The sequence below is a fragment of the Bradyrhizobium sp. SZCCHNS2022 genome (assembly GCF_032377575.1).
Classification (GTDB): Bacteria; Pseudomonadota; Alphaproteobacteria; order Rhizobiales; family Xanthobacteraceae; genus Bradyrhizobium; species Bradyrhizobium aeschynomenes.
Genome location: NZ_JAUHHZ010000001.1, coordinates 169,797 through 227,467 on the forward strand (window position 1 = coordinate 169,797; position 57,671 = coordinate 227,467).

Consider the following 57,671-nt stretch of genomic DNA (forward strand, 5'->3'; position numbering starts at 1 on the left):
GAACTCCGGCGAGCTGGTGCGGCTGATGCTCGGCCGCATTCGCAAGACGACAGGCATGATGGAGCTCGCCCAGGAGGCTGCACGCCAGCTCAAGCTGTTGACGGGTTTCGATCGCGTGATGGTCTACCGCTTCCATCCGGACGGATCGGGGGAGGTGATTGCGGAAACCGCGGGCTCCGGCCTGGAGCCCTTCCTGGGATTGCACTATCCCGCCTCTGACATTCCGCGGCAGGCGCGGCAGCTCTATCAGCGCAACTGGCTGCGCATCATCGCCGACATCAATGCCGCGCCGTCGCCGCTGTTGTCGACGCCGGCGCACAATGCCGGTCTGCTCGATCTGTCGATGAGCGTGCTGCGCGCAGTGTCGCCCGTTCATATCGAGTACCTTCGCAACATGGGCGTCGGCGCCTCGATGTCGGTCTCGATCCTGCGCGACGGCAAGCTGTGGGGGCTGTTCGCCTGCCACCATTATTCGCCCCGCCATTTGTCGTTCGAGAAGCGGACCGCGGCCGAGCTGTTCGGCCAGATGTATTCCTGGCTGCTGGAGGCGCGCGAGCGCGAGAGCGACGTCGCCTATGAGACGCGCGCGCATCAGATCCAGGAGCGGCTGATCGAGCGCGCCGCCGCGCAGGCCCACAGCAAGCGAGCGATCCTCGAATTCGTCGCTGACTACCGCCAGATGATCGCATGCGATGGCCTTGCCGTCTGGTCGGACGACGAGATCACGCTCGACGGCGAGACGCCGACCGAGGCGGAGGTGCAGGATCTGATCGGCTTCATCAACCGCACCTCGCCGGGGCGCATCTGCGCCAGTGCCGAGATCGCGAAGGTCTATGCGGCCGGTGAGGCGTTTCGCGATCGGGCCGCCGGCTTTCTCGCGATCCCGATCTCGCGCGCGCCGCGCGACTGCCTGATCTTCTTCCGCCGCGAGGTGCTGCACTCGGTCAATTGGGCCGGCGATCCCAACAAGACGTATTCGGAAGGGCCGCTGGGCGCACGGCTGACGCCGCGCAAGAGCTTCGAGCTCTGGCAGCAGATCGTCGCAGGCCAATCGCAGCCATGGACGACGGCGGATCTGCGCATCGCCGAAAGCCTGCGCGTCACGCTGCTCGAGGTCATCCTGCAATTGTCCGAGCTCGCCGCGCGCGAGCGGCGCGGCGCGCAAGAGCGGCAGGAGCTGATGATCGCCGAGCTCAATCACCGGGTCCGCAACATCCTGAGCCTCGTGCGTGGCCTCGTCGCGCAGAGCAAGGACACGGCGACCTCGATGGAGGAATTCGCCTCCGTGCTCGGCGGCCGGATTCAGGCGCTGGCGCGTGCGCACGACCAGATCACCAATCTGAACTGGGCGCCCGTCGCGCTGCGCCACCTGCTCGAGTCCGAGGCGGGGGCCTATCTCGGCTCGCGGGCAGGGCGCGTACGGATGGAGGGTCCCGACGTCGCGCTCGACCCGAAGGCGTTCGCGACGTTGGCGCTCGTCGTGCACGAGATGATGACCAATTCGGCGAAGTACGGTGCGCTCGCCGACTCGACCGGCCAGGTCCAGGTGCTGTGGCGGCTCGATCCGGGATCGAGCCTCGTGATCGACTGGAAGGAAAGCGGCGGGCCGCCGGTGCAGCCGCCGTCGCGTCGCGGCTTCGGCACCACGATCATCGAGCGTTCGGTGCCGTTCGATCTCAAGGGCGACGCCGAGATCCGTTTCGATCTGCTCGGCGTGCAGGCGCGCTTCGTCATCCCCGCCAATTTCGTGCAGGTCGTGCCCACGATGACCGGAGCGCCATCCCGTCTCTCGCACCAGCACGAGCAGGCGCCGCGGCTCTCCGGCGCCGCGCTGATCGTCGAGGACAATCTGATCATTGCGATGGGCGCTGAAGTGATCCTGCTCGAGCTGGGTGCGCGTCACGTCGATACGGCAGCGTCGGTCAATCAGGCGCTGAAGGCAATCGAGCGGGCCGTCCCGAGCTTTGCGCTGCTCGACATCAATTTGGGTGCGGAGAGCAGTCTGCCGGTCGGGCACAGATTGAAGGAGCTCGGCGTCCCCTTCATGTTTGCCACCGGCTACGGCGAGCGGGCGCCGATTCCCGCCGAACTATCCGACGCGCCCGTAATTCAGAAGCCGTACACGCGCGAGCTGGTCGAGAAGGCGCTGGCGAAGATGACGACGTGAACCCGGAGGCGGTGCGCAGTCGCGTCGCGCGGGGCGTGACGTCAACCTCGGCGCGGAGTTTCGCCGTGGTGTAGGACACAGGTTGAAGACGCACATGCCAACTGATCGTGTTTGCGACAGCTCGTCGCGGCTGCGCGCCGACTGAGGTGATTGGCATGCATAGATTCATGTGCATCCGCGCTCACATCCGCGTGTCCGCGTGAGCAAGACCATGCGTCATCAGCGGACGAGATCCGCGCCTATTCCCGCTGTTGCTGCGACAAAACAGCCCGAAAAAATTAGAACGCATCCAAAGGACACCGCTGTTCTAACATTGTTTCGACAAATGGAACCATCGCAGCCTTATTCCGAACGAAGTGATCGTCGAAACGGCGCATTGGGGGCGCGTTGAATCGTCGGAGGTCTGATGACGAATCGAACGACGAGTTTGTTGCCGTGCGTTGCTGTCGCTGTGTTGGTGGGAGCGGCTGCGGTGACAATCGAGTTTAAACCGGCATCGGCTGCTGACGAATGCCTGGCAAAGCCTGCGGCGACGCCGGCGGGGAAGCATTGGTTCTATCGCATCGATCGTGCGACCAAGAAGCAGTGCTGGTATCTGCGCGACGATGATCGCGCTGCGCAGGGCGCGTCGCTCGTCACGCGAAAATTGGCGTCGCATCGGGATCGCGCGGCGCTGTCGTCGTCGGCGGCCGATGCGCGCGCGGAATTTCAGTCGTCGGCGACCCAGGTCGCCGACGAGATGAAGCCGACGTCGTCGATCCCGAGCGCTGGGGCGATCCCGAGCGCCGGGGCGCGATCGTCCGCGCTGTTTCCGCCGGTCGCCGCGTTTCCGGCTGCTCCTGCGTCGGCTGCCGCGCCTCCGACGGCGATGGCGCCTGCGCCGGTGAGCCCGGCACCCGCCACGGAGGCGAGCGAAGCTGCGGCGAGCGATTCCGCTGTTGCGACGCGTTGGCCCGATTCGTCCGCGCCGCCGCAGGCGCAGCCCGCGCCGGCGCCGCGTCCGTCGTCCTATAAGCTCGCTGCAGCCACGGGCGATGCTGCGCCGACCGATCCCGTCGCCCCGTCGCAGGCAGCTGTCGACCCTGCGCCGATGATGTCGGTCGGCGGCATGGTCGACGACGCGGCGCGGACACGGCTGTTCGCCTTCCTCGGCGCGGTCGCAGTTGCAGGATTCTCGACCAGCGTGCTGCTGGCCCGCGCCCGCGCCAAACGGCAGCTGCGTCTCGAGCCGGTCGCTGCGCGCCGCGTGTCCCGTTGGCCGGCCGAGCCGGAGCTGGATCGCATGCATCTGCCGCCGGTGGACGGCTTCCATCCCGGTGTGGCAACGCGACGCGAGCCGCAGCGGGTGGCGCAGGTCTCGGTCGTGCCACGCGACGACGTGCGCTATGATGATCAGTACGAGGTCGAAGACCTCCTGGCGCGCTATTCGGGGCAGGGACGCCGGACGTCGTGAGCGTCAGGCGGCCGTCATCTCGGAGCGGATCTCGGCGCGCAACTCGTCGATCAGCCTGAGGCCGGCCTTGGTCTCCACATGCCAGAAGGTCCAGCCGTTGCAGGCCGGCAGCCCCTGGGCGACGGCGCCGATCCGATGGATCGAGCCGACCTTGTCACCGAGCATGATGGCGCCATCGGCGCGCACCAGCGCGCCGTAGCGGCGCTTGGAATCGACGAGCTTGGCGCCCGGCGCAATCATGCCGCGCTCGATCAGCTCGGAGAAGGCGACGCGCGGTGCCTCGCGCGCCGTCATGAACGGCGCGAGCGTCTCCGCGGGGAGAGGCTCGACCGCCGCGATGCGTCGTTCTGCCGCTTCCGCATAAACCTTGTCGCGCTCGAAGCCGATGTAGCGGCGGCCGAGGCGTTTTGCCACGGCTCCCGTCGTGCCGGTGCCGTTGAACGGATCGATCACCAGATCGCCCTGCTTCGACGATGACAGCAGCACACGCGCCAGCAGGCCTTCCGGCTTCTGCGTCGGATGGATCTTCTTGCCGCCGCCATCCTTCAGACGCTCCTCGCCGGTGCAGAGCGGGATCAGCCAGTCCGAGCGCGCCTGCACGTCTTCGTTGGACGCCTTCAGCGCTTCGTAGTTGAACGTATAGCCCTTCGCCTTCTCGTCGCGCGCGGCCCAGATCATGGTCTCGTGCGCGTTGGTGAACCTGCGGCCGCGGAAGTTCGGCATCGGGTTCGACTTGCGCCACACGATGTCGTTGAGGATCCAGAAGCCGAGATCCTGCATGATGGCGCCGACGCGGAAGATGTTGTGATAGGAGCCGATCACCCAGATCGTCGCGCTCGGCTTCATCGCGCGGCGCGCGGCGAGCAGCCAGGCACGCGTGAAGTCGTCATAGGCGGCGAACGAGGAGAACTTGTCCCAATCGTCGTCGACGGCATCGACCTGCGATTCGTCGGGACGCTTGAGCTCACCCTTGAGCTGCAGGTTGTACGGGGGGTCTGCAAACACCAGGTCAACCGATGCGGCCTGGAGTTTCGACATCTCGGCGACGCAGTCGCCGACGATGATTCGGTGCTCTTCAAGAGCCTGGAATTTAGTGCGGGGCGCCTTTGCAGACGCCCCGCGACGCGACTCTACCATGACTCAAGAACTCTGACTCAGGCGACGCTGTCGGCGACGCGGGACCTAACAACCGACTGCCCACACAATGACGTGGCAAAGTAAAAATGGACTTAACCCGGAAAATTTTTCGCATCTCAGCAAGCATGTTCATCACGCGCACCGGCGATGAAGAGGCGTTCATCGACGCGCGGCGTTGTCTGCGCAACGTGACGCCGGCGAATGGTTTTTTCGTTTTCCTGCGCGCGTGCGATGCTCTCCGAGGTGCGGCAATGCCCGCGGTTTTTTCGCGCCACGCTAGGCAAAATTTGCCGGCCGGGTTATTGATTAACACAGTGGAAATTTTACCTGTTTGCCGCGTTAGGCATTTCGCGCAGAGCCGCGCAAGAATCGTGAGGAAAGGCCGCCATGCGTTACGATGATTTCCGTCGCAGCGACGACATCGACGACCGTCGCGACGAAGGCGGCGGGATGGGCGGTGGTATGGGTCTGCCGATCGGCGGCGGCGGTCTCGGCATCGGCACCATCATCGTGCTCGGCCTGATCGGCTACGCCTTCGGCATCGATCCGCGAATCCTGATCGGCGGCGCCGAGATGCTGGGCCACGGCAGCGCGCCGAGCTACCAGACCGAACGGCGCTCCGCCGGCAAGACCGGTGCGCCGAAGGACGAGATGGGCGACATGATCGCCGGCGTCCTCGGCGAGATCGACGATCGCTGGACCGAGATCTTCCAGGCGTCGGGGCAGAACTATTCCGGCCCCAAGATCGTGCTGTTTCGCAACAGCACCAATGGCGGCCGCTGCGGCATGGCGCAGTCGGCGATGGGCCCATTCTACTGTCCGCCCGATCGGCAGATCTTCCTCGACACGAGCTTCTTCCGTGAGGTCGAGACGCGCTTCCGCGGCTGCTCCGGCAGCGCCTGCAAGTTCACCGCGGCCTACATCATCGCGCACGAGGCGGGGCATCACGTCCAGAACCTGCTCGGAATCCTGCCGCGCGTGACGCGGATGCAGCAGCAGGTCGGCAGCAAGGCCGAAGCCAACGCGCTTCAGGTCAAGGTGGAGCTGCAGGCCGACTGCCTGTCCGGCGTCTGGGTCAACCGCGAGGCCAAGAAGCGGCCGGGCTTCCTCGAGGATGGCGACATCGACGCTGCGCTGACCACGGCCTCGGCCATCGGCGACGACACGCTGCAGCGCAAGGCCACGGGCCGTGTGGTGCCGGATTCGTTCACCCACGGCTCGGCCGCGCAGCGCAAGCGCTGGTTCATGATCGGCTACCAGCAGGGCTCGGTGCAGGCCTGCAATACGTTCGCCGCGAACGCGCAGCTCTAGAGCATGATCCGGAAAAGTGGAAACCGGTTTTCCGAAAGATCATGCTCAAACAAAGAGATAAGATCATGATGCGTTTCCGCCGAAACGCGTCATGATCTAGGGAGGGCGGAGTCACGATGGCGATCGACGAGACCAAGAGCTTCATTCCCCTCAACATCGCCGTGTTGACGGTGTCCGACACGCGCTCGCTTGCCGACGACAAGTCCGGCAACACCTTGAGCGACCGCCTGACCGCGGCCGGCCACAAGCTCGCCGCGCGCGACATCGTCACCGACGATGTCGAGAAGATCCGCGCCGTGGTGAAGGCGTGGATCGCCGATCCCGGCGTCGACGTCATCATCACCACCGGCGGCACCGGCTTCACCGGCCGCGACGTCACGCCGGAGGCGATCGAGCCGTTGTTCGAGAAGCGCATGGACGGCTTCTCGATCGCCTTCCACCTGCTGAGCCATGCCAAGATCGGGACGTCGACGATCCAGAGCCGCGCGACTGCGGGCGTTGCCGGCGCGACCTACATCTTCTGCCTACCGGGCTCGCCCGGCGCCTGCCGCGACGGCTGGGACGGCATCCTCGCCGCTCAGCTCGACTATCGCACGCGGCCCTGCAATTTCGTCGAGATCATGCCGCGGCTCGACGAGCACCTGCGCCGGCCCAAGGCCCAGGGCGCAACCGCGTAGCTTTTCACCGCTGCGCGCTCAGCATCCGGCGTCACTTCGCCGGCACGATCTCGAACGCGCCGCCGCCTTCGATGGCGGCGCCGATGAGGCCGCCCACCATGCTGGCCGCGAAATTATTCCCGCGCGGACCCACGATCATCCGGTAGGTCTTGCCGGGCACGGCGGTGAAACGAATGCTCGACGACCCCGGTGACGCCCAGGTCGAGACGGTGATGGCGACCGGGCCCGGAGGAAGCTGCCCCCGGTAGCTTTCGCCGCGGCCGAGGCTTGCCACCTTCGCGCCGTTGATCTCGACGGCGGCGGGTACCGCCAGATAGAGGAGATCGGTCGTGCGGGTGATCGCGATGGTCGCGCGGCCCTTGGGGGCGGCATGCGCGGAGCCTGCGATCCCAACGGCGCCCGCAAATGCAAGACACACGGCAAGCTTCGATCGGCACGTCAAACTGATCACTCGTGATCCCCCGCTTCAGTTTGGCGCGATACTACTGAAGCGCGGCAACTCCGCAATCTACGCGTGAGACGCGTTGCATGGTGGAGCTGTTCCTACTGCCGGTTGCCTCGGCTCGCCGCGCGCGGCAGCTCGAGCTCCCAGGTCTCGCCCATGAGTTCGATGCCGAACGACGCATGCGGCTCCTCGCCGACCTTGCGGAAGCCTGCGCGGGCATAGATGTCACGCGCTGCCGTGAGGATGCTCTGGGTCCACAGCACCACTTTGCTGTAGTCCTTCTCGCGGGCAAAGCGGATGCATTGCTCGGTCAGCGCCCGGCCGACGCCGAGACCGCGCGCCTTCTTTTCGACCAGCAGCAGCCGCAGCTTGGCGACGCCGTCGCCGCCGTCGACGAGGAAGATCGAGCCGACCGGCTCGCCGGCCAGCTCCGCGATCCAGCAATGCTCGCGGGCCGGATCGTAGCTGCGGATGAACTGTGCGCCGATCTCGGCGACCAGCGCCTCGAACGTGATGTCCCAGCCATACTCCTCGGCATAGACAGCGCCGTGCCGCGACACCACCCAGCCGATGTCGCCGGGACGATGGCTGCGCAGCAGCACGGTGGAGCGTCGCGGCTGCGGCGGCTCCAGCGCGGTCTCGATGGCGCCCATCGCTCCGACCAGACGGTTGCGGACCTCGGGCGCGAGCGGCGCCAGCATCGCCGCGATCTCCTTCTGCGAGCTGCGATCGAGCCGGGCATAGGCCTGCCGCCCCTTGGCGGTGAGGCTGAGCTGCTGTTGCCTCCGGTCCGACGGCAGGGGGGTACGAGCGATCAGGCCGTTCTCGTCGAAGCTCTGCACGATGCGGCTGAGATAACCGGCATCGAGGCCGAGCGAGAGACCGATCTCCTTGGCAGAGACGGCGTCGTGCTGGGCCAGCTCGTAGAGCACGCGCGCCTCGGCCAGCGAGAACGGGCTGTCGAGCAGATGTTGGTCCAGCGCGCCGAGCTTCCTGGTGTAGAAGCGGTTAAAGGCGCGAACCGCGGCGACCTGGTCATTGGACGGAACGTTGATCATGGGGCACCTCGTATACTTGCCATTATCAATCAATTGATTGACGATGACAAGTATCCGGCGCTAGACCATGATGATCCGGCTGCGCAGCATGGTGCGGGAGGAGCGGCCGAGCTGACGCAGCAGCCGCGCTTCAGCACGCTTATGCTCGGGCTGGTAGCCACCGATCTGCCGGTAGTGATCCCGCGCGATCAAGAGGCCCTGGTCGCCTAGCGGCCCGGCAAGAACGCGGACGACCGATCGCAGCCGGTCACGCAGGCTGACGGCGGCGTAGGGCGACCGGGCATAGCGGAAAATTCCGGCGCGCGGCCGGCCGCTGGCAGCGACGCTCTGGACGAACTGCATGGTCTCGTCGATCCACCCCGCGTCGAGCACCGCGCCCGCGGGCAGAAACATCAGCCATGGCGCCCGGGCCTTCGCGGCGCCGGCGGCCAGCGCTGCGGCATGGCTGCCCTCGAAACTCATGAAATGGCAGCCGGCGACGTCGGCGACGCGCTCGATCACGCTGGGATCGGGAGAGCGGTCGACCAGCAGCACCTCGGTGACGATACCAGCCGCTGCGCCCGGCACCAGCGCGGACAAGGTGGCCACGGCGGTCTGCTCGACCCCGGCGGTCGGGATGATCACGCTCAGCATGAACCTGGCATCGTCGTTTCCAGCGCCTCCGGTTCCGTTGTTATCATCTTGTCACAACCAAATCAGCCCGCTGCACTGCAGAATTTTGCAGCATGCGCCGGCGTCGCACGTTCGGGCTGCGCCTGAACGTTTGCTATTTCAAGGTGCGGCGTGGCCGAGGCTCGCGCTCGGCTGGCTCAGTCGCCGGCCTGCACCGTCGTCGTCCCGCCTGCGCTGTTCTGCCAGACCCAGTCGCGGATCTCCGGCATGTCCTCGCCATGCGCGCGGATGTAGCGCGCATGCGCGATCAGCGCGTCGCGGAACTTCTGCTTCACGGCGGCCGCCGACACGCTGAGGCCCGGCACGCGCTCGATCGCCTCGATGGCGAGGTGGAAGCGGTCGAGCTCGTTGAGCACGACCATGTCGAACGGCGTCGTCGTGGTGCCTTCCTCGATGAAGCCGCGCACATGCATGCCGGCATGGTTGGTGCGGCTGTAGGTGAGGCGATGGATCAGATAGGGATAGCCGTGATAGGCGAAGATCACGGGCTTGTCTGTCGTGAACAGGCTGTCGAAGTCGCGATCGCTGAGGCCATGCGGATGCTCTTTCGCAGGCTGCAAGGTCATCAGGTCGACGACGTTGACGACGCGGATCTTCAGCTCGGGCAATTCCTTGCGCAGCAGAGTGACGGCTGCGAGCGTCTCCAGCGTGGGGACATCGCCGGCGCAGGCCATCACCACGTCCGGCTCCGCATCGGCCGGCCCGGTGCCGGCCCATGACCAGATGCCGATGCCGGCGTCGCAATGCGTTGCCGCGTCCGTCATCGACAACCATTGCGGCGCAGGCTGCTTGCCGGCGACGATGACGTTGATGCGGTCGTAGGTGCGCAGGCAATGGTCGGCGATCCACAGCAGCGTGTTGGCGTCCGGGGGCAGGTAGATGCGGACGATGTCGGCCTTTTTGTTGGCGACGAGATCGACGAAGCCGGGATCCTGATGGCTGAAGCCGTTATGGTCCTGCCGCCAGACATGCGAGGTCAGCAGATAATTGAGCGACGCGATCGAGCGACGCCATGGCAGCTCGCGCGCGACCTTCAGCCATTTGGCATGCTGGTTGAACATGGAATCCACGATGTGGATGAAGGCTTCGTAGCAGGAGAAGAATCCATGGCGGCCGGTGAGCAGATAGCCTTCCAGCCAGCCCTGGCAGAGATGCTCGCTCAGCACCTCCATGACGCGGCCATCCTGGGCGAGATGGACGTCATAGGGCTCGATGCCTTCCATCCAGACGCGCTCGGTGACGTCGAACACGGCGTCGAGCCGGTTCGAGGCGGTCTCGTCCGGGCCCATGATGCGGAAGTTGCGCGTGGCCTGGTTCAACGTGAAGACCTCGCGCAGGAACCTGCCGAGCTCCCGCGTCGCCTCGGCGATGGTCTCGCCGGGGGAGCGAATGTCGACTGCGAAGGCGCGATAGTCGGGCAGCTTCAGCTCGCGCTTGAGAAGGCCGCCATTGGCATGCGGGTTGGCGCCCATGCGTCGCGCGCCTTTCGGCGCCAGCGCCTGCAACTCCGGCGCCAGACGGCCGGTCGCGTCGAACAGCGTCTCGGGCTGGTAGCTCTTCATCCACGCTTCGAGCAAAGCGAGATGCTGCGGATTGCGGCGGGGATTGCCGATCGGCACTTGATGGGCGCGCCAGAACCCTTCGACCTTGAGGCCGTCAACCTCCTTCGGCCCGGTCCAGCCCTTCGGGCTGCGCAGCACGATCATCGGCCAGCGCGGGCGATGGATCACGGCATCCGGCTGGCGCGCATTCTGCTGGATCGAGCGGATGCTGGCGAGCGCAACGTCGAGCGCATCCGCCATCTGCCGGTGCATCGCCTGGGGCTCGTCGCCCTCGACCAACAACGGCGCGTAGCCGTAGCCCTCGAACAAAGACTTGATCTCGGCATCGGCCATGCGGCCCAGCACGGTGGGGTTGGCGATCTTGTAGCCGTTGAGATGCAGGATCGGCAGCACCGCGCCATCATGCGCCGGGTTGAGGAATTTGTTCGAGTGCCACGACGCGGCGAGCGGTCCCGTTTCGGCCTCGCCGTCGCCGATGACGCAGGCCACGATCAAGTCGGGATTGTCGAACGCCGCGCCATAGGCGTGCACCAGCGCGTAGCCGAGCTCGCCGCCTTCATGGATCGACCCCGGCGTCTCCGGTGCCGCATGGCTCGGAATGCCGCCGGGAAAGGAGAACTGCCGGAACAGCTTGCGCAGCCCGTCCGCATCGCGCGTGATGTCGGGATAGATCTCGCTATAGCTGCCCTCGAGATAGGTGTTGGCGACCACGCCCGGGCCGCCATGCCCGGGTCCGCAGACATAGATCACGTTGAGATCCTGTGCGGCGATGGCGCGGTTGAGATGGGCGTAGATGAAGTTCAGCCCCGGCGTCGTGCCCCAATGGCCGAGCAGGCGTGGCTTGATGTGCTCCGGCTTCAGCGGCTCTCTCAGCAGCGGGTTGTCGAGCAGGTAGATCTGGCCGACCGAGAGGTAGTTGGCGGCGCGCCAATAGCGGTCGAGCAGGTCGAGATCGTCAGCGGGAAGCGTCGGTTGGGGAGAACTGAGCTGCATGGGACCTCGCTTGCCGTCCGTTTCGCGCCTGCGGGAGAGTACAGGAGAGTAACGCCGCACCGTCCCGTTCCAACGCGGCCGCAGCATAGAACGGGAATGTGATGGCTGGCCTTGCGCAGGCTCAGAACGGATCCTCCGAGCTTGTTCAATTTTGATCTTGTTATGTTCTCTTTTTGTGCTATACCTTGGCCATGAGCCGAGCATCTTCACATGCCCTCAAGCGCCCGCCGGTCCAGGTGCCCTCCGAGCCGGCGGGCGCGCCTTCCCCGGGTCCTGAGCAGAACCGTCCCGAGACCGATTTCCCCGAGCTCGCGGTCACCATCGACCGGAGCCGGCGCCGCGGCCGGGGGGCGCAATCCAATGCGAGCGGACGCTACGAGGCCGAGGCCCGCATCGCCTTCGACGATGGCTGGCAGAGCCTCGAGGAGCTGCCGCCATTCAAGACCACGGTCGCGACCGACACCTCGCGCAAGGTCATCACTCGCAACGACTCGCCGGACATTGGCTTCGACCGCTCGATCAATCCGTATCGCGGCTGTGAGCACGGCTGCGTTTATTGCTTCGCGCGGCCGACGCATGCTTTCCTCGGCCTGTCGCCGGGCCTCGACTTCGAATCCAAGCTGTTCGTGAAGCCGGATGCGGCGGCGCTGCTGGAGAAGGAGCTGGCGGCGAGCGGCTACGAGCCGCGGATGATCGCGATCGGCACCAACACCGATCCGTACCAGCCGATCGAGCGTGAGCGGAAGATCATGCGCGGCATTCTCGAGGTGCTGGAAAAGGTTGGCCATCCCGTCGGAATCGTCACCAAGTCGGCGCTGGTGATGCGTGATGCCGACATTCTGGCGCGGATGGCCAAGAAGAACCTGGCAAAGGTCGCGATTTCAGTGACCACGCTGGATCCGAAGCTGGCCCGCACCATGGAGCCGCGGGCCTCGACGCCGTCGAAGCGGCTGGAGGCGCTGCAGGCGCTGTCGAAGGCGGGCATCCCGACCACGGTGATGGTGGCGCCGGTGATCCCGGCGCTCAACGACAGCGAGATCGAGCGCATCCTCGATGCCGCCGCCCATGCCGGCGTCAAGGAAGCTGCGTACGTGCTGCTGCGGCTGCCGCTGGAGGTGCGCGACCTGTTCCGCGAATGGCTGCTCGAGCATTTTCCGGACCGCTATCGCCACGTCTTCACCCTGATCCGCGACATGCGCGGCGGCCGCGACTACGACTCGCAATGGGGCACCCGGATGAAGGGGACAGGTCCTATGGCCTGGATGATCGGCCGCCGCTTCGAGATCGCCTGCGAGAAGCTCGGCCTGAACAAGCGGCGGACCAAGCTGACGACGGATCATTTCGTGCGGCCGAAGGGCGGCGGGCAGCAGCTCAGCCTGTTTTGAAGGATGAGAGAGGGCGTCATGGGTGCCGAGGTCGTGGTTCCGCGGTTCACGGTTGTCACGCTCGGCGTCTCCGAGATGCGGCGGAGCATCGCGTTCTACGCCTCGCTCGGCTTCGTTCGGAAGTTCCAGGCGACCGGGGAGGCCGTGGCGTTCTTCGAGACTGGAGCAACCGTTCTGGCGCTCTATCCGTGGCACACGCTGGCACAAGAAGCCGGTGTGCCGGAGGAACCTCGTCCGCGGGCGTTCCGCGGTGTGACGCTGGCCTGGAACTGCCGCTCCGAGGCTGAGGTCGATGCAGCCCTGGACGCGGCGGTCGAGAAGGGAGCCTCGCTGCTGAAGCCGGCCCATCCGACCCACTATGGTGGCTATTGCGGCTATTTCGCCGATCCGGACGGCCATGTCTGGGAAGCCGTCGTGGCGCCGGGGATCGAAGTCGGCGACGACGGTCGGGTGCGTCTGCCGGAGGAGTCCAGGGCCGCGGACCCACGTTGCGAATAGTGGGGAATTGAGAAAGGTTGCGGGTTGCGCGGCTGCGTCCCGGTCCGCACCATGCCGACCATGATTCGGGACCAAGCGAACAAGCCGGGCGGGGCGAAGGCCGCCAGTGGTGCGTCGGCCAAGAGCGGCGCTGCGAAGGTTGGTGTTACGAAGGCTGGCGTTACGAAGGCTGACGCTGCGAAGAGCGGCGCTGCGAAGGGGGCGGCCAAGCTTGGCTCTGCAAAGGAGGCCGGCAAGGCTGGCGGCAGGCTCAGCAAGGGTGTCATTGCGGTGGCGCCGCCGAGTTTCCGGCGCGAGCGTGCTCTGCTGAAGCAGGGCATCTGGCCGGTCGCCGGCTGCGACGAGGCCGGCCGTGGTCCGCTCGCAGGCCCGGTGGTGGCGGCAGCCGTGATTCTCGATCCGGCGCGCATCCCCAAAGGTCTTGACGATTCCAAGCGGCTGAGCGCGGAGCAGCGCGAGGCGCTGTTCGACAAAATCTGCAAGACCTCCGCCTTCGCCGTGGCGGTCGCCTCGCCGGCGCGCATCGATCGCGACAACATCCTGCGGGCGTCGCTGTGGGCGCTTGCGCGGGCGGTGAAGGCGCTGCCGGAGGCGCCAAGGCACGTGTTCGTCGACGGTCGTGACCGCATCGATGTCGACTGCGGCTGCGAGGCCGTGATCGGCGGTGACGGGCTGGTGATGTCGATCGCGGCGGCTTCGATCGTCGCCAAGGTGACGCGGGACCGGCTGATGTGCGCGCTGGCGCAGGACTGCCCGGGCTACGGCTTCGAGCAGCACAAGGGCTACGGCGTGCCCGAGCATCTGGCTGCACTCGATCGTCTCGGCCCTTCGGTCCATCACCGCAGCCTGTTCGCCCCGGTCGTGGCGGCCCGGCGCAAGCATCAGCCTTGGACCGAGGTGCCGGAGCCGGATCTCTTCGCCGAGGTGAGCGTGGTGACATCCACCGAAATCTCCCTTGAGGCCTGATGCCGGTTGCCTCGATGGCGCCGCGGTCTTAATAGCTTTAGTCAGCCAACCAGCACGACGTGTCACTCCTCGCAGCGGGGCGGTCTTGTGGGCCTCGATCATGCGGTATTGATTGCGGGCGCCGGACACCGCGGTTGCGGATGAGGGACGGTCCTGCCGGCCTCCTCGACGTCCTCAGCGATCCAGCTAAGCGATCCAGCCGTTCATGCGTTTCACGTCACTGGTTGTCGAACTGATCCGCGCCAGGCCACGGCTGGTCGTCGTCATCGTGGTGCTGTGCCAGGCCATGATGTGGCTCGGCACAGCCGTGCTGTTCTATCGCAGCCCGCCCGGCCAGCTCGCCACCGCCATCGCGTTCGGACGCGAGTACCAGGTCGGCACCGACCTCGGACCACCGCTGTCGTTCTGGCTTGCGGACATCGCCTACCGCGTCGCCGGCAACCATCTATTCGGCGTCTATGTGCTGGCGGCGCTGTGCTCGGCCCTCAGTCTGTGGGTGATCTACCTCCTGGCGCGGACGATCGTCGGTGGCCAGCAGGCGGTGCTCGCGGTGCTGCTGACGATGACGATCACCGCCTTCGGCGCGCCGACCCTCGAATTCGGTCCCGAGGTGCTGGCGCGGCCACTGTGGGCGCTGCTGCTGCTGCACAGTTGGCGGATCCTCGGCCAGGGCCGGCGCAATGCCTGGTTCGCGTGGTCGATCGAGGCCGGCCTGTTGCTGCTGACGACGCCGGCCGCCGCCGGCCTGCTGCTGCTGCTCGCCGGCTTCGTGGTGTCGACGGCGCAGGGCCGCCGCGTGCTGCGCTCGTTCGATCCGCTGTTCGCACTCCTCGTCGTGCTGGCGTTGGCGCTGCCCTACCTCATTTTCGTGCTGCGCTCCGACAGTGTCGGGCTGCCCGCACTGCCCATGCTCGCGGAGCTTTCGACGCGAGGCTGGCATTGGCTCGCCTTGGCGGGGGGGATCCTGCTGGCGCTCTCGGCCGTCGTGCTGCTCGTGCTGCTCGACGCCAGCTGGATCAACCGCAGCGAGACCGACGCCCCGATCATCTATCGTCGCGCCGTTCCGCCGCTCGCACGCGACTTCGTCTATTGCTTCGCGATCGCGCCGGCCTTGGCGGGTAGCCTGATCTCGGGTCTGTTCGGCCTGCCGACCGTGTTCGGCGGGGCCGCAGTCACATTGAGCATGGTCGGCCTCGCATTGGTGGTGGCATCGGGCGACCTGATCTATCTGCGCCGGCAGCGGCTGCTGCGCATGGTCTGGGCAGCCGCGGTTGCGGCACCGGCCGTCCTCGTTGCGGGCAGCGCCGTGGTCTTGCCCTTGGTCGGCGACCGCGAGGTCGCGACGGCGATGCCGGCCCGCGACATCTCCCGCTTCTTCGTCGAGAGTTTCGAGCGCCGCACCAACCAGCGGCTGCAGGCGGTCGCCGGCGATCCGCAACTCGCCAGCCTGGTCGCGTTGGGCCGCCGCCGCGCGCATCTGTTCCTCGATGCCACGCCGCAGCGGACGCCGTGGATGACGGCGGCGAAGTTCGCCGAGAACGGCGGCATCGTGGTCTGGCGCGCTTCGGACACGGCCGGCACGCCGCCGCCAGAGCTGGTCCAGCGTTTCCCCGGCCTCGTGCCGGAGGTGCCGCGCAGCTTCGACTGGCTGATCAACGGCCGCCAGCCGGTGCTGCGCATCGGCTGGGCGATCGTGCGGCCGAAGGGAACGTAGCGCTATCCGCGAACACCGTCATTGCGAGGAGCACTTGCGACGACTTGTCCGCCATAGCCCGGGGGGCGACGGCGGAAGCAATCCAGAGTCCCGCCCACGCTCCTGGATTGCTTCGCTTCGCTCGCAATGACGCGGCGAGGGCGGGGGCCTACACTGCCAGCACCGTCGCGATCGCGCGCAGATCCTGCCACGACAGACGCTTGTAGGACGGCGAGCGCAGCAGGTAGGCCGGGTGGAAGGTGGCGATCGCGCGGATGGTGCGTTTGCCGGTGTCGTAGTCGCGCCACTTGCCGCGGGTGCGCATGATTCCCTCGGTGGTGCCGAGCAGCGCCTGGGTCGACGGATTGCCGAGCGTCACCAGCACGTCGGGATCGACCAGCTCGATCTGGCGACGGATGAAGGGCAGGCAGATCTGGGTCTCCTGCGGCGTCGGCGTGCGGTTGCCTGGCGGCCGCCATGGGATGACGTTGGCGATGTAGACCTTGCTGCGATCGAGCCCGATTGCGCCGAGCATACGGTCGAGCAGCTTGCCGGAGCGGCCGACGAACGGCAGCCCCTCGATATCCTCGTCGCGACCGGGCGCCTCGCCGACCAGCATGATGCGCGCCTGCGGGTTGCCGTCGGCGAACACCAGCCGCGTGGCGGTCTGCTTCAGCGCGCAGCCGTCGAATTTCTCGAGCAGGTCGCGCAGTGCCTCCAGGGTCGGCGCCGTCACGGCCGCCTCGCGGGCCGAGGCGATGGCGGCGTCCGGCGGAGGCGGCGGTTCGCCGCGCGGCGGAACGATCGCGGGCGCCCCGTGCTTGCCCAGCTGCGACGCCACCGCAGCACGGGCGGCGGGCGCCGCGGCCGAAGGGATGGGCTCGGGCTCGACCAGCCGGTTGATCGGCTCGTCGGCGAGCGCGCAATCGACCCCGGCCTCCAGATAGAAGGCGAGCAGTTGGCGGACGTCGGGGAGGGGCTCGGGGGTCATCATGATCGGTCGCAGGAGCAGTCTACGCTGCCTCGGCGCATGGCGGAATGCATTTACGTGGTTGTCCCGGCCCGAAAAATCGGAAACAAGAGCTTGGAATAACCCAAAAACGGGACGGAACGCCCTAGTGTTCCGGCGCCAGCCTTCGCTCTCCCCTCGGGATCAGCCTCAGCGACCGGCCGACGCCTTCAGGAACCCTAGTTAAGTCATTGTTGCTATTGCAGCTTGCGGGTTTGACCTTTGCATGCGCCAGGGGAATGCGAAGGCCGGACCCACTGCACCAGCCGGGCCTGAGATCGAGAGACATGAGCACCGAAGAATTACCCGAGCGCGAATCCATGGAGTTCGACGTCGTCATCGTCGGCGCAGGTCCGTCGGGCCTGACCGCCGCGATCCGGCTGAAGCAGCTCAACGCCGATCTCAACATCGTCGTGGTCGAGAAGGGCTCCGAGGTCGGCGCGCACATCCTGTCGGGTGCCGTGATCGATCCGGCCGCGCTCGACAAGCTCATCCCGGACTGGCGCACGGATGACGATTGCCCGCTGAAGACGCAGGTCCAGGTCGACAAGTTCTTCTGGATGACCGAGAGCGGCGCGATTTCACTGCCGGCCTTCGCGATGCCGCCGCTGATGGACAATCACCACTGCTACATCGGCTCGCTCGGCAATGTCTGCCGCTGGCTGTCGCGCAAGGCCGAGGCGCTCGGCGTCGAGATCTATCCGGGCTTCGCCGCGACCGAGGTGCTGTATGACGAGCAGGGCGCGGTGCGCGGCATCGCCACCGGCGACATGGGCATCGGCAAGGACGGCAAGCCGAAGGCGTCGTTCACGCGCGGCATGGAGCTGCTCGGCAAGTACACGTTGTTCGCGGAAGGTGCCCGAGGCAGCCTGTCCAAGCAGCTGATCGCGAAGTTCGCGCTGGACGCCAAGAGCGAGCCGGCGAAATTCGGCATCGGCCTCAAGGAAGTCTGGCAGATCGATCCCGCCAAGCATCAGAAGGGCCTGATCCAGCACTCGTTCGGCTGGCCGCTCGACATGAAGACCGGCGGCGGCTCGTTCCTGTATCACTATGACGACAATCTCGTCGCGGTCGGCTTCGTCGTGCATCTGAACTACGACGATCCTTATCTGTCGCCGTTCGAGGAATTCCAGCGCTTCAAGACGCACCCCTCGATCCGCGGCGTATTCGAAGGCGGCAAGCGGCTCGCTTATGGCGCGCGCGCCATCACCGAAGGCGGCTATCAGTCGGTGCCGCGGCTGTCGTTCGCAGGCGGCGTGCTGATCGGCTGTGCGGCGGGCTTCGTCAACGTGCCGCGCATCAAGGGCGTGCACAATGCGATGGGCAGCGCGATGCTCGCGGCCGAGCACGTCAATGCCGCGCTCGCCGCCGGCCGCGCCAATGACGAGCTGGTCGAGTATGAGAACGCCTGGCGCTCCTCGCCGGTGGGCGAGGACCTGTTCAAGGTCCGCAACGTCAAGCCGCTCTGGTCGAAGTTCGGCACCGTGCTCGGCGTCGTCCTCGGCGGCTTCGACATGTGGTGCAACACGCTCGGCTTCTCGCTGTTCGGCACCCAGTCGCACGCCAAGCCCGATCGTGCCACGCTCGATCCGGCCAAGGCGCATCAGCCCAAGCCCGCGATGAAGCCGGACGGCAAGTTGACCTTCGACCGGCTCTCCTCGGTGTTCCTGTCCAACACCAATCATGAGGAAGACCAGCCGGTGCATCTGAAGGTCGCCGACATGGCGCTGCAGAAGAGCTCCGAGCACGACGTCTATGCCGGGCCTTCGAACCGCTATTGCCCGGCCGGCGTGTATGAGTGGGTCGAGGATGGCACGAGCCCGCGCTTCGTGATCAACGCGCAGAATTGCGTCCACTGCAAGACCTGCGACGTCAAGGACCCCAATGGCAACATCACCTGGGTTCCTCCGGAGGGCGGTGGCGGACCGAACTACGAGGCGATGTAGCGCAAGGTTAACGCACGTTTGCGTGAGGCGGCTGTCCCGACAGGGGCAGCCGGCCACGATACGGCCATACTGGCGCGGTTTGTCGCAGGTCACCTCGGCCACAGGGGCTTCCGGCTGACCCGAATATCCTGCAAATCCTTGCGGTTGGCCGCTAAACGCGGCATTGTCGGCGCCTTGAAGAGCTGCCGATCGGGTTCGTGTCCGTGACGATCCGTCATTCCCAACAATCAGAGCGCACCGTGATGTCATCCATTCGCAATCGCTGGACCGCAATTGCCGTTGCCGCCTTGCTGCTTCCCGGTACCGTCCTGGCCCAGACGCCGGATCATCCGACTGACACCACCGCGAAGTTTCCGACCAGCGTCGATCTGAAGTCGCTCACCACCTCGGGCAGCTATCTCGCGGCCCGCCACGCCAGCGTCGAGCGTGATGCTGCCTCCGCCGCCGCCTTCTATCGCTCGGCGCTGCGCACCGATCCCAAGAACAACGAGCTGCTCGACCGTGCCTTCATCTCCTCGGTTGCGGACGGCGACATCGACGAAGCCGTGAAGCTCGCCGAGCGCGTGCTCGCGGTCGACAAGTCGAACCGCATCGCGCGTCTCGTGATGGGCGTGCAGGACATCAAGCAGAAGAAATACGCGGCCGCCCAGAACAACATCAACCAGTCGGTGCGCGGGCCGATCACCGATCTCGTCGCGACATTGCTGTCCGCCTGGGCCACGGCCGGAGCGGGTGATTCCAAGACGGCCGTCGCCAACATCGACAAGCTGACCGGTCCGGAATGGTATCCGCTGTTCAAGGACCTGCACGCCGGCATGATCCTGGAGCTCGCCGGCAAGGAGAAGGAGGCCGGCATCCGCTTCGAGCGCGCCTACAAGCTCGACGATTCGATGCTGCGCATCACCGAGGCCTATGCGCATTGGCTGTCGCGCAACAAGGATGCGGCGGCGGCCACCGCGATCTATGAGGCGTTCGACAAGAAGCTCGCACGCCACCCGCTGGTGCAGGAGGGGCTGCGCGAGACCAAGGCCGGCAAGAAGCTGCCGCCGCTGGTCGACTCCGCGCAGGCCGGCGCAGCCGAGGCGCTGTACGGCATCGGCGCCACCCTCAGCCGCCGCGGCGGCGAGGACCTCGCGCTGGTCTATCTGCAGCTCGCGCTGCATCTGCAGCCGAACCATCCGCTGGCGCTGCTGTCGCTCGCCGATCTCTACGAGACGGTGAAGAAGCCGCAGATGGCGATCAAGGTCTATGAGCGCGTGCCGGCGAGCTCGCCGCTGAAGCGCAATGCGCAGATCCAGCTCGCCACCGACCTCGACAGCGCCGATCGCAGCGACGACGCGATCAAGATCCTCAAGGACGTCATCACCCAGGACCCGAAGGATCTCGAAGCGATCATGGCGCTCGGCAACATCGAGCGCGGCCGCAAGAAGTTCGCCGATTGCGCCAAGACCTATTCGCTCGGGGTCGATTCGCTGCCCGCCAACAACGACAAGGCCAACAGCGTCTATTACTACTATCGCGGCATCTGCCTGGAGCGCTCCAAGCAGTGGCCGAAGGCCGAGGCCGACATGCGCAAGGCGCTCGAGCTGCAGCCCGACCAGCCGCACGTGCTGAACTATCTCGGCTATTCCTGGATCGACCAGGGCGTCAATCTCGACGAAGGCATGAAGATGATCAAGCGCGCCGTCGAGCAGCGCCCCGACGACGGCTATATCGTCGACTCGCTCGGCTGGGCCTATTACCGCATCGGCAACTACGAAGAGGCGGTGAAGAATCTCGAGCGCGCGATCGATCTCAAGCCCGAAGATCCGACCATCAACGACCATCTCGGCGACGCCTACTGGAAGATCGGCCGCAAGCTGGAAGCCAAGTTCCAGTGGGCGCATGCCCGCGACCTGAAGCCGGAGGCCGAGGAGCTGCCGAAGATCGAGGCCAAGATCCAGAACGGCCTGGCCGATGACCCGGCGCCTGCCGCCGCGAGCGCCGACACCAAGGACGCGCCGGCCGACGCCAAGAAGGACGACGGCAAGGGCGGCTAGGTCGTCCGATCATGGTCTGAGAGCGATTGCGGGCTCCTCGGTCGACCGGGGAGCCCGGATGATTTTGATGAAGCGTGTGGCGGTGCCGGCCACGCTCGTTTCAGCCGCGGGCTGACAGCGACACCGGACCCTTGCCACGGAGGAGAGGTTGGGGGCATAGCGCCGATGTTGGCGTCCACGGTCACCGGCGCGCTGCAGGAGCAGGGCCGCGCCAAGGTCAATCTGACGCTGCGGGTCGTCGGCCGCCGCGTCGACGGTTATCATGATCTCGAAAGCGTCGTCGCGTTCGCCGACTGCGCGGACCAGCTCACGCTGGCGCCGGGCGAGGGGCTGACGTTGACCACCACGGGGCCGCTCGCGGACGCCTGCGGTGACACCTCCGACAATCTCGTGCTCAAGGCGGCGCGGCTGCTGGCCGAGGCGGTCCCCGGCCTGAGGCTCGGCGCCTTCACGCTGGAAAAGGTGCTGCCGGTCGCGGCCGGCATCGGCGGCGGCTCGGCGGACGCGGCCGCAGCGCTGCGGCTGCTGGCGAAGTTGAACGGCCTGTCGCTGGATGATCCGCGATTGCAGGCGGTGGCGCTGAAGACCGGCGCCGACGTGCCGGTCTGCGTTCCCTCACGCGCCTGTACCATGACCGGTGTGGGGGAGAATTTGCAGCCGCTCGCGCTGCCCGTCCTGCCCTGCGTGATGATCAATCCGCGCGTGCCGGTCGCGACAAAGGACGTCTTCCAGGCGCTCGGGCTGAAGCCGGGCGATCTGCTGGTGGGGGTGACTGATGTGCTCACGGCGTCGTCCTGGCCGAAGGCCGGTGCGTCGATCGGGGATTGGGTCAGTGCGCTCGACCGGCTGAAGAACGATCTGGAGCCACCCGCGCTGAAGGTGCAGCCGATCATCAGCTCCGTGCTCGACGCGCTCCGCGCCAGCTCCGGCGTGCTGCTGGCGCGGATGTCGGGTTCGGGTGCGACGTGCTTTGCGATCTATGGCAGCGCGGCTGATGCCAAAGCGGCCGGGGCTGCGATCGCCGCTGCGCACCCCGAGTGGTGGGTGCATGCGGGGACGCTGAGCTAACTAACCAAACGCCGCGAAACGACTGCCCAATACAGCGCCCTCGCCCGGGAGAGGGCATGTACGGCCCATCAACGCACGCGGTTGGGTGAGGGGTATCTCTCCTCGAACTCCGCTCGTCGAGACATACCCCTCACCCAAGCGAGCTTGCCGCGCTGTTCTACATGCCCTCCCGCAAGGGGAGAGGGCGCAGCCACGGCGCTGTCTACGCGGCACGTGACACTCTCGATGGAGTGGCAGGTGAACTAGCTAATGCGACCTTGCCAGGCAGAACGCCACGACCTGCTCCAGCGCGCTCTTCATCGGCGAGGCCGGGAACAGCGCCAGCGCATCCACCGCCATCGCGCCGTAATGATGCGCGCGGCTGATCGTGTCCTCCAGCGCGCGGTGCTTGTTCATCAGGCCGATGGCATGGTCGAGATCGCTGTCGTTGATCTCGCCGCGCTCGAGCGACTTGATCCAGAACGCGCGCTCGCTGTCGCTGCCGCGGCGGAACGCGAGCACCACCGGCAGCGTGATCTTGCCCTCACGGAAATCGTCACCGACATTCTTGCCGAGCTTGGCGGCCTTGCCGCCATAGTCGAGCACGTCGTCGACGAGCTGGAAGGCGATGCCGAGATTCATGCCGAACGAGCGCGACGCCGTCTGCTCGGCCTTGGGCCGGTCGGCGAGCACGGGACCGACCTCGCAGGCGGCGGCGAACAGCTCGGCGGTCTTGCCGCGGATCACCGCGAGATATTCGTCCTCGGTGGTCGCGGTGTTCTTGGCGGCGGCCAATTGCATCACCTCGCCCTCGGCGATGGTGGCGGCGGCCGCGGAGAGAATGTCGAGTGCGCGCAGCGAGCCGACCTCGACCATCATGCGGAACGCCTGTCCGAGCAGGAAGTCGCCGACCAGCACGCTGGCCTCGTTACCCCACAGCATGCGCGCCGACAATTTGCCGCGGCGCATTTCGCTCTCGTCAACCACGTCGTCATGCAGCAGCGTCGCGGTGTGCATGAACTCGACCGCGGCCGCGAGCTTGACGTGGCCGTCGCCGCTGTACTCGGTGAGATGCGCCATCGCCAGCGTCAGCATCGGCCGCAGCCGCTTGCCGCCGGAGGAGATCAGGTGATTGGCGACCTCCGGGATCATCGTCACGTCGGATCCGGTGCGCGACAGGATCGTGGCGTTGACTCGTTCCATGTCGGCCGCGACCAGCCCGACCAGCCCATCGATCGAAGCGCCCGATGGACTTTCGAAAGGTACGATAACCGCCACGCTGGTCTCCAATTTTGCTATCCTGGTTTCGACAATAGAAACTGCGGCCGCAGGCGGCAAGGGCGGACACGGAACCTTGACCCACGCCCTTGGAAGCCTTGCTTGACCCCGGCCTGCATGGAGACATAACGATTGAAGGAATTGGTTCGGACCAACGACATCGTGCTGGTTTCAGCAATCGGGGCGCTGCTCGACGGCGCCGACATCCATCACCTCGTCCTCGACCAGAACATGAGCATCATAGAGGGCTCACTCGGCATCCTGCCGCGCCGGATACTGGTGCATGAGGACGACAATCTGCAGGCCCGCCGATTGCTGACCGAGGCCGGGCTGGCGCACGAACTGCGCCCCGATGAGTGACGCTGCCGCCATCTCCGAGGACGCGGTGCTCGGTGGGCGCTTGCGGCTGCGGCAGCCGGCCAGCGGCCATCGTGCCGGCCACGACGCCATCCTGCTGGCTGCCGCAACGGCCGCGCGCCCCGGTGATCGCGTGGTCGACCTCGGGGCCGGGGTGGGGACCGCGGGACTGGCCGTGGCCACACGTGTCGACGGCATCCGGCTCGTGCTGATCGAGCGCGATCCGGATCTGGCGGGCCTGGCGCGCGACAATGCGCGTGCCAATGATTTGCGGGCCGAAGTGGCCGTTCTTGATGTCGCCGCTGACGCCGCAGCCTTCGCCGCGATGGGGCTCGGGCCAGACAGCATCGACGTCGTGCTGATGAACCCGCCGTTCCACGATGCCGCGCGTCACCGTGCCTCGCCGGACGCTGCACGCGCGGCCGCGCACATGGCGACCGCGGCGACCTTGGAGATCTGGACCCGTGCTGCGCGCCGGATGCTCAAATCCGGCGGTGTGCTGACCTTGATCTGGCGAGCCGATGGGCTGGGGGAGGTGCTGGCGGCGCTGGGGCGCGGCTTCGGCAGCCTTGCCATTCAACCGGTCCACGGTCAGGCCGGAAAGCCGGCAATCCGTATCCTGGTGAGGGCCGTTAAGGGAGGCCGGGCGCCGACCCGGATCTGGCCGGGTCTGATGCTGAACGAGGCAACAGGTGTGCCGAATGAAGACGTCTTGCGTGTGCTGGAAGGGCAGGGGGCGCTGGCTCTGGCCGCCCCCTGAACAGTCGGTCGGGGTCGCGCGTTATTGCGTCTGCGCCTCGGACTGGCGTTCGGTTACCGACGTGAAACGGATCGCCGTCAAGAGAGTACCGATCAGCAGCATCAACAGGTAGACCTTCATGTATTCCTCCGCCGCACTCTGCAACGTGACTCGCCGTGCAATTGCCCAGCGCATAGCAAGGCTCGTTCCAGCCCATTGAATGGCAGCGGCGCGATAAAAAATGGTAAATCCGAGGTAACTGAATGGTGGACAATTTGACACAACCCAGCGATGCAGCCGGGCCTTTTGATCGGTTGAAAGCGCTGCTGCCGGCGCGTCTGCGCGGCGCGCCGGTGGTGCCCGTCGTCCGCCTGTCCGGTGTGATCGGCGCGGTGACGCCGCTGCGTCCCGGGTTGACCCTCGCCGGCGTCGCCAAGATGCTGGAGCGCGCGTTCTCGATGCGCAACGCCAAGGCGGTGGCGCTGGTGATCAACTCGCCCGGCGGCTCGCCGGTGCAGTCGCGCCAGATCTATCTGCGCATCCGCCAGCTCGCGGCGGAGAAGAAGCTGCCGGTGCTGGTGTTCGTCGAGGACGTCGCGGCGTCCGGCGGCTACATGATCGCCTGCGCGGGCGACGAGATCTTCTGCGATCCTTCCTCGATTCTCGGCTCGATCGGCGTGGTCGGCGGCTCGTTCGGGCTGCAGGACCTGATCAAGAAGATCGGCATCGAGCGCAGGCTCTATACCGCCGGCGAGCACAAGGCGATGCTCGATCCATTCCTCCCCGAAAACCCTGATGACGTGGCGCGGCTGAAGAAGATCCAGCGCGAGATCCACGCGCTGTTCATCTCGCTGGTCAAGGAGAGCCGCGCGACCCGGCTGAAGGGCGCCGACGACACGCTGTTCACCGGCGAATACTGGGCCGGCGATACCGCCGTGACGCTCGGCCTCGCCGATGCGATCGGCGACATCCGTTCGGTGCTGCGCGCGCGCTTCGGCGACAAGGTCGGAATGCCCGTGGTGGCGCCGGCGGGCGGCCTGCTCTCGGGCCTGCTGGGTCGCAAGGCCGCCGGGGCCGGCAGCCTCGCTGCGGAAGGTCTGGGCCTCGGCTGGTCTGGATTGGCCGAGGAACTGATCTCGGCCGCCGAAACCCGGGCCATCTGGGCCCGATTCGGCTTCTGAGGCCTGGTCCGCGCCATTTTGCCCCCTGCAATCCGGATTGCAGGGGGAACCTGGATCGGCGACAATACGAATCGGGGTGGCTGCTGCACATTAACAAGGATCGACCGATGCCGCCGTTCGTCGCTTTCGCGGGTATGCTGGGCGGGCTTGCCGCGGTTCGCTGGGCCTACAAGACCGCTCAGAAGATCAACCGCGAGCTCGAGGAGGTCAGGCTGTCGCGCGCCGCCGAGGCCGCGCAGCCCGCCGAGATCAAGACCCTGCGCCGTGATCCCGTGACGGGCGCCTACCGGCCGGGCTGACCGCCGCTTGCCACGAAGCGGCGGCGCGAACCGCCGCTGATCCGGCCCTATTGCCTTGATTCCTCGGGGCCTCGCCGATACGGTCCGCGCGCTTTTCCGACCTCGCGAAAGACCGATATCGACGATGGACTCGCTGCCCCCGCACATGCGCCCCGAACGTTCGTTCCAGGGCTTCATCCTCGCCCTGCAACGCTTCTGGGCCGAGCAGGGCTGCGTGATCCTGCAGCCCTACGACATGGAGATGGGGGCGGGCACCTTTCATCCGGCAACCACCTTGCGCGCGCTCGGGCCGAAGCCGTGGAACGCGGCTTACGTGCAGCCGTCGCGGCGGCCGAAGGACGGCCGCTACGGCGAGAATCCGAACCGGATGCAGCACTACTACCAGTTCCAGGTGATCATGAAGCCGTCGCCGCCGAACCTTCAGGAGCTGTATCTGAAGTCGCTCGCCGCGATCGGCATCGATGCCGCCGTGCACGACATCCGCTTCGTCGAGGACGATTGGGAGAGCCCGACGCTCGGTGCCTGGGGTCTCGGCTGGGAGTGCTGGTGCGACGGCATGGAGGTGTCGCAGTTCACCTATTTCCAGCAGGTCGCGGGCTTCGAATGCGCGCCGGTCGCCGGCGAGCTCACCTACGGCCTCGAGCGCCTGGCGATGTACGTCCAGGGCGTCGACCGCGTCTACGACCTCAACTTCAACGGCCGCGACGGTGATCAGAAGGTCACCTATGGCGACGTCTTCCTGCAGGCCGAGCGCGAATATTCGCGGCACAATTTCGAGCATGCCGACACCGACATGCTGTTCGAGCAGTTCAAGATGGCCGAGGGCGCCTGCCGCAAATATCTCGACGCCGGCTGGGGCGAGGGCCGCAAGGAGCACCTGATGGCGCTGCCGGCCTACGACCAGTGCATCAAGGCCAGCCACGTCTTCAACCTGCTCGACGCCCGCGGCGTCATCTCCGTCACCGAGCGCCAAAGCTACATCCTGCGCGTCCGCGAACTGGCGAAGGCGTGCGGCGAGGCGTGGCTGCATACGGAAGCGGGCGGGGCGGGGGCAGGTTAGAACGAACGCGGCTGCTTTCGGGCCTCATGGTTCGAGACGCGCCGCGTGCGGCGCTCCTCACCATGAGGGTCTACGATCTCGCCGCAAATTCAGACCTCGTCCTGAGGAGCCCGCCGGAGGCGGGCGTCTCGAAGGACGGTGGAAGGCACGCTGTCTTCCACGAGTTTAGCAATTCGCGATGGCCTGTCCCCCGAGGGGGAAGGTGGTTCTTCGCGCAGAGAGACTTGAGACATGCCCGATCTTCTCCTCGAACTGTTCTCCGAAGAAATCCCCGCGCGCATGCAGGCCAAGGCGGCGGAGGATCTGCGCCGCATGGTGACCGACAAGCTCGTCGCCGAGGGCCTGGTCTATGAAGGCGCCAAGGCGTTCGCGACGCCGCGGCGGCTCGCGTTGACGGTGCACGGCATCCCGGCGCGACAGGCGGATCTGAAGGAGGAGCGCAAGGGCCCGCGCGTCGGCGGCCCCGATGCGGCGATCCAGGGCTTTCTCAAGGCCACCGGCCTGTCCTCGCTCGACGAGGCGACGATCCAGCGCGATCCGAAGAAGGGCGATTTCTACGTCGCGCTGATCGAGAAGCCCGGCCGTGCCACGCTCGACGTGCTCGCCGAGATGCTGCCGGTGATCATCAGAACCTTCCCGTGGCCGAAGTCGATGCGCTGGGGCAAGCGCTCGGAGAAGCCGGGCGCGCTGAACTGGGTGCGGCCGCTGCACGCGATCACCGCGACCTTCGGGCTGGAGACCGAGGAGCCTGACGTCGTCAGCTTCGCCGTCGATGGCATCGAGGCCGGGCAGACCACCTATGGACACCGCTTCCTGGCGCCATCGGCGTTCAATGTGCGCCGCTTCGAGGACTACGAGGCAAAGCTGCTCGACGCCAAGGTCGTGCTTGACCCGCAGCGCCGCAAGGACACCATCGTCACCGACGCCAAGCAGCTCGCCTTTGCGCAGGGCTATGAGCTGGTCGAGGATCCGGTTCTGCTCGACGAGGTCTCGGGCCTCGTCGAATGGCCGGTCGTGCTGATGGGCTCGTTCGATCCGGAGTACCTGAAGGTCCCCGGCGAGGTGATCCGCGCCACCATCCGCAACAACCAGAAATGCTTCGTGGTGCGCGATCCCAAAACGGGTGGCCTCGCGCCGAAATTCATCCTGACCGCCAATATCGAGGCGACCGACGGCGGCAAGACCATCGTCGCCGGTAACGAGCGCGTCATCCGTGCGCGTCTGTCGGATGCGAAGTTCTTCTACGAGACGGACCTCAAGACGAAGCTCGAGGACCGGCTGCCGAAGTTCGAGCAGATCGTGTTCCACGAGAAGCTCGGCACGCAGGCCGCGCGGATCGCGCGGATCGAGAAGCTCGCCGCCGGGATCGCGCCGCTGGTCGGCGCCGATGCCGCCAAGACCGCGCGCGCGGCGAAGCTCGCCAAGGCCGATCTGCTCACGGAGGTCGTCGGTGAGTTTCCTGAAGTGCAGGGCCTGATGGGCAAGTACTACGCGCTGGCGCAGGGCGAGGACGCGTCCGTCGCCGCGGCCTGCGAGGAGCACTACAAGCCGCAGGGCCCCGGCGATCGCGTGCCGACGGACAAGGTCGCTGTCGCGGTCGCGCTCGCCGACAAGATCGATACGCTGGTCGGCTTCTGGGCGATCGATGAGAAGCCGACGGGCTCGAAGGATCCCTACGCGCTGCGCCGCGCGGCGCTGGGCGTGATCCGGCTGATCGCCGAGAACGCGCTGCGCTTGTCACTGCTGAAGGTGGCTGCTTCTGCGCTGATGGGCCTGCAGGCGAAGAGCGCGCAGGAGCCGGACAAGCTCACAGCCGATCTCCTCTCCTTCTTCGCGGACCGTCTCAAGGTGCAACTGCGCGAGCAGGGCGCCCGCCACGATCTCGTCGACGCCGTGTTCGCGCTCGGCGGCCAGGATGACCTGTTGATGGTCGTCCGCCGTGTAGAGGCGCTCGGAAAGTTCCTGGACAGCGACGACGGCAAGAATCTGCTTGCCGGCACCAAGCGCGCCTCCAACATCCTCGCCATCGAGGAGAAGAAGGACAAGCGCAAGTTCGAGGGCGCGCCGGACGCTGCGCTCTACAGGCTCGACGAGGAGAAGGCGCTGGCCAAGGCGATCGGCGAAGTTGCCGCGGAAGCGGGCGCGGCCGTCGCCAAGGAGGATTTTGCCGCCGCGATGCGCGCCATGGCCAAGCTGCGTCCGGCGGTCGACGCGTTCTTCGACAAGGTGAAGGTCAACGACGACGATGCCGCGATCCGCGAGAACCGTCTCAAGCTGCTGAACGAGATCCGCAGCGCGACCCGTGCGGTCGCGGACTTCTCGAAGATCGAGGGCTGAGCAGCCCTGGATCGCTTCGCTCGCGATGACGGAGGAGGGAGCGACATCCTCCGCTGTCATGCCCGCGCAGGCGGGCATCCAGTACGCCGCGGCTTTTCGGTGGACTCGCAATCGTCTCGGCGTACTGGATCGCCCGGTCAAGCCGGGCGATGGCAGCTGTGGTGATGGTAGCCAAGCTTGCCACGATCGTCATTGCGAGGCGCTCTTGCGCCGAAGCAATCCAGGGGCCGTGGAGGCAGACTGTCCGTGTCGCCCCTGGATCGCTTCGCTGCGCTCGCGATGACGACCCGAAGCTAACGGCTTCCCAAAAAGTAAGCCCCGCCCGGCGGGGGGAACCGGGCAGGGCCTTTACATCTGGCCGCTTGCGGGGGCGTTGGCGACCAAATGCGTCTCGATAACTACTCAACCACCTGAATGATCCGCCGCGATCTCGGTTCGACCAGAACAGTTTCGCCGTTCACCACTGTGTAGCGATAAGGTGTCGCACCGAAGCGCTCGGGAACGTCGTAGTATGTAACACCCGACTCGGGCAGGACGGTCCCAACAATGACGCGATCCGGGATCACATAGTTGGGAACACGCTCGCGCACGACGTATTCGCGGAATTCAGGGCGACGTTCCACCCTGATCACGGGAGCATCCTCCTCGACCACGATGCTGCGTCCCACGGTGGTGGACTGCGCCTGCGCTGCCGCCGGGATCACGAGTGCGGCCACGAGGGCGGCAAGGGTGATTTGCGTTCGCATGGACGAAACTCCTTGGCTGTTGATCCGCTGAGCGGGACCGGCGTGCGCCGGCATCCGCCTTCCAATGCGACCACCGGTGTATCGTTCCGCGCCGGGCCTTGCGCGTCCGGCGGCATTTCTGCGGCAGATCCTCGAGGTAGGGAACCGGAACCCGGGCCGTGCGTCTCCTATTCCGCCACGATGACGCAGGATAAGGTCTGGCCTCGTCGAATCGCCCCGGCTTCCGGTCCTTCAATCCTTTTCGAGTTTGCCGATGACCCTCACTGCGACCCACATCGCGCCGATCGTCTCCCTCATCGCGGGTGTCCTGATCCTCATCATGCCGCGCCTGTTGAACCTCATCATCGCGATCTTCCTGATCGTGAACGGCCTGCTCGGCCTCGGCGTGCTCAGGTGGTTCCACCTGCACTAGCCCCAGCACTAGTCCCAAGGTCGGGAACCTCTGTGCTTGCGCCGCAGCGCCCAAAGTGGTGTAAGGCGCGCGATTTCTCCTCCCCATTTGCGGATCGAACCATCTCATGGCCAAAGCGGTAGCGAAGTCTAAGAAAGTCGCAGCGAAATCAAAGCCTTCCAAGCCGGGCAAGGCCAAGGCCGCTCCGCTCGCCCCGCCGCGCAAGGCGCTGAAGACGGCTGCGAAGCCCGCTGCCAAGATCCCCGCCAAGACCGCAGCGAAGGCAGCGCCAAAATCTGTCGCCAAGGCGCCAGTGAAAACCGCTCCGAAGAAGCCGGCCAAGACGGCTGCCAAGCCGGTCACAAAGGCCGCCGCGAAGCCTGCGGCCAAGAGCGCGGTCACCGCGATCAAGCCGAACAAGTGGGTCTATACCTTCGGCGACGGCAAGGCCGAGGGCAAAGCCGGCCTGCGCGACCTGCTCGGCGGCAAGGGTGCCAACCTCGCGGAAATGGCCAATCTCGGCCTTCCCGTGCCTCCGGGCTTCACCATCCCGACCTCGGTCTGCACCTACTTCTACGCCAACGACAAGACCTACCCGAAGGAGCTGCAGTCGCAGGTCGACAAGGCGCTCGACTACATCGGCAAGCTCACTGGCAAGAAGTTCGGCGATCCGGAAAACCCGCTCCTGGTCTCGGTGCGCTCCGGCGCCCGCGCGTCGATGCCGGGCATGATGGACACCGTGCTCAACCTCGGCCTCAACGACCAGACGGTCGAGGCGCTGGCACAGCTGTCCGGCGACCGCCGCTTCGCCTTCGACAGCTACCGCCGCTTCATCACGATGTATTCGGATGTCGTGCTCGGCTTCGAGCACCATCATTTCGAGGACATCCTCGACAGCTTCAAGGATACCCAGGGCTATCAGCTCGATACCGATCTCTCGTCGGAAGACTGGGAGATGCTGGTCGGGAAGTACAAGGAAGCCGTCGCGCACGAGACCGGCAAGGACTTTCCGCAGGATCCGCACGACCAGCTGTGGGGTGCGATCGGCGCAGTGTTCTCATCCTGGATGAATGCGCGCGCGGTGACCTATCGCAAGCTGCACGACATTCCGGAATCCTGGGGCACCGCCGTCAACGTGCAGGCCATGGTGTTCGGCAACATGGGTGACACCTCGGCCACCGGCGTCGCCTTCACCCGCAATCCCTCGACCGGCGAGAGCAAGCTGTACGGCGAGTTCCTGATCAACGCCCAGGGCGAGGACGTCGTCGCCGGCATCCGCACCCCGCAGGACATCACCGAGGACGCGCGCATCGAGTCCGGCTCCGACAAGGCGTCGATGGAAGTCGCGATGCCCGAGGCGTTCAAGGAGCTGACGCGGATCTACACGCTGCTCGAGAAGCACTACCGTGACATGCAGGACATGGAGTTCACGGTGGAGCGCGGCAAGCTGTGGATGCTGCAGACCCGCAGCGGCAAGCGCACCGCCAAGGCGGCGCTGCGCATCGCCGTCGAGCTCGCCAATGAGGGCCTGATCTCGGAGAACGACGCCGTGCTGCGCGTCGATCCGGCCTCGCTCGATCAGCTCTTGCATCCGACCATCGATCCCTCGGCGCAGCGCGACGTCGTCGCCACCGGCCTGCCGGCCTCGCCGGGCGCGGCCTCGGGCGAGATCGTGTTCTCCTCGGACGAGGCCACCAAGCTGCAGGCCGACGGCCGCAAGGTCATCCTGGTCCGCATCGAGACCTCGCCGGAGGACATCCACGGCATGCACGCCGCCGAAGGCATCCTGACCACGCGCGGCGGCATGACCTCGCATGCGGCGGTGGTCGCGCGCGGCATGGGCAAGCCCTGCGTCTCCGGCTGCGGCACCATCCGCGTCGATTACGGCAGGGGCACGATGAGCATCGGCTCGCGCACCTTCAAGACCGGCGACGTCATCACCATCGACGGCTCGGTCGGGCAGGTGCTCGCCGGCCGCATGCCGATGATCGAGCCGGAGCTGTCCGGCGAGTTCGGCACCCTGATGGGCTGGGCCGACGCCGTGCGCGAGACCGGCGTGCGCGTCAACGCCGATACGCCGGAGGATGCGCGCACCGCCATCAAGTTCGGTGCCGAGGGCATCGGCCTGTGCCGCACCGAGCACATGTTCTTCGAGGAGACCCGCATCCGCACGGTGCGCGAGATGATCCTCTCCGAGGAAGAGCAGGAGCGTCGCGCCGCGCTCGCCAAGCTGCTGCCGATGCAGCGCGCCGACTTCGTCGAGCTGTTCGAGATCATGAAGGGGCTGCCGGTCACGATCCGTCTGCTCGATCCGCCGCTGCACGAGTTCCTGCCGCACACCCAGGCCGAGGTCGAGGAAGTCGCGCGCGCCATGAACACCGATCCGCGCCGGCTCGCCGACCGCGCCCGCGAGCTCTCCGAGTTCAACCCGATGCTCGGCTTCCGCGGCTGTCGTCTCGCCATCGCCTATCCGGAGATCGCCGAGATGCAGGCGCGCGCGATCTTCGAGGCCGCGGTCGAGGCCGAGAAGCGCACCGGCGAGGCCGTCGGCCTCGAGGTGATGGTGCCGCTGATCGCCACCAAGGCCGAGTTCGATCTCGTCAAGGCGCGCATCGACGCGATGGCGCAGGCGGTGATCCGCGAGACCGGCGCCAAGCTGGAGTACCAGGTCGGCACCATGATCGAGCTGCCGCGCGCGGTCCTGATGGCCGGCCAGATCGCGGAGGCCGCCGAGTTCTTCTCGTTCGGCACCAACGATCTGACGCAGACGACCTACGGCATCAGCCGCGACGACGCCGGCAGCTTCCTCGGCGCCTACGTCGCCAAGGGCATTCTCGAGATCGATCCCTTCATCTCGATCGATCGCGAGGGTGTCGGCGAGCTGGTCAAGATCGGCGTCGAGCGCGGCCGCGCCACGCGGCCCAACCTCAAGGTCGGCATCTGCGGCGAGCATGGCGGCGATCCCGCTTCCGTGGCGTTCTGCCACAAGGTCGGCATGAACTACGTCTCATGCTCGCCCTACCGCGTGCCGATCGCCCGTCTGGCTGCCGCCCAGTCCGCGCTCGGCAAGGAGATCGCCAGCCAGGCGTGATGCGGTTGCGAACGATTTGAACTGATGAAGGCCGGCACATGTTGCCGGCCTTTTTCGTTTGGGATGAGTTCCGCGCAATTGTGCACGCTTGCGAGCAATTGAAGGGGAAGTCTCATCACCACCGCCGTCAGTCCGGGGCATTCGCGCGCAAAATGGCGCAGCCATTTTGAAGCAGCGCGAATACGACCGGAATCCATGACCACAAGCGGCAGCTTGTCGAAGACGAGCGCCACGAGCATCTCGCCTCCTCATGTTCGTTCATGGCTGTGGATTCCGGTCCCGCGCTTCGCGCATCCCGGAATGACGAGGGAGCGCGCGCACGAGTTCCGCTTCATTCACGCAACTACGGGATTTCTTTCACCGCGTTCGTTGACCGAATGTTCACCACTCTCGTCACGCCGCTGTTTACCACGCACATTGATCGCACGACGTCGCACAACCTCGCCGCTTGCATGTTTCGAAGATGCAACGCGGATTAACTCCTCGGCAACCTAAACCCGATACGAACATGACGGATCGAATTGCACGGAAGCACTGTCGTTCGGTCGAGTGAGTAGCGTAGCGTTGCGTTGAGCGTATCGATGTTAGTTCTGCGTCCCGGTCCGAAGGGCGCGCGTATTGCGTCCTTCGGACTCGGTCTCTGCGTCTTCGCTCTGATGCCGACAGAGACCGGGTATCAAGACATCGCTTCACGGCTCGCCCGCCAGCCGGGCGTCGCCGAGCGCTGGCAAAAGCGTGTGTCCGCCGCTGCGGCCTCCGTCCAGCTCGCGACCTACAGTTTCGGCCGTCCGATCGGAACCTCCACGCCGCAGGGCGTAGGCATCCGTCTGGCGAGCCTCGGCGGCCGCGACCTCGACATCACCGGCAGCACGACACCGCGCAATCCGGCACTGCAGGTGCCGCCACGCTACCAGGCTTCCGATTTTCCAAAGGTGGACCGCACGCTGAAGGGCGACCGGCTGGTCGTCCGTCCGTCGGCGCCGAACCCGCCGTCGACCGAGGCGGCCGAGCCGGTCGAAGCGGCGCCGAGCGAGCCCGCGCCGGCAACGCCCGCTCAGCCCGATTCGAATTCCTCGGTGTTCGGTGCCAAGACCACCGAAGCGCCGGCCCTCACGCCGGCCGCGCCGCGCGCGGCCCTCGATCCCGAGCTGCAGGAGGCGCTGAGTGCGCCGCCGCTCGCACAATATGGATCATCGAAGACGGACACGCGTCCCTCCGGCGAGCTCAAACCCGCAACCGAGCCGCTGCCGGCGGAGAGCGACGCGACGTCTGACGGCCTGACGATCAAGACCGCGAATCTCTATTTCGGCACGGCGTCCCTCGGCGGCGTGGCCGGCACGATGGAAACCTGGCAGCCCGGCGAGGCGCCGCTGATCGTCATGCCCGACCCGGACCTCAAGCCGATGGCGGTGCTGTCGCAGCCCTCCGACGACGGTGCCAAGACGGGTGACGGCGGTGAGAGCATCGCGCCCAAGGGCGAGGTGAACGCCGACAACCAGCATGCGCGGACGCCGGCGGAGCGCTTGGGGCTGTCCGACCAGAAGTCGCGCTTCAAGTCCGAGAAGTGTCTGGCGGAAGCGATCTATTTCGAGGCGCGCGGGGAGGCGGTGCGCGGCCAGATGGCGGTGGCGCAGGTGGTGCTGAACCGGGCGTTCTCCGGCTATTATCCGACCACGGTCTGCGGCGTCGTCTACCAGAACAAATATCGCCATTTCGCCTGCCAGTTCACCTTCGCCTGCGACAACAATGCCGACGTGATCCGCGAGCCCGAAATGTGGGACCGCGCCAAGAAGATCGCGGCGGCGATGCTCGATGGGCTGATCTGGCTGCCTGAAGTGGGCAAGTCGACGCACTATCACGCGTATTGGGTGCGGCCGTCCTGGGTTGCCGAGATGAAGCGGATGTACAAGTTCGGTGTCCACACCTTCTACCGGCCCAAGCGCTGGGGCGACGGCAGCGAGGCGCCGAGCTGGGGCACGCCGCAGCAGACCGCGGCCATCTCGGCCGAGCTCACCGAGGCCGCCAAGAGCGAAGCCGAGATCAATCCGAACTGGACGCGGCGGTAGGCCGGCTACGCGCTGAGCGACCGCGGCAGCCGCGTCGTCGGCCGGGCGGCGAGCTCGTCGGCGATGGCGCGCGCGGCCGAGAGCGTCGTCATGGTCCGCTGTGCAAAGCTGGGATTCTCGGCCGGACAATCCGCGCGGCAATGCGCGCCGCGGCTCTCGCGCCGGCTCCAGGCGGCGGTTGCGATCAGCAGCGCTGCGCCGGCCATGTTGCGCAACGCCGGGTCGGCGCTGTCGCGCTCGAGCCTGGCGATCACGGCAATGGCCTCGGCGAGCCCGTCCTCGTCGCGGATCACGCCGACGCGGCTAGTCATGATCTCACGCAGCGTTCTCTCGGTCAGCGAGGGATCCGCACCGGCGGGCTCGGCGACCGTGATGTTGCGCAGGGCCGCAGGGCTCGCCAGCGTCCGACCGGACATGTCCTCGGCGATCCGGTTGGCAAACACCAGCGCGGCGAGCAGTGCGTTGCCGGCAATGTGGTTGGCACCGTCGGTCGCCGTGGCGGCCACTTCGCCGGCCGCCCACAATCCCCCCAGCGAGGTGCGGCCCCGGCTGTCGACCGCGAGGCCGCCCATGTGGAAATGCGCCGCCGGCGCCACGGGGATGGGCTGCCGGGTCGGATCGAGCCCGGCGGCGACGCAGGCCTTGTGCAGCACCGGGAAACGCTCGGCGACGTCGTCGTCGAGCACGTCGCGGGCGTCGAGGAAGGCGCCGCGTCCGGCGGACAGCTCGGCCATGATGCCGCGGCTGACCGTGTCACGCGGGGCAAGATCGACCAGCGGATGTCGCGGCAGCATGAAGCGCTGGCCGCGCCGGTTGATCAGGGTCGCGCCGGCGCCGCGCAGGCTCTCGCTGACGACCGGCGCCGGATCATGGCCTGTCATCATCGCGGTCGGATGGAACTGGACGAATTCCGGGTCGGCGATGATGGCGCCGGCGCGCGCGGCGATCGCCAAGCCGATGCCGTTGGAATGATCCGGGTTGCTGGTCGCGGCGAACAGATGACCGACGCCGCCGGTGGCGAGCACGACCGCAGGCGCGGCCATCAGCACCGGCGCGGCTGCGCTGTCGCCGGCCTTGCGCAGCTGCAGGCCGCGCACCGCGCCATCCTCGGTCAGCAGCGCGTCGGCAACATGCCGCTCGATCAGGCGGATCGTGGGCGTTGCGCGAACCGCTGCGACGAGAGCCGCGACGATCGCCTGTCCGGTGAAATCGCCGCGGACGCTCAGGATGCGTCGTGTGGCGTGCGCAGCAGCGCGGGACGTCGCCAGCTCGCCCTTGTGGTCGCGATCGAATCCGACGCCGAGACGCAGCAGATCCTCGATCCTCGCCGCTGCGTCGTGCGCAAGCGCGTGTGCCGCGCTTTCATCGACGAGACCGCCGCCGGCGGCGATCATGTCGGCAGCATGGCTGTCGGGACTGTCGCCGGATGAAACCGCGGCCGCAATGTCGGCCTGCATCGTCGTGCCGAACGACTCCTCGCCGAGCGGTGTCGCGGAGATCAAGGTGACCGGCCGTGGTGCAAGCTTCAGCGCGCAGAACAGGCCTGCAACGCCTGCGCCCACGATCACGACATGGTCGGCGGCTTCGATCTGGTCGTGGTCCATGTGCTATCCAAATTCCACATTCGGTGCGCATGTGTATCAAGCTACCAGTTAGTTCTTCTTCAGAGACATTCGTCGCTGTTTATCGGTGTTTGGCGACAAATAGCGGCCGTTCTGAATGTCGCTCTCGCGTAAGGTGAATTGCTCTCGTTCACTCGCGCATCGCGATGCCCGACGCGAGGACGGAGATGGCATGCATGAGTTTCATTGATGGAACTCGCATCGCATGACGCCCGCTCATGATGCGAAGCGACCTCGAATTTTTTCATGGCTGAGTTCCGCTTTTGAGCTTGGGGGATGAATGCAAATGCATTAATCCGTGACGAACGGCCGGACGACGCGGCGCATCAGGAGGATACCCATGTCGAATCAGGCAGCCGATCTCGGCACGGCCGCCCGTGCGCAAGGATGGCGCACGCCGCTCATCATCATCATTTGCGGCTGCGCGATCGCTCTCCTGAGCTTCGGTCCGCGCTCCAGCCTCGGCTTCTTCGTGCAGCCGATGAGTCGCGAATTCGCCTGGGGTCGCGACGTGTTCGCGCTGGCCGTCGCCGTGCAGAACCTGCTGTGGGGCCTTGGCCAGCCGCTCGCGGGCGCGATTGCCGACCGCTTCGGCGTCATGCGCGTGATCTGCGTCGGCGCGCTGCTCTATGCCGGCGGCCTGCTGATGATGCGCTACGCCACGACGCCGCTGTCGCTCAACGTCGGCGCCGGCGTGCTGGTCGGCTTCGGCCTGTCCGGCTGCTCGTTCAATCTCATCCTGTCGGCCTTCAGCAAGCTGCTGCCGCCCGAGCGGCGCGGCGTCGCGCTCGGCGCCGGGACTGCGGCCGGCTCGCTCGGCCAGTTCCTGTTCGCGCCGTTCGGCGTGGCGCTGATCGACCAGTTCGGCTGGCAGAGCGCGTTGATGGTGTTCGCCACCTTGATGCTGTTCATCGTGCCGCTGTCGCTTGCGGTCGCAACGCCGCCGGCCGCCGAGGCCAAGCCGTCGGAGGCCGAGCAGCAGTCGTTCACGACGGCGCTGATGGAGGCGTTCGGCCATCGCTCCTACGTGCTGCTGGTGCTCGGCTTCTTCACCTGCGGCTTCCAGCTCGCCTTCATCACCGTGCATCTGCCGGCGTTCCTGGTCGATCGCGGTCTGTCCGCGCAGACCGGCGGCTGGGTGATCGCGGCGATCGGCCTGTTCAACATCATCGGCTCGCTCAGCGTCGGCTGGCTGCAGAGCCGGCTGCCGAAGCGCTACATCCTGTCCTTCATCTATTTCACCCGCGCGCTGGCGACGCTGGCCTTCATCTCGTTCCCCGTGACACCGGCCAGCGCGATCGCGTTCGGCGCCGTGTCGGGGCTGGCATGGCTGTCGACCGTTCCGCCGACCTCGTCGCTGGTCGCGATCATGTTCGGCACCCGCTGGCTCGCCACGCTCTATGGCTTTGCCTTCGTCAGCCATCAGGTGGGCGGCTTCCTCGGCGTATGGCTCGGCGGCCTGGTGTTCGAGCGCTATGGCTCATACACGCCGATCTGGTGGCTCTCGATCCTGTTCGGCGTGCTGTCGGCGCTGATCAATCTGCCGATCGTCGAGAAGCCGGTGGCCCGCGCCGTTCCCGCGACCTGAGTTGCGCCGCCGATCCGATCGGCTAAACATGGCGTGAGACAAAGAGCGCAGGGAGTACCGCTGTGGGAACGTTCAAGGCGATCCGGATCGACAAGGCCGACAAGGGGACCACGGCAACGCTGACGCAGTTCGACGAAGCCGAGCTGATGGACGGCGACGTCACCGTCAGGGTCGAATGGTCGGCGCTGAACTACAAGGACGGGCTGGCGCTGACCGGCAAGGCGCCGGTCGTCCGCCGCTTCCCGATGATCGCCGGCATCGATTTCGCAGGCACGGTCGAGCAGTCGAGCCATCCCAGCTGGAAGCCGGGCGACGCCGTGATCTGCACCGGCTGGGGCATGGGCGAGACCCATCTCGGCGCCTATGCCGAAAAGGCCCGCGTCAAGGGTGACTGGCTGGTCGGCCTGCCGCAGGGGCTGTCGGCCCGGGACGCGATGTCGATCGGGACCGCGGGCTTCACCGCGATGCTGGCGGTCCTGGCCCTGGAGAAGCACGGGCTGACGCCAGGCAGCGGGCCGGTGGTGGTGACGGGGGCTGCGGGCGGCGTGGGGTCGGTCGCGACGGCGGTGCTCGCCAAGCTCGGCTACCACGTGATCGCCTCGACGGGACGCCTGGCCGAGGCCGACTATCTGAAGTCGCTCGGCGCCGCCGAGATCATCGACCGCAACGAGCTGTCGGCGCCGGCCAAGCCCCTCGCCAAGGAGCGCTGGGCAGGCGGCATCGACAGCGTGGGCTCCAACACTCTCGCCAACCTGCTGGCGATGACGAAATATGGCGGCGCGATCGCCGCATGCGGCCTTGCTGCCGGCATGGATTTGCCATCCTCGGTGGCGCCATTCATTCTGCGCGGCGTGTGCCTTCTGGGCATCGATTCCGTGATGTGCCCGCTGCCTGCCCGCAAGGCGGCCTGGGAGCGCCTGGCCACCGATTTGGATCGTTCAAAACTATCTGAAATCACTCACGAAATTGCGCTGGACCAAGTCGCCTCGCTGGGCCCGCAGATCCTGGCCGGCCAGGTCCGCGGCCGTACGGTGGTAAGAATATCCTGAGGATCTTCAGACTTTTCAAACCATGCTGCTCCATTGTTGCCATGGTTGGTATGGTAAGCATGGGGTAAAGATACCGCCTTACCCGCTGCGTGGGGTCAAGTGGGAGTTGAGAGCATGCTCGCGCGTTTACTGCTGGGGACCGTGACCGCCGGCGCCATGGTTGCTCCCGCGATCGCGGGATCCATGACCGCCGACGAGGCGCGCAAATTCGTGGCCGGAAAGGTGTTCGCGTTTACCTGCGTCGACGGCACCCGCGGTGCGGGTCGCATTCTCGACGACATGGGCGCGGCCGGCGCGGTGCAGTTCTCGGGCTCCGGCCCTGTTCGTCATATCCGTCTGCCCGGCAACACGCTGCAGATTCGCGGCCAGAACGTCTGTGCCTCGATCAAGGGCATGCCGTTCGAACCCTGCTTCAATCTCGACAAGAAGGACGACCGCAGCTTCCGTGGCTCGGTCTCGGGTCTCGGCGCATTCGCCTATTGCGACTTCCAGCACCAGGGCGGCGCCACCATGCTGATGGCCCGCGCCGTGGCGCGGCCGCGCGCGACGCGCGCTGCTGCTCCGGCAGATACGTCGCACACCGAGGTCGCGGCCCGCGTCGAGACACCGCGCGTCGAGCGCAGCAAGGTTGAACCCGTGAAAGCGGAAGCCGCCAAGGAAGCGGCGAAGGCCGACCACAGCCGCTCGGACACCGCCAAATCCGAGAGCACGAAGGCCGACGCCGCGCCCGAGTTGCGGCGGTCGACCGATTAGTTGTTAGTTCACCCATCATTGAAAAATGCAGCCCAATTAACATACAGCAACATTTCAGATGGTGACCGCACGTTAGTGGTCATTGCGCCGTAGTCGTACGGACGCTCAAATTCATGCCTCGGTAGCGACTTGCGCTGCAGTTTGCGACCAGGGGGGTGGCCCAATCGAAAGGGTCGGTAATGTCGCTCTACTTCTTCCGTATCAGCCAGGGCCGCTATTCGGGCGCTGCTGATCAGCCTTATGAATTCGCCAACCGGGAATCTGCCTGGAACGAACTGACGGCCGTCTGCTCGGACCTGATCGGCGGGATCTCGAAGACTCTGCAACAGGGCGCAGAGTGGCAGATGGAACTCCTGGACGAAGCCAAGCAGCCGGTGTTCCGCATCCGCCTGGTGTCCGAATCCGTCAGCTGAGCCTGGATCATCGGGGGATGATCCGAGCCGCTGACTGCCGGAGCCGCGGCTTTGCTGCGGCTTGAGGCGGCGGCTCCCTCCGACACCTTCTCGCCGCTGCAGTCCGCGTCACACGGCGTTGGAGCGGCAAGCATCTGCCGCCAGGCCATTCTCCACGTGGTCGTCGCCGTCGCGATGCCTTGGGACGGTTGGGGACGGTTGCTCACAAGACATTGTCCTGCGTCTCCTCCTGACAGACCCATCGATCCCTCTCCCCATGCGCGCCCCTGTTTTCCGACCGCCCTCCGTTCGGACTGTCGGCGGCCGGCTGCGTATTCCCGTCGCTGCGACGATGCCAGTTCAGGTTGTGGCATTAACCTCCTTCTAACCTGCATCCTGGCATACCAGGAGTTGAAACAACCGCTGGCGCGATAGCCCAAGGTGTCACTCGCCGTGATCCCGTGCCATGCCTCGCGAACGCCGGCCGATGCATGCCGGTTTCAGGACACCGCGCCATCGCGACGGTGCGCATTTTACATGGTTTGTCGGTAGTCTTACGGGTTCCCCGTTAACTTCCGATAAGCCTGTTTCCCGCCCAATGGCACCGTCGGAACCAAGTGAGACGTCCGAGAATTCGGAGGTCTCCCGTTTCTCCGACCTCGACGCCGCGCAGCGTAGCGCAGACCTGGCTATTCAGATTGTCTGTGACGCTGAAGAGAGTGGCGAACCGCGCAGCCAGCTGGGGTCATCGTGTCCAAAATGTCGATTCGTAAGAAGATCATCTCGGTCATCGCGTTCATGCTCGTCGCCATGTGCGGGCTTGGCGCGGTCGCCGTCACCAGCATGCAGTCGATCAATGCCAATACGGTCGACATCGCTCACAACTGGCTCCCCAGCGTGCGTGCGATCGGTGAGCTGCGTGCCAACATCAATCTGCTGCGCATCGCGCTGCGCGCCCATGTGATGGCGGACACCGCCGAAGCCAAGCAGGCCGGCGAGAAGCGGGTGAACGGCATCCTCGACACCATCCTCAAGGATCGCAAGGCCTATGAGCCGATGATCAGCTCAGCCGAGGAACGGACCATCTACACCAACTGGGTGCAGGCCTGGGACAAGTACGTCGTCGCCGTCAAGCAGGTCATGGAGGAGTCGAACAAGAGCGTCGGCCGGATGCCGCGTGAGGCCAGCGAGCTGCTCGAGAAGTCGGCCGCCGCGATCGCGCGTGACGCCGACAAGTACTTCATCCAGGACATCGAGTTCAACAACAAGGGCGCCGAAAACGCGACGCGCCAGGCGGCCGAGAGCTTCTCGCGTGCGATCTGGCTCGTCGTGTCGATCATCGCCGCGGCCGTCATCGGCGGCATCGCGGTCGGCTTCTATCTGGTGCAGAACGTCTCGTCGGGCATCGCCTCGATCATCAAGCCGATGCAGGAGCTCGCCAACGGCGATCTCGGCGCGGAGGTCACGCATCGCGGCGAGGCGACCGAGATCGGCGCCATGGCCGACACGCTGCAGGTGTTCAAGGAAGCGCTGATCGCCAAGAAGGACGCCGACGAGCGTGCCGCTGCCGATGCCGAAGCCAAGATCGAGCGCGGCCGCCGCGTCGACAACATCACCCGCCAATTCGAGGCGACGATCGGCGAGATCGTGCAGACCGTGTCGTCGGCCTCGACCGAGCTCGAGCATTCAGCCGGCGCGCTGTCCTCGACCGCAACCCGTTCACAGGAAATCTCGACTGCGGTCGCGGCCGCCTCGGAAGAAGCTTCCACCAACGTGCAGTCGGTCGCTTCCGCCACCGAGGAGCTGTCCTCGTCGATCACCGAGATCAGCCGCCAGGTGCAGGAATCGGCCCGCATGGCCAACGAGGCCGTGGACCAGGCGCGCATGACCAACGATCGCGTCAGCGAGCTGAGCAAGGCCGCGGCACGCATCGGCGACGTCGTCGAGCTGATCAACACGATCGCCGGTCAGACCAACCTCCTGGCGCTGAACGCGACCATCGAGGCCGCCCGCGCCGGCGAGGCCGGCCGCGGCTTCGCGGTCGTCGCCTCCGAGGTGAAGGCGCTTGCGGAGCAGACCGCCAAGGCGACGGACGAGATCGGCCAGCAGGTCTCGGGCATCCAGGCGGCCACGCAGGAATCGGTCGGCGCCATCCGCGCGATCTCCACCACCATCGAGAAGCTGTCGGAAATCTCGTCGGCGATCGCGGCCGCGGTGGAGGAGCAGGGCGCGGCGACGCAGGAGATCTCGCGCAACGTCCAGCAGGCTTCGCAGGGCACACAGGAGGTGTCGTCGAACGTCGTCGACGTGCAGCGCGGCGCGTCGGAGACGGGCCAGGCGTCGGCGCATGTTCTGTCCGCGGCGCAATCGCTCGCGACCGACAGCGACCGTCTCAAGCGCGAGGTGGCGTCGTTCCTGCAATCGGTGCGGGCAGCTTAGTTCTGATCCGCGTTCGCCAAGCGAACCCGTATTAGTACGACGTTCAGCATTAACGGAACTTTGCGGCGAAAGCGGCAAACTGCAGCTCAGCAGTTTGCCGCTTTTCGTTTCGCAGCGGTGCGGCGGCCGTCGCAATGGTGCGGTGGCCGCGCAGACACGACCGACGTTGCGAGACGCTTTCTCTCGGAGGATCAGGACGTGTCCAGGCTTTCCATTCGCCTCAAGATCATCGCCGTCATCGCCTTCATGCTGGTGGTCATGGCCGGCATGGGCTTGCTGTCTCTGCGCAGCATGCGGGACATCAATGCCCGCACCGTCGACATCTCCACCAACTGGCTGCCGAGCGTCCGCGCGCTGGGCGCTTTGCGCGCCGACATCAACGTCTATCGGCTCACGCTGCGAGCGCATGTGATGGCTCTGACGCCGGAGGCGAAGGCCAACAACGACAAGCGCATGGCGGACACGCTGGACAAGGTGAAGAAGGACATCAAGGCCTACCAGCCGCTGATCTCGACCGCCGAGGAGCGCGGCATCTACGAGGCCTGGACGCGCGCCTGGGACAAGTACTTGGCCGAGGTCGACAAGGTGCTGGAGGTCTCGCGCAGGAGCATCGGCAAGCTGCCCGACGATGTCGATGCGCTGTTCAAGCCCGCCGGCGTGGCGGCGACCGCGTCAGAGGAAATTCTGAACAAGGCGATCGACTATAACGACAAGGGCGCGGAAGCGGCCACGCGCGATGCCGCCGATGGCTACAGCACCACCTTCTGGGTCGTGACGTCCATCATCATTGCCGCCGTCGCTGCCGGCATCGGTGTCGGCTTCTATCTGGTTCACGACGTCTCCTCCGGCATCGCCTCGATCATCAAGCCGATGCAGGCGCTCGGTGAGGGCGATCTCTCGGCCGAGGTACCGCACCGCGGCGAGCCGACCGAGATGGGTGCGATGGCCGACACGCTGCAGGTCTTCAAGGAGGCGCTGATCGCCAGAGGCCGACGCGCGCGCTGCTGCCGATGCCGAGGCCAAGATCGAGCGCGGTCGTCGCGTCGACAGCATCACCCGCCAGTTCGAAACGACGATCGGCGAGATCGTACAGACGGTGTCGTCGGCGTCGACCGAGCTCGAGCATTCCGCTGGCGCGTTGTCTTCGACCGCCTCGCGCTCGCAGGAGATCTCGACCCAGGTCGCAGCGGCCTCCGAGGAAGCCTCCACCAACGTGCAGTCGGTGGCCTCGGCCACCGAGGAACTGTCGTCCTCGATCACCGAGATCAGCCGCCAGGTGCAGGAATCGGCGCGCATGGCGCAGGAGGCCGTCTCGCAGGCCCGCCAGACCAACGACCGCGTCGGCGAGTTGTCGAAGGCTGCCGCGCGCATCGGCGACGTCGTCGAGCTGATCAACTCGATCGCCGGCCAGACCAACCTGCTCGCCTTGAACGCCACCATCGAAGCGGCGCGCGCGGGCGAAGCCGGTCGCGGCTTCGCGGTCGTGGCTTCGGAGGTGAAGGCGTTGGCCGAGCAGACGTCGAAGGCGACGGGCGAGATCGGCCAGCAGATCTCCGGCATTCAGGCGGCAACGCAGGAGTCCGTCGGCGCCATCCGCGACATTTCCGGCACGATCGAGCGGCTCTCGGAAATCTCCTCGGCCATCGCGGCTGCAGTGGAGGAGCAGGGCGCGGCGACGCAGGAGATCTCGCGCAACGTCCAGCAGGCCGCGCACGGTACGCAGCAGGTGTCGTCGAACGTCGTCGACGTGCAGCGCGGCGCGACCGAAACCGGCACGGCGTCCTCGCACGTTCTCGACGCCGCCAAGTCGCTGGCGTCCGACAGCGACCGGCTCAAGCGCGAGGTCGCCTCGTTCCTGCAGTCGGTCAGGGCCGCGTGATCCTCACGCCGCCGGCTGAGCCGGCGGCGCCTGCTGCTGCCGCCGGAACAGAACCTTCTGGTACAGCCAGCCGATCGCGACCAGCACAAGCCCGAGGCCGATGAAGGACAGCGCGCGCCAGACGCCGGTCAGCGCCGACATGTCGACCAGGAACGCCTTCAGGATCGTCAGCGCGATGACGATCGCGGAGGCGAGACGGGCGCGCTGCGACGACACGACGACGCCGATGCCGAGCAGCACGACGCCGAAGGCGAGCCATGCGATGGAGTAGGTGTACTGCTCGGCGGCGCTGGTGACGCCGCTCATCAGGTTCGGGCCGTGATAGATCCGGCGGATCTCCAGGCTGACATAGGACAACGCCAGGATCAGCGCGCCGGCTGCCAGCGTGTTGCCATAGGCCGGCGGACGGCGGCCCGCGACTGCGTAGGACAACAGCAGCATCAGCACCGCCGGGAAGGCGTAGGCCAGGACCAGGATGTTGAGCAGGCCGCCCTTGATCGCGACGTCCGAGACCATCGGATTCTCGAACAGCAGCAGCCCGAGCACGGTGGCGCCGCCGGCGAAGCCGGTCAGGATCACGGCGCTGATGTCGTGCACGATGCTGCCGCTGCGCACGCGCAGCCGCTCCAGGCCGATGGCGAGTGCCAGTGCGACGCAGACGTCGAGGCCGATCTCGGCGAGCGACGGCACCGCCAGCATGTCGCCGTCATTGACGGCGTGGCGGATCTCGAGGAACGCAAGCAGCGTCGTGAACAGGATCGCGGCCGCCTCGACCGCGCGTAACGGCGCGTCGTCGCCATGGCGCCGCATGAGGTAGCTCGCGCCCCAGAACGAGGCCGCCGGAACGCCATAGCCCCACAGCAGCCAGTTGAAGATCGGCGTGGTGCCGACATCGGCGCCGACGATGCGCGGGTCATAGCCGATGCGCAGCACCACCAATCCGGCGAAGATGGCCGCCAAGCTGCGCAGGAACGGGATCGGCCGGGTCTCGAAGATCCAGGCGGTGCCGAGCGACATCAGCGCCAGCGCGATCGTCAGCCAGCCCTTCTCCAGCGCGAAGGTCAGCGCCAGCGCCAGCGCGGCCAGCGTTCCGGTCGCGAACAGCGCGACCGCCGCGGAGAGCCCCGGCCGTTCCTCGCGTCGGGTCAGCGCCTCGGTGGCGACGGCAAACGCAGCCGCCAGGATCACCGCGAGGATCGCGAACGGGATCGAGCGGTCGAGATGAGCGATGCGCGCATAGAGCGCGACCAGCAATGCGATCGGTGTGAACACGCCGGCCGCCGACCACACCACCGGCACGGCCGCATTCTCCGAGCGCCCCTGCGCCAGGAAGCCGGCGCCGCCGAAGCCGAGCGCGAAGATCGCCGCCGTCACCAGATGTGACGTGACCGATGCGCCGAGCGGGTTCGGTCCCATGCCGGGCAGCGCGCCGCCCGGCAGCACCAGCAGGTCCGGATTGTCACGCAGCGCCCATTCGGCGAACACCAGGAACACGGTGCCCGCCGCCGCCGCGACCGCGCCGGTTGCGCTCGGCGCGCGCCAGGCGACCGCGAGCGTGGCGGCGACCAGCACGGTGAAGCCGATCAGCGCCAGCCCGTCGTGGAAGCTCGCGAGCACGACCAGCATCGCGCCGAGCAGATAGACGGCAAGCCCCACCGACGAGATCGGCTCGACCTCGTCAGTCTCGGCCGCAGGTCCGAACAGGAAGCCGCAGACGACGATCAGCGCGGTCAGGATGAAGCCGATGGTGACGTGGAAGACGTGCGGCGCGACCGTCTCGACGCCCGCGTCGAGCCCGGGCAGGGTCCACAGGAACGACAGCCCGATCGTGGTCATCGCCAGCCAGCGCCACAGCCGCACGCGCGCCAGCGCGAAGGCGGCGGCGGTGACGATGGCGAGATAGATGTAGAGCGCCCAGTAGTTCGGCTGCCCGGTCGAGACCAGCACCGGCGTGGTGAAGGCGGCGACGAGGCCGAGCCCGGCCAGCGCCGGTCCGTGCAGCAGCGCGGCAGCCAGCGTGCCCAGCGCGACGACGCCGAGCAGGACGAAGGCGATGGCGGGCGGCAGGAACTCATACAGCGCGTAGGCCGCGTAGATCGTCGCGAAGGCGACGGCGGTGCCGGCCGCGGTGAGGATCGCCGGGATGTTGGCGATCGGCAGCGCCGATATCTGCGAGATGCTCTCCTTGCGCCGCGTCCATTCGCCGGCCGCCAGCAGCGCGGCGGCGAACAGCGCGCCGAGCGCCACCCGCACCTCGGGGCCGACGAGGCCGGCCTCGATCGAGTAGCGCACCATGAAGAAACCGCCGAGCGCGAGCGTCAGTCCGCCGATCCACACCACCCAGCGGGTGCCGATGGTCTCCTCGAAGCCGGCCGCGGGCTGCGGCAGCGGCGGCGGGGGCGGCGGCTGATCGGCCGCCGCGTCGGCCGTGAGCGCTGCGGGCGGCAGGGTGGGCTCCTCGGTGACCTCCGGCAAGGGCGGCGGCATCGACGGCGTTGCGGCGGGCTCCTGGAGCGGGCTGAGCGGCGGTGCGGCCACGGGTGCAACGACCGTCGGGGGGGCCGCCTCGAGCTTGGCCAGCCGGGCCTGCACCTCGGCCAATCGGTCGGAGGTCCGGCGCGCGAAGGCGAGCGCCGCGAGCGCGACCAGGAGTGCAATCCAGTCCAGTGGCCAATCGAACATCACGCCTGGGAGTCCTCGAGATCGATGGCGCCCGCCGGCGTCATGGGAAGGGGGCAGGGGCCAAGCCGGCCCCGAGCGGTGGCGCAGCGAATCGGCTGACGGCACGCGCGTGCCGTCACGATGGCTGCAGTTCCTTGAGTGTCAAACGGCGGAGCGGAAGTTCAAGCAGCGCCGGTATGCTGCTACTCGGCGCGCGCCTTTCGATGCACCGTCGTTCCGGGGCGCGCGAAGCGCGAATCTGGAACCCAGAGCTTTGAGTCCGGCCGGTCCATCGAGCGCGACCAGCTCGAGGCTCCGGGTTCGCCGCTGGCGCGGCGCCCCGGAACGACGGGGCTGAGACGGCTGCGGCTCATTCCAAGTCGATCCGGAACGGCTGGCTGTCGACCATCATCGCGCCGGGGCCGATGGCGTCCAGCGCGCGCACCATGCGGCCCTGCCGGCCCAGCGCGCGGTCGGCAAGGCTGACGATCAGGCGGTTGGGCGAGGCGATCGGGGAGGCCTGGCGGATGGCCCAGGCGATGTCGAGCTCGTCGCGATGCGGGTTGAGCGCGCAGGCAGCCGCAAACGCGCTCGCCGTGGAGCGGCTGATGCCGGCATAGCAGTGGATCACGAGCGGCGCCGCGCGATCCCAGCCGCGCACGAACGCCAGTACCTGGGTGACGTGGTCGTCGCTCGGCGCCATGAAGCCGGGGAGCTGCTCGGTGATGTCGTCGACCGAGACCCGCAGATGGTTCTCGGGGCGGATGCTCTCGGGCCGCTGCACCTGCTCGACATTGGCCATGATGGTCAGCACGTGGCTGGCGCCGGTCAGGCGCACGGTGTCGGGCAAAGCGGCGAGTGAGCAGACGTGGATCATGATGAGCCTTTGGACGCCCGATTATACGAACGGCGGCACAAGGGCAAAAGCGGGTTTTGGATGTCAGCTGTCGGGCGGGCGCATATGTCCCGCTCCTACGCATGTGTGGGCGAGCAGCCGTCAGCGCGTGTTCTTGAGGTGCCGCAGCTCCTGACGGACCAGATGGGCCTTGACCTCGATCTCGGCATTGAGGCGCTCGACGTGCTCGAGCACGCGCTCGCGGCTCTGCAAGCCGACCTCGACCGGCTTTTCGGTCCAGGGGCGGCGCACGAACAGGGCCACCACGGCGACGGCCAGGGCGGTCAGGAGCGGAAAGCTCAGGGCGACGAGCTGGTGCGTGGTCATCGAAGACCTCCCAGGATCCACTGACCCAGCAAATGTAGGACCACTCCGGTGACAATGCAAACCACGCCCGAACCATAAATCAGGCCGGCCGGCGTCCCGGGCGGCAGCACGCCGTAGACGAACTGGGCCAGGGGCACGAACGTCCCGGCCGTGACGATCGCGGTGGCCAGCGTGTTCATCCAGTTGGCCGCCAGCTTCAGCCGCTCGTTGCGGCGCTCGTCGGGTGTCAGCGGCATCTCAGCACGACCCCAGCACCAGGTTGAAGCGGGTCAGGAACCGCTTTTCCGCCTTGGCCGCGCTCCACGGCGTCAGATACTCCGTCACGGTGGCCTCGGGCAGGCCGGGGTCGCGGCCGAACAGCTTCTTCGCCTCGCTCTCGGAGAAGCCCGCGAGCCGGGTCGCCTCCAGATAGGCGGAGCCGCGGTCGGCCGCCTTGATCTGGCGCTCGATCTCGGGGGCAATCTCCGCCGGCAGGCCGAAGCGGATGTGGATGGCGCCCAGCAGCCGCTTCTCGACGCTCTTGTAGCTGCCGCCGAGCACCGCCTTGAACGGCGAGATCATGTCGCCGATGACGTATTCCGGCGCGTCGTGCAGCAGCGCCGCCAGCCGCAGCTTGGCATCGATGTTGGGTTTCTTCGCGCGCATCACCGTCTCCACCAGCAGCGTGTGCTGCGCGACCGAGAAGATGTGCGCGCCCGACGTCTGGCCGTTCCAGCGCGCCACGCGCGCCAGCCCATGGGCGATGTCGGCGATCTCGACGTCGAGCGGCGAGGGATCGATCAGGTTGAGTCGCCGGCCGGACAGCATGCGCTGCCAGACGCGGTCGTGCCCGCTCGGGGACTTCTCAGTCGTCATTTGGGAGGTTTGAGGCGCGGGGCGCGGCGCTGGCCGCTACAGGTCTCGTGGCAGAAGCAGGTGACGAGATGGTCGTTGACCATCCCCGTCGCCTGCATGAATGCGTAGACGATGGTGGGGCCGACGAACTTGAAGCCGCGCGAAGCGAGCTCCTTGGATATCTTGATCGACAGCGGCGTCGAGGCCGGCACGCTCGCGGTGGTCTTGAACGCATTGACCTTGGGCTTGCCGTCCATGAAGTTCCACAGCAGCTTCGAAAAGCCGTCGCTCCCCTCCTGGATCTTCAGCCAGGATTTCGCGCTCAGGATGGTGCCCTCGATCTTGGCGCGGTTGCGGACGATGCCGGCATCGTTCATCAGCGCGTGGATCTTCTTGTCGCCATAGCGGGCGATCTTCTCCGGCTGGAAGTCATCGAAGGCGCGGCGGAAATTGTCGCGCTTGCGCAGGATCGTGATCCACGACAGCCCGGCCTGGAAGCCGTCGAGGATCAGCTTCTCGTAGAGAGCGCGGTCGTCATATTCCGGCACGCCCCACTCGGTGTCGTGATAGGCGACATACAGCGGATCGCTGCCCGGCCAGGGGCAGCGCGTCAGGCCATCGGAATGGACGACAGCGGCGCGGCTCATGCTGACAGGCTCAGGCCACCGTCTGCTTCGGCGCGCCTTGCAGCGCGTCCGGATCGGCGATGCGCAAAGTGAGCCCGCCCGCCGTCAGAGGCGTGCCTGCTTCCATCGCCTCGGCGGCGCGGTCGATCCGCAGCAGCGCCATGCCCTTCTGCCGTGCGGCCGAGCCCATGGTGCCCACGCTCTTGTCGCCGGCCGTGATCGGCGTGCCCGGTTCGGGGCTCGGTCCGTCGAGCAGGACCTGCGCGGTGCGCGTGCGCGTGGTGCCGCGATGGTGCATGCGGCTCACGACCTCCTGGCCGACATAGCAGCCCTTGCCGATGTCGACACCGTGCAGCCGGTCCATGTTGGTCTCGTGCGGGAAGGCATCGCCATACATGAAGTCGAGCCCGCCCCGCGGCACGCTGCACTCGATGCGATGCGCCTCGTAGGCGTCCGCGCCGACGATCTCGGCCCCGAGCCTGGCCGCGATGTCAGCGAGCGCATCTTGCGGCGCAATGACGCGCGCGCCGAGACGCTCGTGACGCGGATCGGTGAAGCTCTGCTCCGGCATCGTGCCGACAGCGCCATCCCAGACCGCGATCACGCCGAGCTCTGCGGAGAGATTGCCGACCGCAACCTTGGCCCTGAGCTTGTAGACGTTGAGCTTGTCGGTGAGCGCCTGCGCCAGCGCGCGCGGACAGTCGAGCAGGAAGCGTTCGCCGCCTTCGCTCGCCGGCACCTGGGTGACCAGGAAGTCGATGATGATCTTGCCCTGCGGCGTCAGCAGCGCACCGAACCGGGCGTCCCCCGGTGTGAGCTTGCCGACATCCGTGGTGAAGAGACCGTTGAGGAACTTGCGTGCATCGTCGCCGCTGACCTGGACCACGCCCCGGTCGTCGAGAAACGTCGCTTTCATTCGAAAAACCTCTTGCGACAGGCCGCACTGAAACGTAAGCCGCGCTGGCATAAACCACAAGGCTGAAACGCCCTTGCGCGGTGGCTTCATTCTAAAGATCGAGACGTCAGCGTCCTCAGAGGCCAGCAAATGGGCAGCCGCGCAGCATGATCGATCTGTCTTGGGGTGATCAGGAGAATGAAATCCTATGAGGGCTTCATGAGCGCGCGGTTCGACGTCATTCTGAAATCCGGCACCGTGGTCAACCAGGACGGCGAGGGTGTCCGCGACGTCGGCATCTTCAATGGACGCATCATCGAGATCGGCGATCTCGGCGCGGCCTCGGCGGCCGAGACCGTCGACTGCAAGGGCCTGCATGTGCTGCCCGGCGTGATCGACACCCAGGTGCATTTCCGCGAACCCGGCCTGACCCACAAGGAGGATCTCGAAACCGGCTCGCGCAGCGCCGTGATGGGCGGCGTCACCGCCGTGTTCGAGATGCCCAACACCAATCCGCTGACGGTCACCGAGGAGGCGTTCACCGCCAAGGTCGCAGCCGGGCGCCATCGCATGCATTGCGACTTCGCCTTCTTCATCGGCGGCACCCGCGAGAACGTCGAGCAGCTGCCGGTGCTGGAGCGCGCCGAGGGCTGCGCCGGCGTCAAGGTGTTCGTCGGCTCCTCCACCGGCTCGCTGCTGGTCGAGGACGATGACAGTCTGCGCCGCATCTTCCAGGTGATCCGCCGCCGCGCCGCGTTCCACGCCGAGGACGAATACCGCCTCAACGAGCGCAAGAACCTGCGCGTCGAGAACGATCCGCGCTCGCATCCGGTCTGGCGCGACGAGGAGGCGGCCCTGCGCGCGACGCAGCGGCTCGTCAATCTCGCGCACGAGACCGGCAAGCGCATCCACGTGCTGCACATCTCGACCAAGGAAGAGATCGTGTATCTGCGCGACCACAAGGACGTCGCCACCGTCGAGGCCACGCCACATCATCTCACCTTGGCTGCGCCCGAGTGCTACGAGCGGCTCGGCACCTACGCGCAGATGAACCCACCGGTGCGATCCGTCGATCATCGCGACGTGATCTGGTGGGGCGTCCACCAGGGCATCGTCGACATCCTCGGCTCCGACCATGCGCCGCACACCGCCGAGGAGAAGGCCAAGACCTATCCGGCCTCGCCGTCCGGCATGACCGGCGTGCAGACCTTGGTGCCGATCATGCTCGACCACGTCAATGCCGGCCGGCTGTCGCTGCAACGCTTCGTCGACCTCACCAGCGCCGGTCCGGCGCGCATCTACAACATCGCCCGCAAGGGCCGCATCGCCGCCGGCTATGACGCCGACCTGACGATCGTCGATCTCAAGCGCAGCGAGACCATCACCAACGAATGGGTCGCCTCCAAAGCCGGATGGACGCCCTATGACGGCGTGCGCGTCACCGGCTGGCCGGTCGGCACCTACGTGCGCGGCCAGCGCGTGATGTGGCAGGGCGAGTTGCTGAGGCCGGCGACGGGCGAGCCGGTGCGCTTCATGGAAACGCTGCGGCCGTAATGGGCTCCTGCGCTTTTGCTTGGTTGTTGTGAGCAAGCATCCGGGCTACGAGGCTTGCGCACCCTTTCCGCAGTGCTCGTGACTGCGCCCTCGCCCCTTGTGGGGGAGGGCATGTAGGACAGAGCGGCAATCTCGGTTGGGTGAGGGGTATGTCTCCGCGAGCGCGACGTGCAGTGAGAAACCCCTCACTTGACCGAGCAGGCGGATGGGCCGGAGATGCCCTCTCCCACAAGGGGCGAGGGCGCTGTGTCGGACAGCGCTGGGGACAGAGAGTATCGCGCCCCGCCGCCGTTCACCCGAACAGCTTGTCGATGTCGTCCTGGGAAATCGCCACACCCGGCCGCTTCGGGCCTTCCAGCAAGTCCGGCGTGGTGCTCTTTGGAGCTGCCAGCTCGGCGGCGACCCGCGCCAGCTCCTCTTTCCCCCAGATGCGGACGAGCTTGTTGATGTGGTCTTCCATGAACTTCAGCGACTTGACCACGCGCGTGATCCGCTGCCCCGTGAGGTCCTGAAAGGCGCAAGCCTCGAACACCTTGTTGGTGCTGTCGACGATCTCGTCGCAGACCGCCACTGTCGTCGGGTCCTTGGCGCCCTGCAGCTTCCCGACGCTGGCGCTGATCGCCTCCATGCTTTCGAGGATCGCGTTGCCGGCGACTTCCGTATTTTCCACGATCGCGTCGAGGGTGTCGGTCATCGAGGCGAAACTGCCCTTGCCGTCGCCTTGAAGAGCGGCGAGCTCGCGCCGCATGCTGCTAATCTGGCCGAACATCTCGACCAGGTAGGTTTTCAGCAACCTCTCTTCTTCCGGCGCAATCATCAGAAATCCCCGACGTTTCCTTAAAGTTTCCTTACTAATTCTTCACGCGGCAGTTGCAAACCCGGGCCTGCTCTTCTGTGAAGGCATTCCGGATTCAGTTCGGCGGTGACCGGCTCGCGACGCGGCGATCGAGATTTCGCGTAAGTTCGAACCGGCACTGCGGGCAGGTAGGTGAAGACTAGCTGCCTATTTTTGCCCGTCTTCGTTAAGGGCGCATGTTCATTCACGCCAAAGGCCTGCAAATGGTGAAGGTTTTCTGACGCGACGACCGCGGTGCCGTCGCGCATCTTCAGCATCGCCCGAACGGCCGCGTCGCTGCCGGCAACGACGCCGAGCAGCGAAACCATCACCGACAAGGACAGAGGTGACGATCTAATCAAGGTCGGCCGAAGGGCGATGGAAGCCAGAGTGCGAACTGCTAAAATCAGCCCTGCTCGTGTATATCGTATGTTAACATTCTGCTCCTATGGTCGGTCTGCTAGCGACTGGTGCAGGCTGAACTCCACGGGCAAACGGCGTTTCCTTCTCCGGCTCGCAAGCAATTGAGACAATATGCCGCATGGCGTTGGCCAGAGTGGATTACCGATCTGACGCGCGATCATCGCCGTCGGATGCATTCGTGCGTAGTTCTACGGTCAGTGCATTAAAGAAAATTAGTAGTCGGTTCCCTACGCTCTTCACACAAGCGCCGTGGGGGTCCTTGTCGCGTGTGCAGAGGGCCGCCTAGGCCCTTCGACATGAACGTCCACGTGCGCCCGAAGCGACCATCCTCGCGCCCGTGGAGACTGTCATGTCGTTTGCACTCCCGTTCCGTCCGAAGCTCACGATCGGCGTCAAGATCTATGCGTTGATCGGCCTGAGTTTCCTTGGTCTTGTCGGCATAGCGGCCTTCAATTCCGGCGAGCTCGCCACCAGTCTCAAGCAACAGAAGCAGCTGGAGCTTCAGCATCTCACCGAGCTCGCGCTCGGCATTCTCGCCGAGGAGCATGCGGCCGCCCAGAAGGGCACGGTCTCCGTTGCCGACGCGCAGAAGCGCGCATTGGAGCGTACGTCGCAACTGCGCTACGGCGGCACCGAATATTTCTTCGTCGCCGACATGTCTGCGCGGATGCTGATGCATCCGATCTCGACCAAGCTGGTCGGCGAGGACGTGTCCGACATGAAGGACGCCGGCGGCAAGAAACTCTTCCTCGAGATGGTCGATGTCGTTCGCAGGCACGGTCATGGCTTCGTCGATTACGAATGGCCGAAGCCGGGCTCGGAGAAGCCGCAGCCGAAGCTGACTCATGTCGTTGGCTTCGCACCGTGGAATTGGTTTCTCGGCACCGGCGTTTACATCGACGACCTGCAGGCGCAGACCTGGGCCTCCACCCGGCAGTCGCTGATGGCATCCGGGCTCGTGCTCCTGGTTTCGCTGATCGTATCGACACTGGTCGCACGCGGGATCACCCATCCGCTGAACCGCATGACGGCGGCGATGAAGAGCCTGGCCGGTGGGCGCCTCGACGTCGAGGTGCCCGGGATCGGGCGTCGCGACGAGATCGGCGAAATGGCCGGCGCCGTCGAAGTGTTCAAGAGCAACGCGGTCGCGCGGCAAGCCCTCGAAATCGAGCAGAAGGACGCCGAGCAGCGCGCCCTGGCGCGGCGCAAGGCGGACACGCAGAAGATGGCCGATGATTTCGAAGGTGCCGTCGGCGAGATCATCGAGACGGTTTCCTCCGCTTCGGCGAAGCTCGAGGTTTCGGCTGACACACTGAGCAAGACGGCGGTGCGCGCCGGCGAGCTCGCGACGGCAGTCGCGGCGGCCTCCGAGGAAGCGTCGACCAACGTGCAGTCGGTTGCCTCCGCGACCGAGGAGATGACCTCCTCGGTGACCGAGATCGGCCGTCAAGTGCACGAGTCGGCACGGATGGCCAACGAGGCCGTCGAGCAGGCGAAGCGCACCAACGAGCGGGTGAGCGAACTGTCGCGCGCGGCGAGCCGGATCGGCGACGTGGTCGAGTTGATCAACAGCATCGCCGGGCAGACCAATCTGCTCGCGCTCAATGCCACGATCGAGGCGGCACGCGCGGGCGATGCGGGCCGCGGTTTCGCGGTTGTCGCGGCCGAAGTGAAGGCGCTCGCCGAGCAGACGGCGAAGGCGACTGACGAGATCGGCCAGCAGGTGGCCGGCATCCAGACCGCGACGCAGGAATCGGTCGCTGCAATCCGACTGATCTCCGGAAGCATCGAGCGCTTGTCGGAGGTGTCGTCCACCATCGCGGCTGCGGTGGAGGAGCAGAACGCCGCCACCAAGGAGATCTCGCGCAACGTCCAGCAGGCCGCGCACGGGACCCAGCAGGTCTCCGTCAACATCACCGACGTCCAGCGCGGCGCCACCGAGACCGGCTCGGCCTCCACCCAGGTGCTGGAGGCGGCCCAGGGGCTATCGACAGACAGCAATCGGCTCAAGCGTGAAGTCGGTCGTTTTCTGCAGTCGGTGCGAGCGGCCTGACGGACATGCCGGTTCGCCGATCGAATGAAATGCCAGTCCAACAGATCTCAACGAGTATGAATTCAAACATGGTGAGCTTCCGAGACTTCCAACCGCTCGAATTGGCAGTGAGCGTGTCGACGTCGTTGGTCCGTCGTTCGGCGATCGTTCTCGCCGTCATGGTCGGGACCACAATCCATGCCGGGGCCGGCGACAATCTCAACATGGTGCGTGACCTCAGCAGCCGGATCGGTCCCGTCGTCGGGGCGGCGATGGCCTGTGGCGATATCCCGCGGCCCCGCATCCAGAGCATCGTCGGCAGGTTCCAGGCCGTCATTCGGGAGGCATCGAACAGCGACAGCGATCGCAGCGAGCTCGTCCGGCAGTTCGATCGCCACGTCGCGGACGGACGCGCGGCGGTTGCGGCCGGGCGGCAGGACTGCCGACGTGCCGAGCTCCAGCTTGGAAACATCGAGCGGTCGATCGGCGAGCCGGCGGTGGCCGGTCCGCCGCCGGCCTCGCCGCCGGCGCCGCTGCCCATTGCTGCGACAGGCGCGATCCTTGCTCCTCCGGTCCGCGGCGTCACGGACCGCGAGATCACGTTCGGCAGTGTGTTGCCGCTGTCGGGAGCGAACAAGGAAACCGGCCGGTTGCTCAAGCTCGGCATGGAAGCGGCCTTCAACCGCAGCAACGATGCCGGCGGCATTCACGGACGTGCGCTCAAGCTCATCGTCGCCGATGACGGCTATGATCCGAACCGCACGCTCAACGCCGTCAGGCAGCTCTACGAGAAGGACCAGGTGTTCGGCTTCATCGGCAATTTCGGGACCGCCACGGCCGCCGTCGCAATTCCCTTTTCACTGGAGCGGCGAGTGCTGTTCTTCAGCCCCTACACGGGAGCGAACGTCGCGCGTCACGACCCTCCGGACCGCTATGTCTTCAACTATCGCCCGAGCTATTCGGAAGAAGCCGACGCGCTGGTGCGTTACCTCGTGAAGCTGCGGCGGATCCCACCGCGTCAGATTGCGCTGTTCGCGCAGGACGATTCCTTCGGTGATGCCGGGTTCGCCGGCGTGGCGAAGGCCTTCCGCGCCCTCGGTCTGAACGATGCTGCGATCGTGCGCGCAAACTATGTGCGAAACACCGTGGATGTCGCGCCCGCGATCAACCAGCTCAAGGCTGAGAAGGCGCCCGTCCGCGCGGTCATCATGGTCGCGACCTCGCGTGCGGCTGCAAAGTTCATCGAGAAGGCGCACGACGCGCT

The 57,671-nt window shown here is 66.4% G+C and carries 48 protein-coding genes and 1 pseudogene (2 of these 49 cut by a window edge); 30 read left to right on the plus strand and 19 right to left on the minus strand.

Annotation, left to right across the window (positions count from 1 at the left end; translation table 11 throughout):
• Together QXZ94_RS00780 and QXZ94_RS00785 are read left to right on the plus strand one after the other, a co-directional pair.
• Positions 1–2,167: the 3' portion of an HWE histidine kinase domain-containing protein gene (locus QXZ94_RS00780; RefSeq protein WP_315718802.1), read on the plus strand. 368 nt of this gene lie to the left of the window's left edge; the window shows 2,167 of its 2,535 coding nt (coding positions 369–2,535); the start codon falls outside the window, past its left edge; it ends in the stop codon at positions 2,165–2,167.
• Between the two features lie 406 nt (positions 2,168–2,573).
• A complete protein-coding gene (locus QXZ94_RS00785; RefSeq protein WP_315718803.1) occupies positions 2,574–3,620 on the plus strand; it encodes a hypothetical protein in 1,047 nt (348 codons plus the stop codon).
• A 3-nt stretch (positions 3,621–3,623) separates the two neighbouring features.
• On the opposite strand, the gene QXZ94_RS00790 is transcribed toward QXZ94_RS00785, so the two are convergent.
• On the minus strand, positions 3,624–4,757 hold the full coding sequence (locus QXZ94_RS00790) for a site-specific DNA-methyltransferase (protein WP_315718804.1): 1,134 nt from the start codon (positions 4,755–4,757) through the stop codon (positions 3,624–3,626).
• A gap of 125 nt (positions 4,758–4,882) precedes the next feature.
• Here QXZ94_RS00790 and QXZ94_RS00795 point away from each other — a divergent pair, with 125 nt between their 5' ends.
• From QXZ94_RS00795 to moaB, 3 genes are all read left to right on the plus strand, one after another.
• Positions 4,883–5,158 carry a hypothetical protein gene (locus QXZ94_RS00795; RefSeq protein WP_315718805.1) on the plus strand — a complete coding sequence of 92 codons (276 nt, stop codon included), beginning with the start codon at positions 4,883–4,885 and terminating at the stop codon, positions 5,156–5,158.
• The gene (locus tag QXZ94_RS00800) at positions 5,145–6,068 is read left to right on the plus strand and encodes a neutral zinc metallopeptidase (protein ID WP_172110816.1); all 924 of its coding nucleotides are present in this window, start codon (positions 5,145–5,147) and stop codon (positions 6,066–6,068) included. Before QXZ94_RS00795 ends, QXZ94_RS00800 begins: the two co-directional genes overlap by 14 nt.
• Positions 6,069–6,184: 116 nt before the next feature.
• Positions 6,185–6,745: a molybdenum cofactor biosynthesis protein B gene (gene moaB / locus QXZ94_RS00805; RefSeq protein WP_315718806.1), complete on the plus strand. Its 561-nt coding sequence runs from the start codon at positions 6,185–6,187 to the stop codon at positions 6,743–6,745.
• Positions 6,746–6,776: 31 nt separating this feature from the next.
• Here the strand turns inward: moaB and QXZ94_RS00810 are convergent, their stop codons facing one another.
• The 4 genes from QXZ94_RS00810 to QXZ94_RS00825 form a co-directional block, all read right to left on the minus strand.
• Entirely contained in the window at positions 6,777–7,163 is a 387-nt protein-coding gene (locus QXZ94_RS00810; RefSeq protein WP_315718807.1) for a hypothetical protein, read from the minus strand.
• 125 nt (positions 7,164–7,288) lie between these two features.
• Positions 7,289–8,248: a helix-turn-helix domain-containing GNAT family N-acetyltransferase gene (locus QXZ94_RS00815; RefSeq protein WP_315718808.1), complete on the minus strand. Its 960-nt coding sequence runs from the start codon at positions 8,246–8,248 to the stop codon at positions 7,289–7,291.
• Positions 8,249–8,308: 60 nt separating this feature from the next.
• Positions 8,309–8,881, minus strand: coding sequence for a glycosyl transferase (locus QXZ94_RS00820; protein ID WP_315718809.1), 573 nt, complete (start codon positions 8,879–8,881; stop codon positions 8,309–8,311).
• 176 nt (positions 8,882–9,057) lie between these two features.
• Entirely contained in the window at positions 9,058–11,475 is a 2,418-nt protein-coding gene (locus QXZ94_RS00825; RefSeq protein ID WP_315718810.1) for a phosphoketolase family protein, read from the minus strand.
• Positions 11,476–11,666: 191 nt separating this feature from the next.
• Here QXZ94_RS00825 and QXZ94_RS00830 point away from each other — a divergent pair, with 191 nt between their 5' ends.
• From QXZ94_RS00830 to QXZ94_RS00845, 4 genes are all read left to right on the plus strand, one after another.
• Positions 11,667–12,860 (plus strand): PA0069 family radical SAM protein, encoded by a 1,194-nt coding sequence (locus QXZ94_RS00830; RefSeq protein WP_315718811.1) that lies wholly within the window; start codon positions 11,667–11,669, stop codon positions 12,858–12,860.
• An 18-nt stretch (positions 12,861–12,878) separates the two neighbouring features.
• Positions 12,879–13,358, plus strand: a complete 480-nt coding sequence (locus QXZ94_RS00835; protein ID WP_315718812.1) for a VOC family protein — start codon at positions 12,879–12,881, stop codon at positions 13,356–13,358.
• 51 nt (positions 13,359–13,409) lie between these two features.
• Positions 13,410–14,324, plus strand: a complete 915-nt coding sequence (locus QXZ94_RS00840; protein WP_315718813.1) for a ribonuclease HII — start codon at positions 13,410–13,412, stop codon at positions 14,322–14,324.
• Positions 14,325–14,529: 205 nt separating this feature from the next.
• Positions 14,530–16,038, plus strand: coding sequence for a glycosyltransferase family 39 protein (locus QXZ94_RS00845; RefSeq protein WP_315718814.1), 1,509 nt, complete (start codon positions 14,530–14,532; stop codon positions 16,036–16,038).
• 148 nt (positions 16,039–16,186) lie between these two features.
• Here QXZ94_RS00845 and QXZ94_RS00850 read toward each other — a convergent pair whose 3' ends face one another.
• On the minus strand, positions 16,187–17,008 hold the full coding sequence (locus QXZ94_RS00850; protein ID WP_315726011.1) for a uracil-DNA glycosylase: 822 nt from the start codon (positions 17,006–17,008) through the stop codon (positions 16,187–16,189).
• A gap of 305 nt (positions 17,009–17,313) precedes the next feature.
• On the opposite strand from QXZ94_RS00850, the gene QXZ94_RS00855 reads away from it, so the two are divergent.
• From QXZ94_RS00855 to QXZ94_RS00865, 3 genes are all read left to right on the plus strand, one after another.
• Positions 17,314–18,972 (plus strand): electron transfer flavoprotein-ubiquinone oxidoreductase, encoded by a 1,659-nt coding sequence (locus tag QXZ94_RS00855; RefSeq protein ID WP_315718815.1) that lies wholly within the window; start codon positions 17,314–17,316, stop codon positions 18,970–18,972.
• A 242-nt stretch (positions 18,973–19,214) separates the two neighbouring features.
• Complete coding sequence (locus QXZ94_RS00860; RefSeq protein WP_409998557.1) at positions 19,215–21,011, plus strand: tetratricopeptide repeat protein; 1,797 nt, start codon at positions 19,215–19,217, stop codon at positions 21,009–21,011.
• Positions 21,012–21,176: 165 nt separating this feature from the next.
• Complete coding sequence (locus tag QXZ94_RS00865; RefSeq protein WP_315718817.1) at positions 21,177–22,079, plus strand: 4-(cytidine 5'-diphospho)-2-C-methyl-D-erythritol kinase; 903 nt, start codon at positions 21,177–21,179, stop codon at positions 22,077–22,079.
• A 246-nt stretch (positions 22,080–22,325) separates the two neighbouring features.
• Here QXZ94_RS00865 and QXZ94_RS00870 read toward each other — a convergent pair whose 3' ends face one another.
• A complete protein-coding gene (locus tag QXZ94_RS00870) occupies positions 22,326–23,336 on the minus strand; it encodes a polyprenyl synthetase family protein (RefSeq protein WP_315718818.1) in 1,011 nt (336 codons plus the stop codon).
• Between the two features lie 132 nt (positions 23,337–23,468).
• Here QXZ94_RS00870 and QXZ94_RS00875 point away from each other — a divergent pair, with 132 nt between their 5' ends.
• The 6 genes from QXZ94_RS00875 (at position 23,469) to glyS (ending at position 29,309) form a co-directional block, all read left to right on the plus strand.
• Positions 23,469–23,696 carry a DUF2007 domain-containing protein gene (locus tag QXZ94_RS00875; protein ID WP_011925103.1) on the plus strand — a complete coding sequence of 76 codons (228 nt, stop codon included), beginning with the start codon at positions 23,469–23,471 and terminating at the stop codon, positions 23,694–23,696.
• Positions 23,689–24,453, plus strand: coding sequence for a tRNA1(Val) (adenine(37)-N6)-methyltransferase (locus QXZ94_RS00880; RefSeq protein ID WP_315718819.1), 765 nt, complete (start codon positions 23,689–23,691; stop codon positions 24,451–24,453). Before QXZ94_RS00875 ends, QXZ94_RS00880 begins: the two co-directional genes overlap by 8 nt.
• Before the next feature lie 242 nt (positions 24,454–24,695).
• Entirely contained in the window at positions 24,696–25,613 is a 918-nt protein-coding gene (locus QXZ94_RS00885) for a S49 family peptidase (protein ID WP_315718820.1), read from the plus strand.
• A gap of 107 nt (positions 25,614–25,720) precedes the next feature.
• A complete protein-coding gene (locus QXZ94_RS00890; RefSeq protein WP_172111272.1) occupies positions 25,721–25,912 on the plus strand; it encodes a hypothetical protein in 192 nt (63 codons plus the stop codon).
• 124 nt (positions 25,913–26,036) lie between these two features.
• Entirely contained in the window at positions 26,037–26,972 is a 936-nt protein-coding gene (locus QXZ94_RS00895; RefSeq protein ID WP_315718821.1) for a glycine--tRNA ligase subunit alpha, read from the plus strand.
• Positions 26,973–27,203: 231 nt separating this feature from the next.
• Positions 27,204–29,309 (plus strand): glycine--tRNA ligase subunit beta, encoded by a 2,106-nt coding sequence (glyS, locus tag QXZ94_RS00900; protein WP_315718822.1) that lies wholly within the window; start codon positions 27,204–27,206, stop codon positions 29,307–29,309.
• 398 nt (positions 29,310–29,707) lie between these two features.
• Here glyS and QXZ94_RS00905 read toward each other — a convergent pair whose 3' ends face one another.
• Complete coding sequence (locus tag QXZ94_RS00905; RefSeq protein ID WP_315718823.1) at positions 29,708–30,055, minus strand: DUF1236 domain-containing protein; 348 nt, start codon at positions 30,053–30,055, stop codon at positions 29,708–29,710.
• Positions 30,056–30,308: 253 nt separating this feature from the next.
• Between QXZ94_RS00905 and QXZ94_RS00910 the strand changes: the two genes are divergently transcribed.
• Together QXZ94_RS00910 and ppdK are read left to right on the plus strand one after the other, a co-directional pair.
• The gene (locus QXZ94_RS00910; RefSeq protein ID WP_172110798.1) at positions 30,309–30,467 is read left to right on the plus strand and encodes a DUF3096 domain-containing protein; all 159 of its coding nucleotides are present in this window, start codon (positions 30,309–30,311) and stop codon (positions 30,465–30,467) included.
• A 106-nt stretch (positions 30,468–30,573) separates the two neighbouring features.
• Entirely contained in the window at positions 30,574–33,537 is a 2,964-nt protein-coding gene (ppdK, locus tag QXZ94_RS00915; protein ID WP_315718824.1) for a pyruvate, phosphate dikinase, read from the plus strand.
• Here ppdK and QXZ94_RS00920 read toward each other — a convergent pair.
• Positions 33,465–33,776, minus strand: a complete 312-nt coding sequence (locus QXZ94_RS00920; protein WP_315718825.1) for a hypothetical protein — start codon at positions 33,774–33,776, stop codon at positions 33,465–33,467. The genes ppdK and QXZ94_RS00920 overlap by 73 nt on opposite strands.
• A 342-nt stretch (positions 33,777–34,118) precedes the next feature.
• On the opposite strand from QXZ94_RS00920, the gene QXZ94_RS00925 reads away from it, so the two are divergent.
• Positions 34,119–35,603: a cell wall hydrolase gene (locus QXZ94_RS00925; protein WP_315718826.1), complete on the plus strand. Its 1,485-nt coding sequence runs from the start codon at positions 34,119–34,121 to the stop codon at positions 35,601–35,603.
• Positions 35,604–35,608: 5 nt separating this feature from the next.
• Here the strand turns inward: QXZ94_RS00925 and QXZ94_RS00930 are convergent, their stop codons facing one another.
• Positions 35,609–37,207 carry an L-aspartate oxidase gene (locus QXZ94_RS00930; protein ID WP_315718827.1) on the minus strand — a complete coding sequence of 533 codons (1,599 nt, stop codon included), beginning with the start codon at positions 37,205–37,207 and terminating at the stop codon, positions 35,609–35,611.
• Positions 37,208–37,565: 358 nt separating this feature from the next.
• Here QXZ94_RS00930 and QXZ94_RS00935 point away from each other — a divergent pair, with 358 nt between their 5' ends.
• The 6 genes and pseudogenes from QXZ94_RS00935 to QXZ94_RS00960 all read left to right on the plus strand — a co-directional run bounded on the left by QXZ94_RS00935 (position 37,566) and on the right by QXZ94_RS00960 (position 45,325).
• Entirely contained in the window at positions 37,566–38,813 is a 1,248-nt protein-coding gene (locus QXZ94_RS00935; protein WP_315718828.1) for an MFS transporter, read from the plus strand.
• Between the two features lie 62 nt (positions 38,814–38,875).
• Positions 38,876–39,862: an MDR family oxidoreductase gene (locus QXZ94_RS00940; protein ID WP_315718829.1), complete on the plus strand. Its 987-nt coding sequence runs from the start codon at positions 38,876–38,878 to the stop codon at positions 39,860–39,862.
• A 114-nt stretch (positions 39,863–39,976) separates the two neighbouring features.
• Complete coding sequence (locus QXZ94_RS00945; RefSeq protein WP_315718830.1) at positions 39,977–40,615, plus strand: hypothetical protein; 639 nt, start codon at positions 39,977–39,979, stop codon at positions 40,613–40,615.
• 179 nt (positions 40,616–40,794) lie between these two features.
• Positions 40,795–41,028 (plus strand): DUF6894 family protein, encoded by a 234-nt coding sequence (locus QXZ94_RS00950; protein WP_172111271.1) that lies wholly within the window; start codon positions 40,795–40,797, stop codon positions 41,026–41,028.
• A gap of 729 nt (positions 41,029–41,757) precedes the next feature.
• Positions 41,758–43,446: a methyl-accepting chemotaxis protein gene (locus tag QXZ94_RS00955; protein ID WP_315718831.1), complete on the plus strand. Its 1,689-nt coding sequence runs from the start codon at positions 41,758–41,760 to the stop codon at positions 43,444–43,446.
• 198 nt (positions 43,447–43,644) lie between these two features.
• Positions 43,645–45,325, plus strand: a pseudogene (locus QXZ94_RS00960) (methyl-accepting chemotaxis protein).
• Positions 45,326–45,328: 3 nt separating this feature from the next.
• On the opposite strand, the gene QXZ94_RS00965 reads toward QXZ94_RS00960, so the two are convergent.
• The 7 genes from QXZ94_RS00965 to QXZ94_RS00995 form a co-directional block, all read right to left on the minus strand.
• Positions 45,329–48,007 (minus strand): DUF2339 domain-containing protein, encoded by a 2,679-nt coding sequence (locus QXZ94_RS00965; RefSeq protein ID WP_315718832.1) that lies wholly within the window; start codon positions 48,005–48,007, stop codon positions 45,329–45,331.
• A 349-nt stretch (positions 48,008–48,356) separates the two neighbouring features.
• On the minus strand, positions 48,357–48,863 hold the full coding sequence (locus QXZ94_RS00970) for a protein tyrosine phosphatase (RefSeq protein ID WP_315718833.1): 507 nt from the start codon (positions 48,861–48,863) through the stop codon (positions 48,357–48,359).
• A 120-nt stretch (positions 48,864–48,983) separates the two neighbouring features.
• Entirely contained in the window at positions 48,984–49,208 is a 225-nt protein-coding gene (locus tag QXZ94_RS00975; protein WP_315718834.1) for a hypothetical protein, read from the minus strand.
• Positions 49,205–49,444, minus strand: coding sequence for a hypothetical protein (locus QXZ94_RS00980; RefSeq protein ID WP_315718835.1), 240 nt, complete (start codon positions 49,442–49,444; stop codon positions 49,205–49,207). The genes QXZ94_RS00975 and QXZ94_RS00980 overlap by 4 nt, the downstream gene beginning before the upstream one ends.
• Before the next feature lies 1 nt (position 49,445).
• Entirely contained in the window at positions 49,446–50,063 is a 618-nt protein-coding gene (locus QXZ94_RS00985) for an HD family hydrolase (RefSeq protein ID WP_315718836.1), read from the minus strand.
• Positions 50,060–50,689 (minus strand): DNA-3-methyladenine glycosylase I, encoded by a 630-nt coding sequence (locus tag QXZ94_RS00990; RefSeq protein WP_315718837.1) that lies wholly within the window; start codon positions 50,687–50,689, stop codon positions 50,060–50,062. Before QXZ94_RS00990 ends, QXZ94_RS00985 begins: the two co-directional genes overlap by 4 nt.
• A gap of 10 nt (positions 50,690–50,699) precedes the next feature.
• The gene (locus tag QXZ94_RS00995; protein WP_315718838.1) at positions 50,700–51,584 is read right to left on the minus strand and encodes a folate-binding protein; all 885 of its coding nucleotides are present in this window, start codon (positions 51,582–51,584) and stop codon (positions 50,700–50,702) included.
• A 198-nt stretch (positions 51,585–51,782) separates the two neighbouring features.
• On the opposite strand from QXZ94_RS00995, the gene QXZ94_RS01000 reads away from it, so the two are divergent.
• A complete protein-coding gene (locus QXZ94_RS01000; RefSeq protein ID WP_315726013.1) occupies positions 51,783–53,117 on the plus strand; it encodes a dihydroorotase in 1,335 nt (444 codons plus the stop codon).
• A 292-nt stretch (positions 53,118–53,409) separates the two neighbouring features.
• On the opposite strand, the gene QXZ94_RS01005 is transcribed toward QXZ94_RS01000, so the two are convergent.
• Complete coding sequence (locus tag QXZ94_RS01005) at positions 53,410–53,934, minus strand: protein phosphatase CheZ (protein ID WP_172133376.1); 525 nt, start codon at positions 53,932–53,934, stop codon at positions 53,410–53,412.
• Positions 53,935–53,954: 20 nt separating this feature from the next.
• Complete coding sequence (locus QXZ94_RS01010) at positions 53,955–54,290, minus strand: hypothetical protein (RefSeq protein WP_315718839.1); 336 nt, start codon at positions 54,288–54,290, stop codon at positions 53,955–53,957.
• Positions 54,291–54,724: 434 nt separating this feature from the next.
• Between QXZ94_RS01010 and QXZ94_RS01015 the strand changes: the two genes are divergently transcribed.
• On the plus strand, positions 54,725–56,428 hold the full coding sequence (locus QXZ94_RS01015; RefSeq protein ID WP_315718840.1) for a methyl-accepting chemotaxis protein: 1,704 nt from the start codon (positions 54,725–54,727) through the stop codon (positions 56,426–56,428).
• A gap of 68 nt (positions 56,429–56,496) precedes the next feature.
• Positions 56,497–57,671, plus strand: partial view of an ABC transporter substrate-binding protein gene (locus tag QXZ94_RS01020; protein ID WP_409998724.1) — the 5' portion only. 427 nt of this gene lie beyond the right edge of the window; 1,175 of the gene's 1,602 nt are visible here — the first part of the coding sequence; its start codon is at positions 56,497–56,499; the stop codon falls past the right edge of the window.

Bases quoted from the DNA above. Each gene is read 5' to 3' on its own strand.
- QXZ94_RS00785 (WP_315718803.1), top strand. From the start codon at position 2,574: ATGACGAATCGAACGACGAGTTTGTTGCCGTGCGTTGCTGTCGCTGTG.
- QXZ94_RS00790 (WP_315718804.1), bottom strand. From the start codon at position 4,757: ATGGTAGAGTCGCGTCGCGGGGCGTCTGCAAAGGCGCCCCGCACTAAA.
- QXZ94_RS00795 (WP_315718805.1), top strand. From the start codon at position 4,883: ATGTTCATCACGCGCACCGGCGATGAAGAGGCGTTCATCGACGCGCGG.
- QXZ94_RS00800 (WP_172110816.1), top strand. From the start codon at position 5,145: ATGCGTTACGATGATTTCCGTCGCAGCGACGACATCGACGACCGTCGC.
- moaB (WP_315718806.1), top strand. From the start codon at position 6,185: ATGGCGATCGACGAGACCAAGAGCTTCATTCCCCTCAACATCGCCGTG.
- QXZ94_RS00815 (WP_315718808.1), bottom strand. From the start codon at position 8,248: ATGATCAACGTTCCGTCCAATGACCAGGTCGCCGCGGTTCGCGCCTTT.
- QXZ94_RS00820 (WP_315718809.1), bottom strand. From the start codon at position 8,881: ATGCTGAGCGTGATCATCCCGACCGCCGGGGTCGAGCAGACCGCCGTG.
- QXZ94_RS00825 (WP_315718810.1), bottom strand. From the start codon at position 11,475: ATGCAGCTCAGTTCTCCCCAACCGACGCTTCCCGCTGACGATCTCGAC.
- QXZ94_RS00830 (WP_315718811.1), top strand. From the start codon at position 11,667: ATGAGCCGAGCATCTTCACATGCCCTCAAGCGCCCGCCGGTCCAGGTG.
- QXZ94_RS00835 (WP_315718812.1), top strand. From the start codon at position 12,879: ATGGGTGCCGAGGTCGTGGTTCCGCGGTTCACGGTTGTCACGCTCGGC.
- QXZ94_RS00840 (WP_315718813.1), top strand. From the start codon at position 13,410: ATGCCGACCATGATTCGGGACCAAGCGAACAAGCCGGGCGGGGCGAAG.
- QXZ94_RS00845 (WP_315718814.1), top strand. From the start codon at position 14,530: ATGCGTTTCACGTCACTGGTTGTCGAACTGATCCGCGCCAGGCCACGG.
- QXZ94_RS00850 (WP_315726011.1), bottom strand. From the start codon at position 17,008: ATGACCCCCGAGCCCCTCCCCGACGTCCGCCAACTGCTCGCCTTCTAT.
- QXZ94_RS00855 (WP_315718815.1), top strand. From the start codon at position 17,314: ATGAGCACCGAAGAATTACCCGAGCGCGAATCCATGGAGTTCGACGTC.
- QXZ94_RS00860 (WP_409998557.1), top strand. From the start codon at position 19,215: ATGTCATCCATTCGCAATCGCTGGACCGCAATTGCCGTTGCCGCCTTG.
- QXZ94_RS00865 (WP_315718817.1), top strand. From the start codon at position 21,177: ATGTTGGCGTCCACGGTCACCGGCGCGCTGCAGGAGCAGGGCCGCGCC.
- QXZ94_RS00880 (WP_315718819.1), top strand. From the start codon at position 23,689: ATGAGTGACGCTGCCGCCATCTCCGAGGACGCGGTGCTCGGTGGGCGC.
- QXZ94_RS00885 (WP_315718820.1), top strand. From the start codon at position 24,696: ATGGTGGACAATTTGACACAACCCAGCGATGCAGCCGGGCCTTTTGAT.
- QXZ94_RS00890 (WP_172111272.1), top strand. From the start codon at position 25,721: ATGCCGCCGTTCGTCGCTTTCGCGGGTATGCTGGGCGGGCTTGCCGCG.
- QXZ94_RS00895 (WP_315718821.1), top strand. From the start codon at position 26,037: ATGGACTCGCTGCCCCCGCACATGCGCCCCGAACGTTCGTTCCAGGGC.
- glyS (WP_315718822.1), top strand. From the start codon at position 27,204: ATGCCCGATCTTCTCCTCGAACTGTTCTCCGAAGAAATCCCCGCGCGC.
- QXZ94_RS00905 (WP_315718823.1), bottom strand. From the start codon at position 30,055: ATGCGAACGCAAATCACCCTTGCCGCCCTCGTGGCCGCACTCGTGATC.
- QXZ94_RS00910 (WP_172110798.1), top strand. From the start codon at position 30,309: ATGACCCTCACTGCGACCCACATCGCGCCGATCGTCTCCCTCATCGCG.
- ppdK (WP_315718824.1), top strand. From the start codon at position 30,574: ATGGCCAAAGCGGTAGCGAAGTCTAAGAAAGTCGCAGCGAAATCAAAG.
- QXZ94_RS00920 (WP_315718825.1), bottom strand. From the start codon at position 33,776: ATGCTCGTGGCGCTCGTCTTCGACAAGCTGCCGCTTGTGGTCATGGAT.
- QXZ94_RS00925 (WP_315718826.1), top strand. From the start codon at position 34,119: ATGTTAGTTCTGCGTCCCGGTCCGAAGGGCGCGCGTATTGCGTCCTTC.
- QXZ94_RS00930 (WP_315718827.1), bottom strand. From the start codon at position 37,207: ATGGACCACGACCAGATCGAAGCCGCCGACCATGTCGTGATCGTGGGC.
- QXZ94_RS00935 (WP_315718828.1), top strand. From the start codon at position 37,566: ATGTCGAATCAGGCAGCCGATCTCGGCACGGCCGCCCGTGCGCAAGGA.
- QXZ94_RS00945 (WP_315718830.1), top strand. From the start codon at position 39,977: ATGCTCGCGCGTTTACTGCTGGGGACCGTGACCGCCGGCGCCATGGTT.
- QXZ94_RS00950 (WP_172111271.1), top strand. From the start codon at position 40,795: ATGTCGCTCTACTTCTTCCGTATCAGCCAGGGCCGCTATTCGGGCGCT.
- QXZ94_RS00965 (WP_315718832.1), bottom strand. From the start codon at position 48,007: ATGTTCGATTGGCCACTGGACTGGATTGCACTCCTGGTCGCGCTCGCG.
- QXZ94_RS00970 (WP_315718833.1), bottom strand. From the start codon at position 48,863: ATGATCCACGTCTGCTCACTCGCCGCTTTGCCCGACACCGTGCGCCTG.
- QXZ94_RS00975 (WP_315718834.1), bottom strand. From the start codon at position 49,208: ATGACCACGCACCAGCTCGTCGCCCTGAGCTTTCCGCTCCTGACCGCC.
- QXZ94_RS00980 (WP_315718835.1), bottom strand. From the start codon at position 49,444: ATGCCGCTGACACCCGACGAGCGCCGCAACGAGCGGCTGAAGCTGGCG.
- QXZ94_RS00985 (WP_315718836.1), bottom strand. From the start codon at position 50,063: ATGACGACTGAGAAGTCCCCGAGCGGGCACGACCGCGTCTGGCAGCGC.
- QXZ94_RS00990 (WP_315718837.1), bottom strand. From the start codon at position 50,689: ATGAGCCGCGCCGCTGTCGTCCATTCCGATGGCCTGACGCGCTGCCCC.
- QXZ94_RS00995 (WP_315718838.1), bottom strand. From the start codon at position 51,584: ATGAAAGCGACGTTTCTCGACGACCGGGGCGTGGTCCAGGTCAGCGGC.
- QXZ94_RS01000 (WP_315726013.1), top strand. From the start codon at position 51,783: ATGAGCGCGCGGTTCGACGTCATTCTGAAATCCGGCACCGTGGTCAAC.
- QXZ94_RS01005 (WP_172133376.1), bottom strand. From the start codon at position 53,934: ATGATTGCGCCGGAAGAAGAGAGGTTGCTGAAAACCTACCTGGTCGAG.
- QXZ94_RS01015 (WP_315718840.1), top strand. From the start codon at position 54,725: ATGTCGTTTGCACTCCCGTTCCGTCCGAAGCTCACGATCGGCGTCAAG.